General features: G+C 71.8%; 46 protein-coding genes and 2 pseudogenes (1 of these 48 running past the window's edge). 32 read left to right on the top strand and 16 right to left on the bottom strand.

Features of this window, described 5'->3' with window-relative positions:
- Both ACWCP0_RS30035 and ACWCP0_RS30030 read left to right on the top strand, forming a co-directional pair.
- A protein-coding gene (locus ACWCP0_RS30035) for a S8 family serine peptidase (protein ID WP_451081904.1) crosses the window boundary here: on the top strand, positions 1-2,982 show its 3' portion. It extends 339 nt beyond the left edge of the window; only the last 2,982 of its 3,321 coding nucleotides appear in the window; its start codon lies beyond the left edge, outside the window; its stop codon occupies positions 2,980-2,982.
- Positions 2,983-3,135: 153 nt separating this feature from the next.
- The gene (locus ACWCP0_RS30030; protein WP_451081903.1) at positions 3,136-4,164 is read left to right on the top strand and encodes an aspartate-semialdehyde dehydrogenase; all 1,029 of its coding nucleotides are present in this window, start codon (positions 3,136-3,138) and stop codon (positions 4,162-4,164) included.
- On the opposite strand, the gene ACWCP0_RS30025 is transcribed toward ACWCP0_RS30030, so the two are convergent.
- The 3 genes from ACWCP0_RS30025 to ACWCP0_RS30015 all read right to left on the bottom strand — a co-directional run bounded on the left by ACWCP0_RS30025 (position 4,154) and on the right by ACWCP0_RS30015 (position 5,534).
- The gene (locus tag ACWCP0_RS30025; protein ID WP_451081902.1) at positions 4,154-4,657 is read right to left on the bottom strand and encodes a DUF1203 domain-containing protein; all 504 of its coding nucleotides are present in this window, start codon (positions 4,655-4,657) and stop codon (positions 4,154-4,156) included. The two genes, ACWCP0_RS30030 and ACWCP0_RS30025, sit on opposite strands and share 11 nt — an antisense overlap.
- Before the next feature lie 312 nt (positions 4,658-4,969).
- Entirely contained in the window at positions 4,970-5,317 is a 348-nt protein-coding gene (locus ACWCP0_RS30020) for a type II toxin-antitoxin system PemK/MazF family toxin (protein ID WP_351227639.1), read from the bottom strand.
- Entirely contained in the window at positions 5,304-5,534 is a 231-nt protein-coding gene (locus ACWCP0_RS30015; RefSeq protein WP_351227641.1) for a ribbon-helix-helix domain-containing protein, read from the bottom strand. Before ACWCP0_RS30015 ends, ACWCP0_RS30020 begins: the two co-directional genes overlap by 14 nt.
- A gap of 100 nt (positions 5,535-5,634) precedes the next feature.
- Between ACWCP0_RS30015 and pepN the strand changes: the two genes are divergently transcribed.
- The 6 genes from pepN to ACWCP0_RS29985 all read left to right on the top strand — a co-directional run bounded on the left by pepN (position 5,635) and on the right by ACWCP0_RS29985 (position 12,656).
- The gene (pepN, locus tag ACWCP0_RS30010; RefSeq protein ID WP_451081901.1) at positions 5,635-8,202 is read left to right on the top strand and encodes an aminopeptidase N; all 2,568 of its coding nucleotides are present in this window, start codon (positions 5,635-5,637) and stop codon (positions 8,200-8,202) included.
- 178 nt (positions 8,203-8,380) lie between these two features.
- Positions 8,381-9,889 carry a sensor histidine kinase gene (locus ACWCP0_RS30005; RefSeq protein WP_451081900.1) on the top strand — a complete coding sequence of 503 codons (1,509 nt, stop codon included), beginning with the start codon at positions 8,381-8,383 and terminating at the stop codon, positions 9,887-9,889.
- Positions 9,890-9,906: 17 nt separating this feature from the next.
- The gene (locus ACWCP0_RS30000) at positions 9,907-10,293 is read left to right on the top strand and encodes a roadblock/LC7 domain-containing protein (protein ID WP_451081950.1); all 387 of its coding nucleotides are present in this window, start codon (positions 9,907-9,909) and stop codon (positions 10,291-10,293) included.
- The gene (locus ACWCP0_RS29995; protein ID WP_351227647.1) at positions 10,290-10,649 is read left to right on the top strand and encodes a DUF742 domain-containing protein; all 360 of its coding nucleotides are present in this window, start codon (positions 10,290-10,292) and stop codon (positions 10,647-10,649) included. Before ACWCP0_RS30000 ends, ACWCP0_RS29995 begins: the two co-directional genes overlap by 4 nt.
- Positions 10,630-11,250, top strand: coding sequence for a GTP-binding protein (locus ACWCP0_RS29990; RefSeq protein ID WP_451081899.1), 621 nt, complete (start codon positions 10,630-10,632; stop codon positions 11,248-11,250). Before ACWCP0_RS29995 ends, ACWCP0_RS29990 begins: the two co-directional genes overlap by 20 nt.
- Positions 11,247-12,656, top strand: a complete 1,410-nt coding sequence (locus ACWCP0_RS29985) for a cytochrome P450 (protein WP_451081898.1) — start codon at positions 11,247-11,249, stop codon at positions 12,654-12,656. The genes ACWCP0_RS29990 and ACWCP0_RS29985 overlap by 4 nt, the downstream gene beginning before the upstream one ends.
- A 72-nt stretch (positions 12,657-12,728) precedes the next feature.
- Here the strand turns inward: ACWCP0_RS29985 and ACWCP0_RS29980 are convergent, their stop codons facing one another.
- From ACWCP0_RS29980 to ACWCP0_RS29970, 3 genes and pseudogenes are all read right to left on the bottom strand, one after another.
- Complete coding sequence (locus ACWCP0_RS29980) at positions 12,729-13,829, bottom strand: terpene synthase family protein (protein WP_451081897.1); 1,101 nt, start codon at positions 13,827-13,829, stop codon at positions 12,729-12,731.
- A 2-nt stretch (positions 13,830-13,831) separates the two neighbouring features.
- Entirely contained in the window at positions 13,832-14,719 is an 888-nt protein-coding gene (locus ACWCP0_RS29975) for an SAM-dependent methyltransferase (RefSeq protein ID WP_451081896.1), read from the bottom strand.
- A 211-nt stretch (positions 14,720-14,930) separates the two neighbouring features.
- Positions 14,931-15,308 (bottom strand): annotated as a pseudogene (locus ACWCP0_RS29970) (LysR substrate-binding domain-containing protein); the annotation flags it as partial.
- Here ACWCP0_RS29970 and ACWCP0_RS29965 point away from each other — a divergent pair.
- Positions 15,226-15,765 carry a TetR/AcrR family transcriptional regulator gene (locus ACWCP0_RS29965; protein WP_451081895.1) on the top strand — a complete coding sequence of 180 codons (540 nt, stop codon included), beginning with the start codon at positions 15,226-15,228 and terminating at the stop codon, positions 15,763-15,765. The pseudogene ACWCP0_RS29970 and the gene ACWCP0_RS29965 overlap by 83 nt on opposite strands.
- A gap of 92 nt (positions 15,766-15,857) precedes the next feature.
- Here the strand turns inward: ACWCP0_RS29965 and ACWCP0_RS29960 are convergent, their stop codons facing one another.
- The 3 genes from ACWCP0_RS29960 to ACWCP0_RS29950 are packed head-to-tail and all read right to left on the bottom strand — an operon-like array spanning position 15,858 to position 17,321.
- Positions 15,858-16,268 (bottom strand): PPOX class F420-dependent oxidoreductase, encoded by a 411-nt coding sequence (locus ACWCP0_RS29960; RefSeq protein WP_451081894.1) that lies wholly within the window; start codon positions 16,266-16,268, stop codon positions 15,858-15,860.
- Between the two features lie 10 nt (positions 16,269-16,278).
- Complete coding sequence (locus tag ACWCP0_RS29955) at positions 16,279-16,494, bottom strand: DUF397 domain-containing protein (RefSeq protein WP_451081893.1); 216 nt, start codon at positions 16,492-16,494, stop codon at positions 16,279-16,281.
- The gene (locus ACWCP0_RS29950; protein WP_451081892.1) at positions 16,467-17,321 is read right to left on the bottom strand and encodes a helix-turn-helix domain-containing protein; all 855 of its coding nucleotides are present in this window, start codon (positions 17,319-17,321) and stop codon (positions 16,467-16,469) included. Before ACWCP0_RS29950 ends, ACWCP0_RS29955 begins: the two co-directional genes overlap by 28 nt.
- Positions 17,322-17,436: 115 nt before the next feature.
- Here ACWCP0_RS29950 and ACWCP0_RS29945 point away from each other — a divergent pair, with 115 nt between their 5' ends.
- The 3 genes from ACWCP0_RS29945 to ACWCP0_RS29935 all read left to right on the top strand — a co-directional run bounded on the left by ACWCP0_RS29945 (position 17,437) and on the right by ACWCP0_RS29935 (position 19,197).
- Positions 17,437-17,628, top strand: coding sequence for a hypothetical protein (locus ACWCP0_RS29945; protein WP_451081891.1), 192 nt, complete (start codon positions 17,437-17,439; stop codon positions 17,626-17,628).
- Between the two features lie 5 nt (positions 17,629-17,633).
- Positions 17,634-17,852: a hypothetical protein gene (locus ACWCP0_RS29940; protein ID WP_451081890.1), complete on the top strand. Its 219-nt coding sequence runs from the start codon at positions 17,634-17,636 to the stop codon at positions 17,850-17,852.
- 121 nt (positions 17,853-17,973) lie between these two features.
- On the top strand, positions 17,974-19,197 hold the full coding sequence (locus ACWCP0_RS29935) for a S8 family peptidase (protein WP_451081889.1): 1,224 nt from the start codon (positions 17,974-17,976) through the stop codon (positions 19,195-19,197).
- A gap of 38 nt (positions 19,198-19,235) precedes the next feature.
- On the opposite strand, the pseudogene ACWCP0_RS29930 reads toward ACWCP0_RS29935, so the two are convergent.
- From ACWCP0_RS29930 to ACWCP0_RS29915, 4 genes and pseudogenes are all read right to left on the bottom strand, one after another.
- Positions 19,236-19,722, bottom strand: a pseudogene (locus ACWCP0_RS29930) (DMT family transporter); the annotation flags it as partial.
- A gap of 323 nt (positions 19,723-20,045) precedes the next feature.
- Positions 20,046-20,276 carry a hypothetical protein gene (locus ACWCP0_RS29925; protein ID WP_451081888.1) on the bottom strand — a complete coding sequence of 77 codons (231 nt, stop codon included), beginning with the start codon at positions 20,274-20,276 and terminating at the stop codon, positions 20,046-20,048.
- A gap of 199 nt (positions 20,277-20,475) precedes the next feature.
- On the bottom strand, positions 20,476-22,596 hold the full coding sequence (malQ, locus tag ACWCP0_RS29920) for a 4-alpha-glucanotransferase (protein WP_451081887.1): 2,121 nt from the start codon (positions 22,594-22,596) through the stop codon (positions 20,476-20,478).
- Positions 22,597-22,803, bottom strand: coding sequence for a hypothetical protein (locus tag ACWCP0_RS29915; protein ID WP_451081886.1), 207 nt, complete (start codon positions 22,801-22,803; stop codon positions 22,597-22,599).
- 242 nt (positions 22,804-23,045) lie between these two features.
- On the opposite strand from ACWCP0_RS29915, the gene ACWCP0_RS29910 reads away from it, so the two are divergent.
- Together ACWCP0_RS29910 and ACWCP0_RS29905 are read left to right on the top strand one after the other, a co-directional pair.
- Positions 23,046-26,033: a beta-N-acetylglucosaminidase domain-containing protein gene (locus ACWCP0_RS29910; protein ID WP_451081885.1), complete on the top strand. Its 2,988-nt coding sequence runs from the start codon at positions 23,046-23,048 to the stop codon at positions 26,031-26,033.
- A 628-nt stretch (positions 26,034-26,661) separates the two neighbouring features.
- A complete protein-coding gene (locus ACWCP0_RS29905) occupies positions 26,662-28,287 on the top strand; it encodes an IS4 family transposase (protein ID WP_451081949.1) in 1,626 nt (541 codons plus the stop codon).
- Positions 28,288-28,506: 219 nt separating this feature from the next.
- Here the strand turns inward: ACWCP0_RS29905 and ACWCP0_RS29900 are convergent, their stop codons facing one another.
- Positions 28,507-29,043 (bottom strand): HNH endonuclease, encoded by a 537-nt coding sequence (locus tag ACWCP0_RS29900; RefSeq protein WP_451081884.1) that lies wholly within the window; start codon positions 29,041-29,043, stop codon positions 28,507-28,509.
- 262 nt (positions 29,044-29,305) lie between these two features.
- Between ACWCP0_RS29900 and ACWCP0_RS29895 the strand changes: the two genes are divergently transcribed.
- Positions 29,306-30,361: a mechanosensitive ion channel family protein gene (locus tag ACWCP0_RS29895; protein WP_451081948.1), complete on the top strand. Its 1,056-nt coding sequence runs from the start codon at positions 29,306-29,308 to the stop codon at positions 30,359-30,361.
- A gap of 132 nt (positions 30,362-30,493) precedes the next feature.
- Here the strand turns inward: ACWCP0_RS29895 and ACWCP0_RS29890 are convergent, their stop codons facing one another.
- Complete coding sequence (locus tag ACWCP0_RS29890; RefSeq protein WP_451081883.1) at positions 30,494-30,922, bottom strand: hypothetical protein; 429 nt, start codon at positions 30,920-30,922, stop codon at positions 30,494-30,496.
- A gap of 217 nt (positions 30,923-31,139) precedes the next feature.
- On the opposite strand from ACWCP0_RS29890, the gene ACWCP0_RS29885 reads away from it, so the two are divergent.
- From ACWCP0_RS29885 to ACWCP0_RS29825, 13 genes are all read left to right on the top strand, one after another.
- Positions 31,140-32,342 (top strand): ROK family transcriptional regulator, encoded by a 1,203-nt coding sequence (locus tag ACWCP0_RS29885; RefSeq protein ID WP_451081882.1) that lies wholly within the window; start codon positions 31,140-31,142, stop codon positions 32,340-32,342.
- Between the two features lie 77 nt (positions 32,343-32,419).
- Positions 32,420-33,757, top strand: coding sequence for an ABC transporter substrate-binding protein (locus ACWCP0_RS29880; RefSeq protein WP_451081881.1), 1,338 nt, complete (start codon positions 32,420-32,422; stop codon positions 33,755-33,757).
- A 1-nt stretch (position 33,758) separates the two neighbouring features.
- A complete protein-coding gene (locus tag ACWCP0_RS29875) occupies positions 33,759-34,718 on the top strand; it encodes a carbohydrate ABC transporter permease (protein WP_451081880.1) in 960 nt (319 codons plus the stop codon).
- Between the two features lie 6 nt (positions 34,719-34,724).
- Positions 34,725-35,639, top strand: a complete 915-nt coding sequence (locus ACWCP0_RS29870; RefSeq protein WP_451081879.1) for a carbohydrate ABC transporter permease — start codon at positions 34,725-34,727, stop codon at positions 35,637-35,639.
- 7 nt (positions 35,640-35,646) lie between these two features.
- Positions 35,647-36,912 (top strand): 6-phospho-beta-glucosidase, encoded by a 1,266-nt coding sequence (locus tag ACWCP0_RS29865; protein ID WP_451081878.1) that lies wholly within the window; start codon positions 35,647-35,649, stop codon positions 36,910-36,912.
- On the top strand, positions 36,903-37,886 hold the full coding sequence (locus ACWCP0_RS29860; RefSeq protein WP_451081877.1) for an N-acetylglucosamine kinase: 984 nt from the start codon (positions 36,903-36,905) through the stop codon (positions 37,884-37,886). Before ACWCP0_RS29865 ends, ACWCP0_RS29860 begins: the two co-directional genes overlap by 10 nt.
- Before the next feature lie 556 nt (positions 37,887-38,442).
- Positions 38,443-39,882 (top strand): hypothetical protein, encoded by a 1,440-nt coding sequence (locus ACWCP0_RS29855; RefSeq protein ID WP_451081876.1) that lies wholly within the window; start codon positions 38,443-38,445, stop codon positions 39,880-39,882.
- An 11-nt stretch (positions 39,883-39,893) separates the two neighbouring features.
- The gene (locus ACWCP0_RS29850) at positions 39,894-40,982 is read left to right on the top strand and encodes a glutamate ABC transporter substrate-binding protein (RefSeq protein ID WP_451081875.1); all 1,089 of its coding nucleotides are present in this window, start codon (positions 39,894-39,896) and stop codon (positions 40,980-40,982) included.
- 128 nt (positions 40,983-41,110) lie between these two features.
- A complete protein-coding gene (locus tag ACWCP0_RS29845; protein ID WP_451081874.1) occupies positions 41,111-42,427 on the top strand; it encodes a hypothetical protein in 1,317 nt (438 codons plus the stop codon).
- A gap of 5 nt (positions 42,428-42,432) precedes the next feature.
- A complete protein-coding gene (locus ACWCP0_RS29840) occupies positions 42,433-45,255 on the top strand; it encodes a tetratricopeptide repeat protein (protein WP_451081947.1) in 2,823 nt (940 codons plus the stop codon).
- A gap of 3 nt (positions 45,256-45,258) precedes the next feature.
- A complete protein-coding gene (locus tag ACWCP0_RS29835) occupies positions 45,259-46,623 on the top strand; it encodes a PP2C family serine/threonine-protein phosphatase (RefSeq protein WP_451081873.1) in 1,365 nt (454 codons plus the stop codon).
- Between the two features lie 82 nt (positions 46,624-46,705).
- A complete protein-coding gene (locus ACWCP0_RS29830) occupies positions 46,706-48,064 on the top strand; it encodes a vWA domain-containing protein (protein WP_451081872.1) in 1,359 nt (452 codons plus the stop codon).
- A gap of 76 nt (positions 48,065-48,140) precedes the next feature.
- Positions 48,141-49,319 (top strand): FHA domain-containing protein, encoded by a 1,179-nt coding sequence (locus tag ACWCP0_RS29825; RefSeq protein ID WP_451081871.1) that lies wholly within the window; start codon positions 48,141-48,143, stop codon positions 49,317-49,319.
- Here the strand turns inward: ACWCP0_RS29825 and ACWCP0_RS29820 are convergent.
- Complete coding sequence (locus tag ACWCP0_RS29820; protein WP_451081870.1) at positions 49,297-50,307, bottom strand: methyltransferase domain-containing protein; 1,011 nt, start codon at positions 50,305-50,307, stop codon at positions 49,297-49,299. The genes ACWCP0_RS29825 and ACWCP0_RS29820 overlap by 23 nt on opposite strands.
- Before the next feature lie 131 nt (positions 50,308-50,438).
- Here ACWCP0_RS29820 and ACWCP0_RS29815 point away from each other — a divergent pair, with 131 nt between their 5' ends.
- The 4 genes from ACWCP0_RS29815 to ACWCP0_RS29800 all read left to right on the top strand — a co-directional run.
- A complete protein-coding gene (locus tag ACWCP0_RS29815) occupies positions 50,439-50,843 on the top strand; it encodes a globin (protein ID WP_451081869.1) in 405 nt (134 codons plus the stop codon).
- A gap of 145 nt (positions 50,844-50,988) precedes the next feature.
- Positions 50,989-54,390, top strand: a complete 3,402-nt coding sequence (locus ACWCP0_RS29810; RefSeq protein ID WP_451081868.1) for an FtsX-like permease family protein — start codon at positions 50,989-50,991, stop codon at positions 54,388-54,390.
- Between the two features lies 1 nt (position 54,391).
- Positions 54,392-57,187 (top strand): FtsX-like permease family protein, encoded by a 2,796-nt coding sequence (locus tag ACWCP0_RS29805; protein ID WP_451081867.1) that lies wholly within the window; start codon positions 54,392-54,394, stop codon positions 57,185-57,187.
- Positions 57,184-57,671 (top strand): ATP-binding cassette domain-containing protein (locus tag ACWCP0_RS29800; protein ID WP_451081866.1); only part of this gene is annotated, 488 nt, incomplete at its 3' end. The genes ACWCP0_RS29805 and ACWCP0_RS29800, both read left to right, overlap by 4 nt.

Raw genomic sequence — 57,671 nt, 5'->3', positions numbered from 1 at the left:
GTACGCGCCACACTGCCGACGGCCAAGGCCGAGGCCGCCATCAAGGCGGCCGCCAAGCTGACCACCGTCCACGGCATCGACCTCAAGCACGAGATCGAGCTGGACGACCCCACCCCGGCAGCCGACCGCAGCAAGGACGCGGCCACCGCTCCGACCGCGGGCGGCTACCCGGCACCGGGCAGGAACACCCCCGCGATGAACCCGTACAACCCGTCGTTCGAGACGGGCGCGGTGGAGTTCGTCCAGGACAACCCGAAGTACGACGGCCGTGGCGTGACCATCGGCATCATGGACTCCGGTGTCGACCTCGGTCACCCGGCGCTCCAGAAGACCACCACCGGCGAACGCAAGATCGCCGACTGGGTGACCGCGACCGACCCGATCACCGACGGCGACGGCACCTGGCGCGCCCAGATCACGCCCGTCGACGGCCCGGTGTTCACGGCCGTGGGCAGCACCTGGAAGGCCCCTGAGGGCAGCTTCCAGTGGAGCCGGTTCCGTGAGTCGATCACCGCCAACGGCGACATGCAGGGCGACGTCAACCGCGACGGCGACACCACCGACGAGTTCGGCCTGCTCTACGACCCGGCCACCGGCACCGTCCGCGTCGACACCGACCAGGACTTCGACTTCACGGACAACGCCCCGATGAAGCCGTACAAGGACGGCTACCAGACCGGGTACTTCGGCACGGACAACCCGGCGACCGAGGTCGTCGAGCGGATCCCCTTCGTGATCGAGATCCGCAAGGACGTCCCGATGGACCCGCTGGGCGGCGACTGGGTCGGCAAGAAGGCCGACTTCGTCAACGTCGGCATCATCGAGGGCTCGCACGGCACCCACGTGGCCGGTATCACCGCCGCCAACGGCCTGTTCGGCGGCCGGATGAACGGCGCGGCCCCCGGCGCGAAGCTGGTCTCCTCGCGGGCCTGCTCCTGGAGCGGCGGCTGCACCAACGTGGCGCTCACCGAGGGCATGGCCGACCTGGTCATCAACCGCGGTGTGGACATCGTCAACATGTCCATCGGCGGTCTGCCGGCGCTGAACGACGGCAACAACGCCCGCGCCGAGCTCTACACGCGTCTCATCGACGAGTACGGCGTCCAGCTGGTCATCTCGGCCGGCAACGAGGGCCCCGGCATCAACACCATCGGCGACCCCGGTCTGGCCGACAAGGTGCTCTCCGTCGGCGCGGCGATCTCCAAGGAGACGTGGGCCGCCAACTACGGCTCGGCCGTGGAGAAGAAGTACGCCATGTTCCCCTTCTCCTCGCGCGGCCCGCGTGAGGACGGCGGCTTCACCCCGACCATCACCGCCCCCGGCGCGGCCATCAACACCATCCAGACCTGGGTGCCCGGCTCGCCGGTGGCGGAGGCCGGCTACGCGCTGCCTGCCGGTTACGGCATGCTCCAGGGCACCTCGATGTCCTCGCCGCAGGCCGCCGGCGCGAGCGCGCTGCTGATCTCCGCCGCCAAGCAGCGGAGGATCGACCTCACCCCGGCGACGCTGCGCACCGCGCTGACCAGCACCGCGAACCGGATCAGCGGGGTGGCGGCGCACGAGCAGGGCTCCGGCCTGATCGACATCGTGGACGCGTGGAAGGCCATCAAGGACGGCGCCACCGCCCACGAGTACGCGGTGAAGGCCCCGGTCGACACCGCGATCGACCAGTTCCTGAAGACCCCGGGCTTCGGCACCGGCCTCTACGACCGCGAGGGCGGCCTCAAGACCGGCAAGAAGAAGTCGTACGAGGTCACCATCACCCGGAAGACGGGACCGTCCTGGCCGATCCGGCACGAGCTGGACTGGAAGTACAACGACGGCACCTTCGACCTGCCGGGCTCCGGCTCCGGCTCCGTCATGCTGCCGCTGAACAAGCCGGTCACCGTCAAGGTCGACGCGAGGGCCGTCACCGCAGGTGTCCACAGCGCGATCCTCGAGGTGGACGACGTCCGCAGCGAGGGCGTGGACAAGCAGATCCTCGCCACCGTGGTCGCCTCGCAGGAGCTGGCCAAGCCGTCGTACTCCTTCTCGGCGTCCGGTTCGGTGCAGCGCAACAGCCACAAGTCGTACTTCGTGACGGTTCCCGAGGGCGCCAAGACCCTCGAGGTCGCGCTCGGCGGTCTGGCCGACAAGAGCCAGACGCGCTTCATCTCGATCCACCCGTACGGTGTGGCCGTCGAGGACAGCTCGACGATCTTCTGCTACCCGAACTACGTGAGCCCGGCCAACACCTGCCGCCCCGACCTGCGGTCGTACGCCGACCCGCAGCCGGGTGTCTGGGAGATCGAGGTCGAGTCCCGCCGTACGTCGCCACTGCTGAACAACCCGTACAAGCTGGACGTCTCGGTGCTCGGTGCCGCGTTCGACCCGGCTGTGAAGACCCTCCCCGAGGCCAAGGTCGGCACCCCGGCCGCGGTCGACTGGAAGGTCACCAACGGCTTCGCCGCCCTCGACGGCAAGCTGAAGGGCGGCTCGCTCGGCTCGGCGAAGGTGACCCGTCCGACGATCGCCAACCACGAGACGCAGGAGACCAGCGTCACCATCGGTGAGGGCGTCGAGCGTCTCGACGTCGCCATCGGCGGCGTCTCGGACGCCGCGGCCGACCTCGACCTGGAGGTCTGGCTGGGCGACGAGCAGGTCGGCCAGTCGGCGGACGGCGACTCGGAGGAGGCGGTCAGCCTCGTCAAGCCCGCCGCCGGCACGTACACGATCAAGATCGTCGGCTACGCGGTCCCGGCCGGCACCACCGAGTACAACTACCGGGACGTGTTCTTCGCGTCCTCGCTCGGCACCGTCAAGGTCGACGAGACCCAGTCGGTGACTCTCGCCAACGGCGCGTCGGCGCAGGTCGCCGCCGAGGTCGTGGTGGGCAGCGCGGCCCCCGAGGGCCGGCAGTTCTTCGGCGAGGTACAGCTGCTGAACGCGCGCGGCACGGCTGCGGGCACCGGCAGTGTCGTGATCGAGAAGGTCGTTCCGTAGCCCTACCGGTACGGAATGTGAGGGCGGGCGTCCGGCAGGGCGCCCGCCCTTCTCATACCCCGGACAATGGATTGGACAAGGCGGCCGGGGACACACGCATCATGGAGAGCCATCCAGGCCACCCAGCTGGCAGCAACGTACGGAGGAGTCCCCGTGAAGGTCGGAATCGTCGGAGCCACCGGGCAGGTCGGCACGGTCATGCGCAAGATCCTCGCCGAGCGGAAGTTCCCGGTCGACCATCTCCGACTGTTCGCGTCGGCCAGGTCCGCGGGCTCCACGATCGACTGGCAGGGCCAGGAGATCACTGTCGAGGACGCCGCCACCGCCGACTACTCCGGCCTGGACATCGTGCTCTTCTCGGCCGGTGGCGCCACCTCCAGGGCGCTCGCCGAGAAGGTCGCCTCCCAGGGCGCCGTCGTGATCGACAACTCCTCCGCCTGGCGCCGCGACCCCGAGGTCCCGCTCGTCGTCTCCGAGGTCAACCCGCACGCGGTCAAGGACCGCCCCAAGGGGATCATCGCCAACCCGAACTGCACGACGATGGCCGCCATGCCCGTGCTGAAGCCGCTGCACCAGGAGGCCGGTCTCGTCGCGCTGGTCGCCACCACGTACCAGGCCGTTTCCGGGTCGGGCCTGGCCGGTGTCGCCGAGCTCGACGGCCAGATCAGGCAGGTCGCGGACCGCGCGACCGAGCTGACCCACGACGGCGAGGCGGTGGAGTACCCCGAGCCCGGCGTCTACAAGCGCCCCATCGCCTTCAATGTGCTCCCGCTGGCCGGATCGATCGTCGACGACGGCTCCTTCGAGACCGACGAGGAGCAGAAGCTCCGCAACGAGTCGCGCAAGATCCTGGAGATCCCGGAGCTCAAGGTCTCCGGCACGTGCGTGCGCGTCCCGGTCTTCTCCGGGCACTCGCTCCAGGTCAACGCCCGCTTCGAGCGCCCAATCGGTGTGGAGCGCGCCTACGAGCTGCTGAAGGACGCGGAGGGCGTCGAGCTCTCCGAGATCCCGACCCCGCTGCAGGCCGCCGGCAAGGACGCCTCGTACGTGGGCCGCATCCGGGTGGACGAGACCGTCGACAACGGCCTCGCCCTCTTCCTCTCCAACGACAACCTCCGCAAGGGCGCCGCACTGAACGCGGTGCAGATCGCGGAACTGGTCGCGGAGGAGCTCAGCGCCTGACCTCGAAATGGAAGCAGCCGTGCTCGACGGCCCTGACGTGCACCAGGGCGACCGCCGGGTCGGCGAAGGCCTCCGCGAAGGCCTGATCGAACCCCTCGGTGGCCGCCTCCGGGATCTCCAGGAGGCGGCCACCGACGATCCGGCCGTCCGCGTCGTAGCGCCGCAGGGTGCGCAGGGCGCCAGGGCGTGAGAAGGGGTACGCCTCCGAGGGCCCGGGCCCGCCGCAGTCGCCGGCGTGGATGAAGACCGGCCCCTGCTCGTCGTACGCCCCGGGCTCGGCCCCGCTCTGCGCCGCCCACCGCCGCAGCGGCGCGTACGAGACGAGCGCGATCCGCTCCCCCACCCGGCTCGCGCGCAGACAGCACCGCAGCGGCGCGCCGCCGTCGGTGGCGGTGTACGGGACGCACGGCCGTCCCGCGTCGTCGGTGGCGCGCAGTTCCTCGAGGGCGGTGGGGACGATGGGGCGGGCCTGGTACTTCGTGGCGGTCGTCATGGGTCCAGGCTCCGCACGGGCGCGCAGCCGCGCTGGCGGAAATCGGTCAATGCGTTCGGTTCCGGGGCCAGGAGCGACAAGATCGCGCCAGGACCCGGATCGCCGCGGGTGCCGACCGGACCGTGCCGCAGGAACCGCCCCATGTCGCCGTCAGCCGGCATGCGGACCCCGGTCTGCCGCACATCGATGTGCCGGCGCGCCTCCGGGACGCGACGAACGAGACGGCCTTCGCCTTCGGGGAGTTCCGCCGGAGGGTGGGAGCCCGGAAGTTCCGCGCGGTGGGCCAGGGCCGGGCGACGGGCCCGGCGGGCGTCAGAGAGCGAGGTGGCGCCGGAGCGCCACGTCGATCTCGGCCATGCGCTGTCGCGGCACCGAGCCGACCCTCTGCAGGATGCGATCCGCGGCAACGGCCCGCACTTGCTCGCACTGGACTTTGGAGTCCTTGGGCAGACGGCTTTCGTCGGCGCGAAGAAGGACCTGGAAGGTGAGGACGCGGGACGTGTTCGACGTCAGTGGAGCCACGGTGACCACCCCTCTGCCGTTCCGCTCGACCGACTGATTGGCGCCGTCGTTCGACACGATCACGGCCGGCCTGACCTTGTTGGCCTCGCTTCCGCGCGCCGGTTCCAGATCGACGAGGTAGATGTCACCCCGTCTCATCGGTGATCCCGTCCGCGCTCGTCCGGTTCCACAGAGCAGCGTCCTCGCTCGCGTCCCACTCCTCGAAGGCCTCCGTGTACTCCGCCTCCAGTTGCGCGGCGCGCAGTAGCTCGATCGCGGCGTGTATCACGGCAGACCGGGACTCGGCCTCGGTTCTCATCGCGTATTCGTCGACGAAGGCGACATCCTCCTGCGGCAGGCTCACACTAATCTTCATACCATCGATGCTACCCAGGTGCGCACCTTAATGCCACCGCACTGCCGGACCGCCACGTGGAAGGATGACCGGAAACGTCACATACCGAGGAGATGACCGGGTGCCTGGCACAAACCTGACCCGTGAAGAGGCGCAAGCGCGGGCGCGCCTGCTCACCGTTGACTCGTACGAGATCGACCTCGATCTCACCGGGGCGCAGGAGGGCGGCACCTACCGGTCCGTGACCACTGTGCGCTTCGACTCCGCCGAGGACGGCGCGGAGACCTTCATCGACCTGGTCGCCCCCGCCGTGCACGAGGTCGTCCTGAACGGGAAGTCGCTCGACGTCGCCGCGATCTTCCGGGACTCGCGGATCGCGCTGAGCCATCTGCACGCGGGACCGAACGAGCTGAAGGTCGTCGCGGACTGTTCGTACACGAACACCGGTGAGGGTCTGCACCGGTTCATCGATCCAGTCGACCAGCAGGCCTATCTCTACACCCAGTTCGAGGTGCCGGACGCCCGCCGGGTGTTCGCCTCCTTCGAGCAGCCCGACCTGAAGGCCACCTTCCAGTTCACGGTCAGGGCGCCCGAGGGCTGGACCGTGATCTCCAATTCGCCGACCCCGGAGCCCAAGGACAACGTCTGGGCCTTCGAGCCTACGCCGCGGATCTCCACGTACATCACGGCGCTGATCGTCGGTCCTTACCACTCCGTGCACAGCTCGTACGAGAAGGACGGGCAGAGCGTCCCGCTCGGCATCTACTGCCGTCCGTCGCTCGCCGAGTACCTGGACGCGGACGCGATCTTCGAGGTCACCCGGCAGGGCTTCGACTGGTTCCAGGAGAAGTTCGACTACGCGTACCCCTTCGCGAAGTACGACCAGCTCTTCGTTCCGGAGTTCAACGCGGGCGCGATGGAGAACGCGGGCGCGGTGACCATCCGCGACCAGTACGTCTTCCGCTCGAAGGTGACCGACGCGGCGTACGAGCGGCGGGCCGAGACCATCCTGCACGAGCTGGCGCACATGTGGTTCGGCGACCTGGTCACCATGGAGTGGTGGAACGACCTGTGGCTGAACGAGTCGTTCGCCACGTACACCTCGGTCGCCTGCCAGGCGTACGCGCCGGGCACCCGGTGGCCGAACGCGTGGACGACGTTCGCGAACTCGGAGAAGACCTGGGCGTACCGCCAGGACCAGCTGCCGTCCACGCACCCGATCATGGCCCAGATCCGCGATCTCGACGACGTTCTCGTGAACTTCGACGGCATCACGTACGCCAAGGGCGCGTCGGTGCTGAAGCAGCTCGTCGCATATGTCGGCATGGACGAGTTCTTCCGGGGCGTGCAGGCGTACTTCAAGCGGCACGCGTTCGGGAACACGCGGCTGACGGATCTGCTCGGCGCGCTGGAGGAGACCAGCGGCCGCGATCTGAAGACCTGGTCGAAGGCCTGGCTGGAAACCGCCGGTATCAACATCCTGCGCCCGGTGATCGACACCGACGCGTCCGGCGTGATCACCTCCTTCGCGGTCAAGCAGGAGGCCCCCGCGCTGCCCGCGGGCGCGAAGGGCGAGCCGCTGCTGCGGCCGCACCGGATCGCGATCGGCTTCTACGACCTGCGCGACGGCGCTCTCGTACGGACCGAGCGGGTGGAGCTGGACGTCGACGGTGAACTCACCGCCGTCCCGGAGCTGGTGGGCAAGCAGCGCCCGGCGGTGGCCCTGCTCAACGACGACGACCTGTCCTACGCGAAGGTGCGTCTCGACGACGAGTCGCTGAGGACGGTCACCGAGCACCTGGGCGACTTCACCGAGTCGCTGCCGCGCGCGTTGTGCTGGGCGTCGGCCTGGGACATGACCCGCGACGGCGAGCTGGCGACCCGCGACTATCTTTCGCTGGTGCTGTCGGGCATCGGGAAGGAGTCGGACATCGGCGTCGTCCAGTCGCTGCATCGGCAGGTGAAGCTGGCGATCGACCTGTACGCGGCGCCGGAGTGGCGCGAGGCGGGCCTGACGCAGTGGACGGACGCGACGCTGGCGCATCTGCGCGCGGCGGAGCCCGGCAGCGACCACCAGCTGGCGTGGGCGCGGGCGTTCGCGGCGACCGCGCGCACCCCGCAGCAGCTGGAGCTGCTGGCGGCGCTGCTGGAGGGCCGGGAGACGATCGAGGGCCTGGTCGTGGACACCGAGCTGCGCTGGGCGTTCGTGGAGCGCCTGGCGGCGACCGGCGACTTCGACGAGGAGGAGATCGCCGCCGAGCTGGAGCGCGACAAGACGGCAGCCGGTGAGCGCCACGCGGCGACCGCCCGGGCCGCCCGTCCGACCGCCGATGCCAAGGCCGAGGCGTGGGCGTCGGTCGTCGAGTCCGACAAGCTGCCGAACGCCGTGCAGGAGGCGGTCATCGCCGGCTTCGTCCAGACCGACCAGCGCGAGCTGCTCGCCGCGTACACGGAGAGGTTCTTCGCGGCGGTCAAGGGCGTGTGGGAGTCCCGCTCCCACGAGATCGCCCAGCAGATCGCGATCGGCCTCTACCCCTCGCTCCAGGTGTCGCAGGAGACACTGGACGCGACGGAGGCATGGCTGGAATCCGCCGCTCCGAACGCGGCGCTGCGCCGGCTGATCTCGGAGTCGCGTGCGGGCATCGAGCGTGCCCTGAAGGCTCAGGCGGCGGACGCGGCCGCGGCCTGATTTCCCGGCACGACCGGAACCCTTCGCCCGCCCAATGCCCCGCATTGGGCGGGCGAAGGCGCTTTGGGGTCGCTCGCATCGGTGAATCACATGCCCTCGTGTCAACTCCCACTGGCACGAGCCGTTATGCTCCCGGCCATTGTCGTAAGATCTTTCTTTCAATGGTTTGAGGGTGCTGATGATCCGAGAGGATTCGCCGCCCGGAACGGCCCGGCCCATGTCGTCGTACATGTGGCTGCTGCCTGCCGTTGCGACCGCGGCAGCCACCGTGCTGGTCATGGTTCTGGTCTCCTCGTCGGTGCGTGTCCCGGTGGCCTGGATCGGCGGAGCAGCCGTCCTCGCCGTCGCCGTGACCTCCGGTGAGACCGCACGCAGGGGTCGGCTCGTCACGGAGCTGCGCCACAAGATCGCGGAGCAGCAGAACGCGCTGGTCCGCCAGGAGGTCGAGACCGTACGGCTGGCCCACGAGGCCCTGCCGGAGATGATGGAGCGCCTGCGCCGGGGCGACTTCCCCGAGGACGTCCTCGCCTGGCTCGACTCGGCGGACAAGGTCGGCGCGCACGTGGAAGGGCTGACCCCCGAGTTCCGGGCGGCGCACCGGGAGGTACTGAAGTCGGTCGTCGACGCGGTCGTCGCCGAGGAGGACCTGCGCGAGTCGGCGCAGCGCGCCTTCGTGAACATCGCCCGGCGCGTGCAGGCGATCGTCCACCAACAGGCGCAGGAGCTGCGGGAGATGGAGGACCGGCACGGCCGGACTCCGGACGTCTTCGGTGATCTGCTGCGGCTCGACCACGGCACCGCGCTGATCGGCCGTCTCGCCGACTCCATCGCCGTGCTCGGCGGGGCGCGGCCGGGCCGCACCTGGAGCCGGGCCGTTCCGCTGTACAGCGTGCTGCGCGGCGCGATGTCACGGATCATCGACTACCAGCGTGTGGAACTCCACTCGGTCTCCGAGGTCGCCGTCGTCGGCCTGGCCGTCGAACCGCTCATCCACGCGCTGGCCGAGCTGCTCGACAACGCCACCCGCTACTCGCCCCCGCACACGCGGGTCCATCTGACCGCGGTCGAGGTGCAGTCGGGCATCGCCGTCGAGATCGAGGACGGTGGCGTCAACATGAGCGAGGAGGCCCGCAAGCGGGCCGAGCGCATGCTCCGCCAGGCGCAGCAGGGCATCGACCTGAACGACCTGGGCGAGACCCCACGGCTCGGTCTGGCCGTGGTCGGCCGGCTGTCACAGGCGTACAACTTCCAGGTTTCGCTGCGCTCCTCGGCATACGGAGGAGTCCGGGCCGTGCTCGTCGTCCCGCAGGCGCTGATCACGAGCGCATCGGCCGCGACCGGCCTGGCGCACGGCATCGGAACCGCATCGGGGCCCAGGGCAGCCACACAGCTGCCGCAGCAGCAGTCCAGCCGGCCGGTCACGGGACCGCAGCCGGCGCAAGAGCGGGAGGAAGAGCTGCCTCTCGTGACGGAGCGCACCGAGAACGGCCTGCCGCAGCGGCGCCGCAAGCACCGGGTCACTGCGCCGCCCACCCCCGCCCCGACCGCACCCGAACCGGGGGCGGCACCGCAGGTGCAGCCAGGTATCTGGCTGACTGCCTTCCAGAGCGGCCTGTCCGGTGACACCACACAGGACGGCGACGGCGACGCCTCCTCGGCATCGGCAAACAAGGGGAACCAGCAGTGATTCAGCAGCGGGCCAACATGGACTGGATGCTCAAGGACCTCGCAGAGGGAGTTCCGCAGACCCGTAACGTGGTCGTGCTGTCGTCGGACGGGCTGCGCATGGCCCAGCACGGCTCGGACAACGACACCGCGGACCGGCTGGCCGCCGCCTGCGCGGGACTGCAGAGCCTCGCCGGCGCCGTGGGTGCCGAACTTCCGCACAGCGAAGGGAAGATGCGCCTCGTCGTCATCGAGATGGACGGCGGCTTCTTCTATCTGATGGCGGCGGGTGCCGGGGCCTTCCTCGCGGTGCTCGCCGACGAGGGAGTGGACGCCGGCCTGATGGGGCAGCGGATGCGGGACCTGGTCATCCGCATCGGAGCGCACCTCAGCAGTCCACCGCGTCATGACGGACAGGCCAGGTGAGCAACGAGGACCGGGGCTGGGAGGATGCCAGTCCCGAGCGCCTCTACGTCATCACGGGCGGGCGCAGTGGTTCCTCCGCCCCCACCCCTCTCGACCTGGTCACGCTGATCGTGGCCAGGTCCGGGCCCAGGCCCGGCATGCAGCCGGAACAGGCCGCGATCGTACGGATGTGCCACTCACCGCTCTCGGTGGCGGAGATCTCCGCCTACTCCGGGCTGCCGGTGAGCGTCGTCACCGTACTGGTCAGCGACCTGCTGGCCGAGAAGCAGGTGCTGGCACGTGCGCCCGTGGCGCCCTCCCAACTCCCCGACCGCGCTTTGATTGAGGCAGTGATCGATGGACTTCAGAAGCTCTGAGCAGCCCGCGGGGCCCCGGCGCGAGGACATACTGCCGGACACCGCCGTCGCCGCCGTCAAAGTGGTGATCGTGGGCGGGTTCGGAGTCGGCAAGACGACCCTCGTCGGCTCGGTGAGCGAGATCCGGCCGCTGACCACCGAGGAGACGATGACCCAGGCCGGGGTCGGCGTCGACGACACGGTGGGCGTGGAGCGCAAGACCGCGACCACCGTGGCGATGGACTTCGGCCGGATCAGCATCAACAAGGAACTGGTGCTCTACCTCTTCGGCACACCGGGGCAGGAACGGTTCTGGTTCCTGTGGCGCGGTCTGTTCGAAGGGGCGCTGGGTGCGGTGGTGCTGGTCGACACCCGCCGTCTGGAGGTCAGCTTCGACGTGATCGGCCGGCTGGAGGAACGCGGCGTTCCCTTCGTGGTGGCCGTCAACTCGTTCCCCGGCGCGCCCGAGCACTCCCTCGAGGAGCTTCGCGGAGCCCTCGATCTGCACGTGTCCGTACCGATACTCGTCTGCGACGCACGGCGGCGCGACTCCAGCAGAGACGTCCTGATGGCGCTGATGCGCTATCTGCACTCCCTAGCCGTAACTCCGGAGGCATCGTGACCACTCCCCCCACCCCGCCGCCGGGCTGCCCGGCGCACGGCCTCGGACCCGACGGGCTGCACCGCCTGTACGGCCCCGAGGCCGAGGCCGACCCGATGGCCCTGTACGAGAAGCTGCGTGCCGAGCACGGCGCGGTCGCCCCGGTCCTGGTGCACGGCGACCTCCCGGCCTGGCTGGTCCTCGGACACCGCGAGAACCTGGACGTGGCGCGCACGCCGTCCCGCTTCGCCCGTGACCCTCGCACCTGGCGCGACATGCGCGAGGGGCGGGTCGCCCCCGACCATCCGCTGGGGCCCATGGTCACGTGGGGGCCGGTGTGCAACTTCACCGACGGTCCGGTGCACGAGCGGCTGCGCGACGCGGTCATGGAATCGCTGGAGCGATTCGACCGGCGAGGCATCCGCCGCTATGTGACCCGGTTCGCCAACCAACTGGTCGACGCGTTCGTGGCGGACGGTCACGCCGATCTGGTCGAGGACTTCTCCGCCCAGCTGCCGATGCTGGTGATGACCCAGCTCATCGGCGCGCCCGAGGAGCACGGGCCTCGGCTCGTCCGCGCGGCCCGGGACATGCTGCGTGGCACCGAGACGGCCCTGGAGAGCGACCAGTACGTCACCACCACCCTGCAGCAGCTCCTGGAGACCAAGAAGGCCACCCCCGGCCGGGATCTCACCTCCTGGCTGCTGGAGCACTCCTCGGACCTGACGGACGCGGAGGTCCTCGCGCACGTCCGGGTCGTCCTGATCGCGGCCTTCGAGACCACCGCCAACCTGATCGCCAACACCGTGCGGATGGTGCTCACCGACCGCCGGTTCCGGGCCAGCCTGTCCGGCGGACACATGACCCTGCCCGACGCACTGGAGCAGGTGCTGTGGGACGAGCCGCCGATCAACACCGTGCTGGGCCGCTGGGCGACCGGCGACACGGTGCTGGGCGGGCAGCAGATCAAGAGCGGAGACATGCTGCTGCTGGGTCTGGCCGCCGGAAACGTCGATCCGGAGATCCGTCCCGACCTGTCGGTGCCGGTGCACGGGAACCGCTCGCACCTGGCGTTCAGCGGCGGTCCGCACGAGTGCCCTGGCCAGGACATCGGCCGGGCCATCGCGGACACCGGTATCGAGGTTCTGCTGGCGCGGCTGCCCGATCTGGAAATGGCCGTCCCCGACCACGAGTTGCAGCGACGCGGCTCACTCATGTTCCAGCACCTGGTGGCCCTTCCGGTGAAGTTCACGCCCCGTCCGGTGGCGGCCGGGGCCGCCCCGGCCGAGCCGGCGCCGTCCGCGTCGGCGCCACTGCCGGAGGCCGTGCCCCCGGCGCCCGCGCCGGCCGTGACCGCTCCGTCGGCCGGGATCCCGCGCCAACAGCGCCGACGGCCCTGGTGGGCCCGCTGGTTCAGCCGCCGGTGAGCCGACGGCCGAGGTAACCGGGCGAGGGCCCGCGCTCAGGCGCGGGCCCTCGCCGTGTTCGCGCTGCTGCGCTCACTCCTCCAGCTGCCGCCACCACCAGGCGAGTGCGGGCAGCGGCAGCGGCTCGGTGCTCGGGTCGCTGGGCGTGTCGCGGTAGGTGATGCCGAAGGAGGCTCCCTCGACGGGGAGCCCATTGCGGTTGCGCGGACTGGCGTAGCGCGGCGCCAGGTTCTGCCACTCGACACTGCCGGCGATGTAGTGGCCCAGGGCGTCGAGATAGCGGCCGAGCTGCTCGTCCGCGTCCCGGGCCAGCTGGGCGCGCAGCCGGATGAAGAGCGTCATCACCCGGTCCCGCAGGGCCACGGCCGCAGGCAGCGCCTCCCGCGGCGGACAGCTGTGGTGGTGGGCGAGGACGTTGATCAAATTCTGTTCCCAGGGCTCCTGGTCGTCGTCCTTGTTGTACGAGAACAGGTCGTTGTCCGCGCTGACGATGAAGCCCGCGGCATCGGTGACGGCCTGCACCGGCGGCGAGTACAGCACGTCCGGCGGAAGTCCGATGCCGTTCGCCACGTCGGACCAGGTGAGCGAGAACCGGGTTCCGTTCGCCAACGCTCCCACCGCGGCGAAGTCGTTCAGGCTGGGCATGACACCGCGCTCGGCGTTGGCTGCCTGCCAGCCGGCGCCGAAGAGCCAGTCCCGGGCACCCTCGGTGAATCTGCGGAGCTGGAAGGGGGTGAGCATGGCCCGCGTACGGGTCACCAGGTCGTCCAGCGCGGCGGTCAGCGGACCCGGCGGGAGCATGGCGGAGCCGGGCGCCTCGATGGCCCTGGCCAGCCGGACGCTGTGGTCGGTGATGTCGGCCGTACTGATCATGGAGGATCCGGAGTCCTGCCAGTCGTCGACGGCGTTGGCCCAGTAGTTCCACTGCATGAACAGCAGCAGCGGCTCAACGTCTCCGTACGGGATGATGCGGCAGGAGAAGTCGGCGCTGTGGGTGGCCAGCCCCCAGGCCCGCTCGACGGCGTCGGGATAGATCCCGAACGTGTCGGTCCACTCGACGGCCCGCTGCTCCAGTTCCGCAACCTTGGGGTGGACGAGTCCCTCGTTGAACGGGCAGTAGAACGACGGGAGTTCCCAGCCTATCCGGGAGGAGTGGCCATGCTCGGCGATCACGGTCAGCGCCCTCCCAGTCGGAAGAGCAGCAGCCGGGTCTCCATGGCGTGGTCGCGCCAGATCCGGAAGAGCTTGCCATGGGTGAGGGCCGACTCGGTGAGCCGGTCGCGGGACCATGCGCTGTCCCACGGCTCCCCGCCACGCTCGGCACGCTCCAGCTCCGCGGTGTTCCAGGCCATGGACTGCACCCAGAACTCGGCGACGCGGTCGGTGACGTCCTCGTCCTGCTCCAACTCGAAACCGGCCGCCTCGCCCGCGGATATGTACTCGGTGAGGGTGCCGAGCCGGGTCTTGTAGTACCCGTCGATGAAATCGGTCCATTCCGGGCGGCAGATGAAGTGCTCCTGGATTCCGAACCAGCCACCGGGCCGCAGTGCTTTCGCGACGACCTGGAAGAGCCGCTCGCGGTCCATGTATCCGGAGCTCTCGTTGGCGTATGCCGCGTCGTACGCGCGCTCGGCGGCGTAGTCGTGGACATCGGCGAGAAGCGGTGTGACCCGGTCGCCGACACCGGCCCGGCGGGCGAAGTCCTGGATGACAGGTACGTGATCGGCCGCCACGGTGAGGCCCGTGACTCTGGAGCCGTGCTCCTGCGCCCAGTAGAGCGAGCCACCGCCCACCCCGCAGCCGATGTCGAGGACGTCGGCGGGCGGGGTGGCGTACGCCCCCCACGTACGTGCGGCATGCTCGACGATGGCTTCCTGCGATGCGACGATGCGCCGTTTCAGGACACGCTGAGACACGGTGGTGTTGAGGGCACCGGGGGCGAAGAGCCCCATGTGGAAGTGGACCCGCGGTCCGGGGCCGTACTTGTACAGGATGTCGGCAGTCTTCCGCGTGTAGTACAACGGCACCTGTGTGTCGTCGAACGTGACGAGGCCGTTCTTCATCGTGCTCTCCAGTCTGCGTCCTGGTGGGGGGGGTGACCGCGGATCAACTCTGCCCGAAAATGATCGCCCCAGTCATCCCACGCCAGCATTCGTTGCCCCGTCAAATTCTTGTATGGACGGCGCAGTTCAGCTGCCCGGTGCTCGGTGTCCGCCCCGTCCAGCCGCGTCCGCATGGCGCCCCTGCGCGGCGAGCCGGGACCGTGGTACGGGTTCAGGAAATTTGAGAAGTTTGCGACCGGGCGGCGGCCGCCGCGCGCAGCGCCTCCAGCACGTGAGCCACGCCAGCGCCCACCTCCGCGCCCCTGCGCACCGCCGCGATCACATGCCGCCGGGGCTGGTCCGCGCCGAGCACCCGCATCGCGACACCGCTGCGGCGCTCCGCGGCCGCCATGCGCGGCACGAGGGCCACGCCCATGCCCGCCTCCACCATGGCCAGGATCGCGGTCCAGCCGGCGGCGGAGTGAGCCTGCTCGGGGACGAAGCCCGCAGCCTCGCACGCGGCGCGGGTGATCTCGGACCACGGGCCGCTGCCGCCGAAGATCCACGGCTCCCCCGACAGATCGGCCAGCCGCAGCGTAGAGGCTCTGGCCGCCGAGATCGGGGTGACGAAGGGCGGCTTCTACGGGTACTTCGACGGCCGCCCCGCGTTGCTCGCCGAGATGCTGGACGAGTGGGAACACCGTTGCACCGGCGACATCCTCGAGCGGGTCGAGTCCGAAGGCGGGGACCCCGCCGAACGGATCCGGCGTGCCGGCCAACTGACCTTCTCGGACGACCTCCACCGGATTGATCTCGCGGTCCGTGAGTGGGCTCGGCATGACCCATCGGTCGCGACGCGACTGCGGCGGATCGACAACGCTCGGACGGAGTTCCTTCGCACCATGTTCGGGAGCTTCATCGCCGACCTCGACGAAGTCGAGGCACGAAGCACTCTGACCTTCGCGCTCGCGATCGGCCGCCACTTCATCGCCGCGGACCATCCCGGACGCACCAAACGCGAAGTCATCCACCTAGCGGGAGAACTTCTCCTGCGCCCCCACCTGTGAACACCCGAGGTTGCAGACCAAGCGCAGAATGCACGTGTGAACAGGCCGCCGCGAAGGCGTCGGTTCGATCAACGCGGCACCGGCCGCGCCGCTCACTTCGCGGCGGTCCCCAGCACCCGCTCCGGTGTGATCAGGATGACCACGCGGACCACCTCCGGCGGCAGCTCCAGATACTCGGCCCCCGCGTCCGGCCCCTCGTACTGCTCCGCCAGCGCGAAGGCCAACTCGCGGCCCACATCCTCCGTGACGCTGGCCCGGCCGCGTATCTCGACGTACCGGAGCGGGTCGGCCGGGTCGTACAGGGTCACACTGACCCTCGGCTCACGGATCACGTTCCGCTCCTTGCGGCGGCCGGCCTGCGAGGAGATCAGCAGGACGTCACCGTCACGGCCCACCCAGACCACCGAAGTCTGCGGACTGCCGTCCGGATTGACGGTGGCGAGCACGGCGGGTACGGGGGCGTCGAGGAGCTTCTGCACGGACGCGCTCAGCGGTATCGGCATGCGGCCGAGCCTAGGCCGTCTCGTGGCGGTGCAGGTGCGCGATGAAGGCGGCCCAGGCGGGGGCGGGGAAGAGGAGGACGGGGCCGGCGGGGTTCTTGGAGTCGCGGACGGGGACGGTGTGGGGGAGGTGGTCGGCGACTTCTAGGCATTCGGCGCCGTTGGCGTTGCTGTAAGTCGACTTGCGCCAGGAAGCATTGCTCAGGTCGTGTCCGTCGATGATGCGCATTGCCGGTACTCCTCGGTTGCCTGCTGGAGGAAGGCGACTGACGCCTCGGGTGATAGTGCCTTGGCGCGGATCAGGTCGAGGCGGAGGGAGTGCTCCGCGACGTCCTCCCTCGACTCTACGAGCTTCCCAATGTGGCTGCCTTCGAGATAGGCCACATCTGGGTCATGCGCGAAGGACAGCAAGGTAAGCGAACCTCCTGGCGAGGCATGTGCGCCCGCGCTGAACGGCAACACCTGGATGACGACGCGGGGTTGCCCGGCAGCCTGGACAACGCGGGCGAGCTGGTCCGCCATCACGGAGGGGTTTCCGACGGGGCGCCGGATCGCAGACTCGTCCAGCACCGCCCAGTACAGCGGAGGCTTCTCCTGACGCAGTCGCTGTTGCCTCGCCAGCCGGGCAACGACCAGTCCTTCGATGCGCTCCTCGGACAGGCTCGGCATGCCCTCGCCGATCAGCCTGCGCGCGTAGTCCTCCGTCTGGAGCAGACCGGGCACCGTGTCGCACAGGAACTGGTGCATCTTCGTGGCCCGGACTTCCAGTTGCATGAAGCGCCGGACGTAGTCGATCACGCTCCCACTGGTCGCCAGGTACCAGAGCCGGTTCAGGAGCCCTCCCGCCCCCACGGCATCGTCCAGCGCCTCGGCCACCGCCTCTTTCGGGAACTTCTCCGCACGCTCGATGCGACTCAGGTACGTCTTGTCGCAGTTGGCGATCTCCCCGAGCTGCGACAGCGAAAGTCCCGCCTGCTCCCGCAGCCTGCGTAGCTCCGTACCGAACATGCCTCTCGCCGTCGTGTACAGAATCGCGTCGTCCGGCTGAGTCGTCATCCGCGAACCCCCTGTTTGCCGACCCCTTTGGGCAACGATCAACCCCTGTCCACGCTAACTCCGCCCCGTCACGCTGCGAACACGAAACGTGAAATCCCCACCGGAGGCGGTACGCATGACGAACGACGACATCACGGAGGCTCAGCTCGTGTGCAACGAACTGCACGCGGCGCTGGAGGCAGCCGGGATCACCCTCCCCTCGCTGACCATCGACGTGGCGTCGGCCGTGCCGCTCGTCGCGCTCGGGAGGTGCAACGTGGCGACTGCCCGGCGTCTGGCCGAGGTCGTTCGGGGCGGGGACCGATGAGGCCGATGAGGCCGATGAAGGGGACGTACGTCGTCGACACCCGCACCGCCAGGCTCGGCGAGGTCATGGGGCACATGGGGCCGTACGTACAGCTGAGACCGCCTGCCGGGGGCGTCGAGTGGGACTGTCCGCCCGAGGTCCTGCGGGAGGCGAGCCCGCAGGAGCGGCTCAGTGCGGGGACCGCACGGGCGAATGCGCGCAGCCGGGGTGAGATCTGCCGTTGAAGCCGACGAAGCCACTGAAGCCGATGAAGGCGGACACGCGAACGGCTGACAGTGACTCAAGCGCGGCGGCGACCGGGTCGAAGAGAGCGGTGACATGATCATCGTTCCGATTGGAGTCTCCATGCGACTGTTCGCGCGCGGCGCGACCGCCGCCCTGCTCGCTGCTCTCCCTCTCGTCGCCCAGGGGACGGTCGCGGCCCAGGACCATGGGCCCGTCCACCTGCCCGCCCCCGGCCCCGCGCCCCTGCACCACGCGGCCGAGCCGATCAGGGGCAGCTACATCGTGTCGCTGAAGCCGGGTGCCGAGCCCGCCGAGGTGGCGCGGCAGGCGGGGGTGAAGGCGCGGTACACGTACAACCGGGCCATGCGCGGGTTCTCCGCCTCGCTGAGCGCGGATCAGCTGGCGGCGGTGCGGCTGGCGCCCGGGGTCGCCGCCGTTGAGGAGGACTCGAAGGTCTCCACCCACGACACCGGCCGCAGCCGCCGCGCCCACCGCACCGACACGCCCGGCCTGGCGGTCCCCGCCGCGAGCTGGGGACTCGACCGTTCGGACCAGCGCAGCCTCCCGCTGGACGGGCAGTACGGGGTGACGGGCACCGGCAAGGGGGCGACCATCTACGTCGTCGACACCGGCATCGAGTTCGGGCACAGCGAGTTCGGCGGGCGCGCCGTGTTCGGATTCGACGCGATCGGCGACGGCCGCCGGGGGCAGGACTGCGAGGGGCACGGCACCCATGTGGCGGGTACGGCGGCCGGGGCGACGTACGGTGTCGCGCCGCAGGCCACCCTGGTCAGCGTCCGTGTGCTGGACTGCAACGGCGAGGGAGCCTGGTCAGGGATCATCGCGGGTCTCGACTGGGTCGCCAGGAGCGCCCAGCAGCCCGCCGTCCTGAACGCCTCGATGGGCGGCGCCACCTCCCCCGCCGCGAACGCCGCCGCCGACGCGGTCTTCGCGGGCGGCGTCCTGCCGGTGATCGCGGCGGGCAACTCCGCCGAGGACGCCTGCGGCATTTCGCCCGCGAGCGCGCCGAGCGCCCTCACGGTCGGTGCGACCGACCGTGCGGACGCCGAGACCGACTTCAGCAACTACGGCACATGCCTTGATCTCTACGCCCCGGGTGACGAGATCGTCTCCGCGCTGATGGGCGGCGGCAGCACCGCCATGAGCGGTACGTCGATGGCGGCCCCGCATGTGGCCGGCGTCGCCGCGCTCTACCGGGCCGCAAACCCGGGCGCGGACGTCCGGGCGGTCTCGGACTGGGTCGTCGCGCAGAGCACCAAGAACGTGGTGAAGAGCATCTCCAAGGGCTCACCCAACCGGCTGCTGTTCACCGGCGGGCTGTGACGCCCGTCGAGCCCCCCCGGCCTGACACCGGCGTGGCGCGCACCCAGCGCCACGCCGCCCAGGATCAGCACCAGGCACAGGGCGTGCAGGGCACCGAAGGGCTCGTCGAGGACGGCGAAGGAGAGCAGGGCCACGCAGACCGGATGGAGGTAGTAGACAACTCCCGCGCGGGCTGCGCCGATCAGGGCGACGGCCTTGTTCCAGGCGAAGAAGGCGACGGCTGAGGAGAAGACGCCGACGTACAGGAGGGGCGACCCCGCCGTGGGCGAGAATCGGCCCTGCAGGGCTGATCCCGTACGCGGGAAGCAGCATCAGCGCGCCGAGCACAAAGGTGCTGAAGAGGAAGGTGAGTCCGCCGAGGTCCGCCGGGCGGTGCCTGAGGAGTGCGCTGTACGAACCGAAGCAGACCGCGCCGGCCATGACCCGGAGGTCACCGGCGCCGATGTCCCTCGTGAGCGAGCCCCTGCCGACGAGCAGCAGCACGCCGGTGCAGAGGGTCACGGGCGTCCCCTGCCTCTCTCCCCCGGCGGGGATCTTGGTCACGGGATCTACCGTCGCACCGCCCGAACAATCAGGTCCGTCGAATCTTTTCGATCGTTCCTGGGGCGCGAGCTGGTGGACGAGGCCGTGGCGGCCGGGCTCGCGGTGCAGCGCGGGGCTCGACACGGAGGAGGCGGAGCAGTTCACGAGGCTGCTGCGGAAGCTGCTGGGGTCGACGGGGGCGTAGGGCGCGCGGCGCCCGCGCCCCGAGGATGCGCGAAGGCGCCGTACGGTACGCGTCGTGCACGTACCGTACGGCGCCCTCGGGCGTCTTGCGGGGTCCGGCGTCAGGCTCTGGGCCTCAGGTGTCAGACCTGCTTCTTCGACTTGTCGAGGACCATCACCAGACCGGCGATGAGGAGGAACAGACCGATCGGCGCCGCGACGTACAGGCCGAGCGTCTCGGCCACGCTCAGGCCGGGGCCCGGGTCGTCGCCGTCGTCGGGGATCACCGCGTGCGCGGGGGCCGACATGAGCAGCATCATCAGCGTCGTACCGGCCGCGACGGCGCCGGCGCGCAGGGCGTTCTTCTTGTCCACGGTGCAAACGTAGCGAACGCTCCTGCACCCCGCGCGCCCGGGGTGCCCGTAGGGGGCCCGGGGTGCGCCTCCCACGGGCCCTTCTCCCCTCGCCGTGCAGCCCGCACCGCGGGGTGAGCCGGGGCGTCCGTCCTCACCTGCCGGACGGGCGTGACCTGTGCCCCGCACCGCCACCGAACGGGCTGATGTGTACCGCCGCCTACCCCCGCGCCCCCCGCGCCCGGAACACCTCCATGAGCGCGTGCAGCCGCGGGGACGCCGCCAGGTCCTCGAGGGTGAGGGGGCGGCCCTCGGAGTCGGCGACGGGCAGGCGCCAGTTCGGGTACTGGTCCCACGTGCCCGGAAGGTTCTGCGGGCGCCGGTCCCCCACCGCGTCCGGCAGCCAGACGCCGACCATGCGGGCCGGGGTGCGCAGCAGGAAGCGGTAGACCGCCCGGATCCCGCCCTCCTCCGCACCCGTGCCCTCCGGCAGCAGCCCGAGCCTGGTCAGATACGCGAGCCACTCGGCGACCTCCGCGGAGTCCTCCGTACGCTCCAGCTCCAGCGACCGCGTGAGCAGGCCGAGCCGGTGGCGCAGCGCGACGTGCTCGCCGGTGAGGCGGGCCGCGGTGGACGGCAGATCATGCGTGGTCGCGGTCGCCACACAACCATCGCGCCAGCTCTCCGGGGGCAGCGGGCGGCCCGTGCCGGCCCAGTCGCGCTCGAACCACAGCACGGACGTGCCGAGCACCCCGCGGCGCGAGAGGGCCTCGCGCACGCCGGGCTCGACGGTGCCGAGGTCCTCTCCTATGACGACGGCGCCCGCGCGGTGGGCCTCCAGGACGAGTACGGCGAGCATGGCCTCCGCGTCGTACCGGACGTACGTGCCCTCGGTCGGCTCGGCGCCGCTCGGCACCCACCAGAGGCGGAACAGCCCCATGACATGGTCGAGGCGCAGCGCGCCGGCGTGGCGGAGGAGACCGCGGAGCAGCCCGCGGTACGGGGCGTAGCCCGAGGCGGCGAGGACGTCCGGGCGCCACGGGGGCAGGCCCCAGTCCTGGCCTCGCGCGTTGAAGGCGTCCGGTGGCGCGCCGACCGACATGCCCGCGGCGAAGGCGTCCTGCTGCGCCCAGGCGTCCGCGCCGCCCGGGTGCACCCCGACGGCGAGGTCGTGGACGATGCCGACCCCCATTCCGGCGGCGCGGGCGGCGCTCGATGCGGCGGCCAGCTGCTCGTCGGTCAGCCAGGCGAGCCGGCAGTGGAAGTCGACCCGGTCCATCAGCTCGCCCCGGGCCCGCGAGGTCTCCGCGGAGCGCGGGTCGCGCAGCGCGGCGGGCCACGCGTGCCAGTCGGAGCCGTACACCTCGGCGAGGGCGCACCAGGTCGCGTGGTCGTCGAGCGCCTGGCCCTGCGCGGCGAGGAAATCGCAGTACTCGGCGCGCCGACCGGGCCCGGGCGCGACGCGCTGCACGAGCTCGAGTGCCTGGAGCTTGAGCTCCCACACGGCGTCACGGTCGATGAGCGCGCCCTTGTCGAGGACGGAGGTCCGCAGTCCGGCGGCCTTCTCCACGAGCGCGTCGAGCCGGACACGGTCCTGGCCGGTGACGTACGCGTACTCGGGGATGTCCTCGATCCGCAGATGGACGGGATCGGGGAAGCGGCGCGAGCTCGGCCGGTACGGGGACGGATCGGTCGGCGCGCCCGGCACCGCCGCGTGCAGCGGGTTCACCTGGACGAAGCCGGCCCCGAGCGCCCTGCCGGCCCAGGCGGCCAGCTCGGCGAGGTCCCCGAGGTCCCCCATGCCCCACGAACGCCCGGACAGCAGCGAGTAGAGCTGGACCAGGAACCCGTGCACCCGGCCCTCGGGCCGGGCCACGGCCTCGGGCGCGACGACGAGCGTGGCGCGCGCCTTCCGCTCGTCGGCCGTGCGCACGTCCAACCGGTGGACTCCGAAGGGCAGTTGGGCCCATCCGGCGGGCGCGGCCGGAAGCGACACGGTGCCGGAGGTCTTGGCGGCACCGGAGCGCTGCGACGCCGGCTCGCGCCACTCCCGGGTGCCGCCGCCCTCCAGACGCACCCGCACCCGCGTGCCGTGCGGGAGGGCCACGGGCGGCTTCGGCGCCGGGAGCCAGAGCACCACCGTCGCGGGGAGCAGCCGGTCCTCGGCGGCGCTCTCGGCAGCGGTGAGGGCCGACCGGACCGCCTCCGGGGTCGATGCGTCCACGTCCAGCGCGGCGAGGACCGAGACGACGGTGGTGTCGGGAACAGGAAGGGTGACGCCCGCCGACGGCGAGTGGGTGGTGGCGACACCGTGCAGCGCGGCCAGGCGGGCCAGGCCCATTCAGACTCCTGGGGACTCCGTGCCGCCGGCCGTGCCGGGGGCGGTGGGTTCGCTGGTGAGGGGGGCGGCGTCGGCGAGCGGCGGCTCGCTGGTCAGGGGTGCGGCGTCGGCGAGGGGCGGCTCGCTGGTCAGCGGGCCCGGCACCAGATCGGGGCCCGGCACCTGTTTGGACAGGGCGGAGAGCAGAAGCTGCGCGGAAGCGGCCACAGGTGGCCTCCTAAGGGTGGGCAACAGGACATAGCAGCCCTACCCAGCAGGCACGGCCGCAGACGTACGCCTCTCGTCAACGTGTTCCGTGTCACATTCTGCTCCACGTACGGGAGTTGAGCGGCCTTCGCGCGCCGATAGGCAAAGGGGACACAACAGGCGCTCGCATTGACACGTTCACCACACGGGTGGTGGGCTCGGTGCGTTTCGACGGGGCAGCGGGCGAGCGAGGGGAGCCGTACGTGCGGTTCGGACGCAGCAAGCAGACGGCGACCGCCGTCGCCGTCGCCGTCATCGGCGGGCTTCTCGGAACCGCTCCCGGCGCCGTCGCCGCGCCCGGCGAACCCGCCGCGCCCACCGCCACCACCGTGCCGGACCGCGAGGGCGTCGCGGCCCTGCCGCCCGTCTGGCCGCGGCCGCAGACGCTCAGGGCCGCCGGGCCCGCCGTGCCGCTCGGCGAGGAGGTGACTCTCCTCGTGGACCCCGACAGCGACCCGTACGCCGCCGAAGCGGCCCGCGCCGTGCTGCGCGCCGCCGGGGTGCGGACGGTCCACACCACGCTTCCCGGCCGCGGACCGCTGGTCCTTCTCGGCGGCACCGCCGCACAGGACGCCCTGCGCGCCCTGCGCGCGCCCGAGCGCGCCGATCTGCCCGCGGGCGGCTACCGCGCCGCCGTGGGCCGCGTCGCGGGCCGGGACACCGTCGCCCTGGACGGCGTCGGCGACGACGGGCTCTTCCACGGCGTGCAGACGCTCCGGCAGCTGACCAGGAACGGCGCGGTCGCCGGGGCCGTCGTGCGCGACTGGCCCGGCACGGCCGTGCGCGGCATGACGGAAGGCTTCTACGGACAGCCGTGGAGCCGGGAACAGCGGCTGGCGCAGATCGACTTCATGGGCCGCACCAAGCAGAACCGCTATCTCTACGCTCCCGGCGACGACCCGTTCCGGCAGGCCCGCTGGCGTGAGCCGTACCCCGCCGACCAGCGCGCCGAGTTCCGTGAGCTGGCCGACCGGGCCCGCCGCAACCATGTGACGCTCGCCTGGGCCGTCGCGCCCGCGCAGTCCATGTGTCTGGCGTCCGACGACGACATCAAGGCGCTCAAGCGCAAGGTCGACGCGATGTGGGCGCTCGGGGTGCGCGCCTTCCAGCTGCAGTTCCAGGACGTCAGCTACAGCGAGTGGCACTGCGACCGGGACGCGGACACCTTCGGCTCGGGCCCGGAGGCCGCCGCGGCCGCTCAGGCGCGGCTCGCCGGGGAGCTGGCCGTGCATCTCGCCGAGCGCCACCCCGGCGCCGCCCCGCTCACGCTCATGCCGACGGAGTACTACCAGGACGGCGCCACCGAGTACCGGCAGGAGCTCGCCGCGCGGCTCGACGCGCGGGTCCAGGTCGCCTGGACCGGTGTGGGCGTCGTACCGCGCACGATCACCGGGCGGGAACTGGCCGGGGCGCGCGCGGTCTTCTGGCACCCGCTGGTCACCATGGACAACTACCCGGTCAACGACTACGCCCAGGACCGTATCTTCCTCGGCCCCTACACGGGCCGTGAGCCGGCCGTCGCGACCGGCTCGGCGGCGCTGCTCGCCAACGCGATGGAGCAGGCGACGGCGTCGCGCATCCCCCTCTTCACCGCCGCCGACTACGCCTGGAACCCGAAGGGGTACCGACCGCAGGAGTCCTGGGAGGCGGCGATAGCGGACCTCGCGGGCGGTGTCGCGGGCGCGGACTCGGAGGGCGTCGCGGGCGGCGACTCGGGGGGTGTCACGGGCGGCGACGCGGACGACGCCGCGAAGACCCGGGAGGCGCTCGGCGCGCTCGCCGGGAACCACGCCTCGTCGATCCTCAGCCCGCACGAGTCCGCGTATCTGCGACCGCTGCTGGCCGGGTTCTGGCGGTCCCGGACCACGGCCGAAGCGCCCGCGCGTGACGAGGCCGCGCGGCGGCTGCGGGCGGCGTTCACGGTGATGCGCGAGGCGCCGCGGCGGCTCGCCGGCCTGGACGCCGAAGTGGGGCCGTGGCTGGACCAGTTGGCGCGGTACGGAGAGGCCGGCGAGCTCGCCGTCGACATGCTGCAGGCGCAGGCCCGTGGTGACGGCGAGGCGGCGTGGCGGGCCTCGCTGGCCATGGCGCCGCTGCGCGCGGCGATCGGCGGGCAGCAGGTCACGGTCGGCAAGGGCGTGCTCGACCCGTTCCTCGACCGGGCGGCGAAGGAGTCCGCGGCATGGACGGGCGCGGACCGCAAGGCCGGGTCGGTGAGCCGTACCGCCTCCGTGTACACGGTGCATCTGGACCGGGCCCGGCCCGTCGAGGCGGTCACCGCGATGACCGAGCCGGGCGCGGACGGCTCCGCCGGGGCGCTGGAGGCGCATGTGCCGGGCGAGGGGTGGCGGCACGTCGGCCCGCTCGCCGCGTCCGGCTGGACCCAGGCCCGCACGGCCGGGCTGCAGGCGGACGCGGTCCGGATCGTGTGGTCGGGCGCGGCGGCGCCGCCGGTGCGGGGACTCGTTCCGTGGTTCGCGGACGAGCCGCAGGCCCGGCTGGCACTCGTACGGGGCGAGCTGGACGCGCCGATCGGCGGCGGCCCGCAGCGGACCGAGGCGTACGTCGCGGCGCAGCGGCCCGACGAGGTGCGGGGCGCGCTCACCGCGAAGGCGCCCAAGGGCATCACGGTGGCGGTGCCGAAGGAGGTGCGGGTGCCACGGGGTACGCGCACGGCCGTGCCGGTCGAGGTCACCGTGCCGCCGGGGACGCCGGCGGGCGAGTACCAGGTGCCGTTCACCTTCGGCGGCGAGGAGCGCACCCTGACGGTACGGGCGTACCCGAAGACGGGCGGGCCGGATCTGCTCCGGACCGGGTCCGCGTCCTCGTCCGGGGACGAGACCCCCGACTTCCCCGCGTCCGCGGCGACGGACGGCGACCCCGGTACGCGGTGGTCCTCGCCGGCGGAGGACGGCGCCTGGTGGCAGGCGGAGCTCGCGGCTCCGGCGCGGGTCGGGCAGGTCGTCCTGCACTGGCAGGACGCGCACGCCGCGAGGTACCGCATCCAGGTGTCCGCGGACGGGCGCGTGTGGCGGACGGCGGCGACGGTCCGGGACGGGCGGGGCGACCGCGAGACGGTGCGGATGGACGCGCCCGGCACGCGGTTCGTCCGGGTGCAGGGGGATGCGCGCGCGACGCAGTACGGGTACTCGTTGTGGTCGGTGGAGGCATATGCGATAACCGGGGGCTGACGCCCTCGGACCCCCGCGGCTGCCCGGCGCCGCGGCGGCCGGGCGGGGTGCGGGGTGACCCGGTGCCGCGCCGGCGCCCGGTGTGTCCGTCCTCGAACTCCCCCAGAGCTTCGCCTGGGAGGTGCCCCCAACGGGCTCTGGGTGTCACGGGGTCACCCGGTGCCGTGCGGTTGCCGTCGGGGTCCGCTCCGGGGCTCGTGTCCCGGCTGTCGGTCCTCGCCGCGCTCCGCGCGGACTGCGGGCGCCCTCACGTCCGGAACACGACCCCTACGCGTCCCCCCTCGGGGGCCGGCCCGGTTGGCTGAGCACGGTGGGCGGGTGGCCCGTCAGGGGTTCTTCGCGCTGCCGTCCTGCTGGTGGCTCGTGGGCAGCCGTTCCTCCCCCCGAGCTTCGCCTGGGAGGTGCCCCCAGAGTCCGCTTTGACGAAATCCTGGAGGGGTGACACCAGAGTCCGCCAGGACGAAGTCCCAGGGGGCGGGGGTACCTCCAAGGCCGGGTAGTTAACGTTTCCACAGGTCATGCAAACCCGTTGAAGGTGGGCCCGGCGTAGAGCAACGGAGCTCGTTGGTACAGGCAGTCGACCAAGACAGCTTGTACCCGAGGAGCTCCGTTGCCGTCTCATCATGTCCTGCCCGTCCCGGTGACGGCCATCACCCGTACGGTTGCCGTGGCCGCCGGGAGGTTCGCTGCCGGGCATCTGGGTGGTTTGACCCCATTTCTGCCCTTCGAATTGGTGGATGCCGTTCTGGAGGAGACCCGTGCGGTCCAGCATCGGCTGCGGGACCTGCCGTCCCGGGTCGGGGTGTACTTCCTGGTGGCGATGTGCCTGTTTCCGGAGGTCGGATACCGGCTGGTGTGGGACAAGTTGACCTCCGGGACCGGCGGCGTCCTGCCTGCCCCCAGTGCGAAGGGTCTGCGCGATCTGCGCCGCCGAGTGGGCTGCGCCCCGATGAAAGCCCTCTTCGAGGTAGTGGCTGGGGCGCTGGCTCAACCACGGACGCCGGGAGTGCGCTTCGGTCCTTACCGCACGGTCTCCTTCGACGGCTGCAGCTCGATCAAGACGCCCGACAGCGAACGCAACCGGGGTTGGCTGGGGCGGTGCCCGCACGGCGGCTATCCCCAGATCGAGTTGATGACGCTGGTCGAGACCGGGACGCGCGCGGTGATCGGTGCAGTGTTCGGCCCCACTCGTGAAGGCGAAACCTCCTACGCCACCCGACTATTGCATCACCTGAGCCCCGAGATGCTGGTGCTGTGGGACCGGGGCTTCGACGGCAACGACTTCCTCGCCGCCGTGCACGCCACCGGCGCACGCGTCGTCGGCCGCATCAGCCAGCGCCGCCGCCCGCCGGTCCTGGAATCTCTCGCGGACTCCTCGTATCTCTCGGTCATCGGCGGTGTCGCCGTGCGCATTATCGAGGCCCAGGTGCGTGTCGCCTGCACGGACGGCAGCGGCTTCGACGGCTCCTACCGGCTGGTGACCACACTGCTGGATGCCCAGCGCTACCCCGCCGACCGTCTCGTGCGCCTCTATCACGAACGCTCGGAGCACGAGAGCGCCTACTACGCCCTGCGTCACACCGTCCTGCGGGGGCGAGTCCTGCGTTCGTGCGACCCGGTCGGTGTCGAGCAGGAGATGTGGTCCCTGCTGACCCTCTACCAGCTGTTGCGTCGGGCCATGGTCGAGGCGGCGGAGTCCCGGCCGGGGACCGACCCCGACCGCTGTGGCTTCACGATTGCTCTCCAAACAGCCCGTGATCTGCTGGTACGTGCGGAAGGAATCGTCGAGCAGGGGATCGGGGCGATCGGACGGCGAGTTCTGTCGGCGCTGTCGCCGGAGCGTCGGCCTCGCGTCAGTACCAGGAAGGTGAAGTCGCCCATCTCGCGCTATGCGGAAAGGAAGATGGACGGCCGCCCCGACGGGAGCCGGACCGTGACCTCCGTGACGATTACCCTCCTACAACCTCCGCCCTCTCCGACCGCGCTGCCGACCACAATGATCCGGGAGTACGTCGGCGCCGGCCAGGCCGGCCACCGCATGACACGCGTCCTCGCCGTGCTGCGGGCAGAGCCCGAGCGGCAGTGGCAGGCCAGAGAGATCGCCGAGCTCCTTGGTGACGTCACCCTCGTCACCACCTATCGACAACTTGCTCGCTGGACCGAAAGAGGACTGATCAGAAGAATCCGAACGGGCCGCTACGCGGCAGCCGCCCCGACGAGGACCGCTGCCTTGCGCCCTCGGCCCAAGCGCTAACTACCCGGCCTTGGGGGTACCTCCCATGCCCGAAGGGCTATGGGGGTGGGTGGGCACAACCACCCACCCGGTCGCACACGGGCACGGACCCCGGGCCGGGACGTCGGTGGCCGCGGGGCCGGGGGGCCCACACGCGCACCCGGGCACCCGGGCACGCAGGCCCGGGCCCCGGCGGCGGTGGTCGCACGGCGGGCCCGGGCCGTACAAAAGCCCGGATCATCAGGCTGAGATGCCGTCGATCCGGGCCATCGCGTCGTCCGCGCCGTACGGCTGCAAGTACGGCAGCCAGCGCGGGTCCCTATGCCCGGTCCCGATGATGCGCCAGGCCAGGCCGCTCGGCGGAGCGGGTTGATGCCGCAGCCGCCAGCCCAGCTCGCGCAGGTGCCGGTCGGCCTTGACGTGGTTGCAGCGGCGGCAGGCCGCCACCACGTTGTCCCAGGCGTGCTGACCACCGCGACTGCGCGGAATGACGTGGTCGACGCTGGTTGCGACGCCACCGCAGTACATGCAGCGGCCACCGTCACGCGCGAACAGCGCGCGTCGGGTCAGAGGAACGGGCCCCCGGTAGGGGACCCGCACGAAGCGCTTGAGTCTCACCACGCTGGGCGCGGGGATCACTCGGGTCGCACTGTGCATGAAGGCGCCGGACTCCTCGAGACAGATGGCCTTGTTCTCGAGGACGAGGACGAGCGCGCGGTGGAGCGGTACGACGCCGAGCGGCTCGTACGACGCGTTGAGGACCAGGACATGCGGCACGGATGCCTCCTTGTACGCCGGCGACGCGTGGCTCGCGCCGGGACGATCTGCTCCCAGTCTCTCCTCCTGCCTGGTCGTGGCGCCACTACGTCCCCGTAACGGGCCGGAGGGATTTTGTGTGCGGTCGACCACACGCCCACGTCCGTCCATCCGGAGAATGCCCCGGTGAGGGCCGTCTCTCCCTCGGACAGAGCGGCCGGGACGGGAGGTGTGCCCCGTTAGTGTGGTGGGACCGCCCACGCACGCCCTGGAGGTATCCGCCGTGTTCCTGGCCGCCGGTCCGTCCGACCCGCCCGTCACCCTCGACAAGGCCACGGAGAAGGCCACCAACGCCGCAGGCTGGGTCGAGGAGAACTGGTCCACCTGGCTGAGCGTCGGCCTGCGCATCCTCCTCATCGTGGTGATCGCGGTGCTGCTGCGGATCGCCGTACGGCGTGCGCTCACGAAGCTGATAGAGCGCATGAACCGCAGCGCCCAGGCAGTCGAGGGCACGGCCCTCGGCGGTCTTCTGGTGAACGCCGAGCGGCGCCGTCAGCGGTCCGAGGCGATCGGTTCGGTGCTGCGGTCGGTCTCCTCGTTCGTGATCCTCGGCACGGCGGGCCTGATGGTCCTCGGCGCGCTGAACATCGAGCTCGCGCCGCTGCTCGCCTCGGCCGGCGTGGCGGGCGTGGCACTCGGTTTCGGCGCCCGGAACCTGGTCACGGACTTCCTGTCCGGGGTGTTCATGATCCTTGAGGACCAGTACGGCGTCGGCGACTCGATCGACGTCGGCGTGGCCTCGGGCGAGGTGGTCGAGGTCGGTCTGCGGGTGACGAAGCTGCGCGGTGACAACGGCGAGATCTGGTACGTCCGCAACGGCGAGGTCAAGCGGGTCGGCAACCTGAGCCAGGGCTGGGCGACCGCTTCGGTGGATGTGAACGTGCGTCCGACCGAGGATCTGGACCGCGTCCGTACGGTCATCGAGGAGGCCGCCGCGACGATGACCAAGGACGAGCCCTGGAACGAGCACCTGTGGGGCCCGGTCGAGGTGCTGGGCCTGACCGAGCTGCTGTTGGACCAGATGACCGTCTCGGTCTCCGCGAAGACGATGCCGGGCAAGGCGCTCGGCGTGGAGCGCGAGCTGCGCTGGCGGATCAAGCGCGCCTTCGACGAGGAGGGCATCCGGATCGTCGGTGGCCTGCCGCTCCAGGCCGACGGCGAGCAGCCGGCCAAGGACCCGACGGCGGGCATGGCGGCCCCGTCGGCCTACGCCTCGAACACCTCGCCGCAGTCGGTGGCGGCGTCCCCGATAACTCCCCCGACGAACATGTCGAAGTAGTCCGGAGCGGTGAGTGCGTAACGTCGGCACGCACTCACAATCCGAATAGCAGGTACACAATCCTGCAACAGCAAAAGGGGCGCCGTGACCGGCGCCCCTTTCACATGAGGTCAGGGGATGCCCTACCCCCCTCTAGTACCACGACGTGCATTTGGTCGACACGCCCCCGGGCCCCTGAACATCCCTGGTGATGCAGACACGGTCCTTGTAGCCCGGGCCGTCGTACACCCAGTTGCTCTGGGCATACTGACCGCTGGTCGTCCCGTAGATGCTCCGCCCTTCCTTGCTCACCCAGGTGGATTCGGAGAGTTTCCACTGGTCGATCCAGACACGGCACGCGGAAATGGCCCAATCCGGATCGAAGTCGTAGACGGCGTAGTACTTCATGTACTCGTGACCGGACGGCCCCTGGGGAATTCCGATGTGACGGCCCGCACCACAGGGTCCGTTGTCCACGGAATCCTTGTAGTAGGGATACGTCGCCGCCTGAGCCTGCGTCGCGGTGGTCATCGCGAGGAGGACGGCCCCGAGGATTACGGCGCCCTTACGTGCAATGCGCATTGACTTCCCCCAAATGAATTTCTCGGACTGCTGCGAGATCGTGCCTGCAGCAGACATGACAAGTCAACCGCCCTCAAACCTTGTGACGCAGGACACAACTGCATAACGCCACCCGCGAGACCCGATCGCACCCTTGACGCCGAAACGGCCGATGCCTACGTTCGAGCCGATAGGAAACTTTCCTAACAGTGCAGGTTCGAAGGGCAGGTGCAACCCCGTGGCCGGAACCACGCCCGGTACCCCGCGCGTACTGCGAGCCATGAACGACCGTGCCGCACTCGATCTCCTGCTCGAGCACGGACCGCTGTCCCGGACCCGGATCGGCAAACTCACCGGTCTGTCCAAGCCCACCGCCTCCCAGCTTCTCGCCCGGCTGGAGGCCGTGGGACTCGTCGTCGCCACCGGCACCACCGAGGGACGACCCGGCCCCAGCGCCCAGCTGTACGCCGTCAACGCCCGCGCCGCCTACGCCGCCGGGCTCGACGTCACCCCGCAGCGCATTCGCGCCGCCGTCGCCGACATCACCGGCGAGACCGTCGGAGAGTTCGAGCTCCCCACCCCGGGGCGGCGGGCCGACAGCGTCGTACGCCAGGTCACCGAGTCGCTCGACGGCGCGATCAAGGCCGCCGGCGTCACCCGCGCCGATGTCCATCGCACGGTCGTCGGCACACCCGGCGCCTTCGACCCGTCCACCGGGCGGCTGCGTTACGCATCGCACCTGCCCGGCTGGCACTCCCCCACTCTCTTGGACGAGCTGGCCGCGGTCCTGCCGATGCCGGTCGAGTACGAAAACGACGTCAACCTCGTCGCCGTCGCCGAGCAGTGTCTCGGCGCCGCCCACGGCCACGAGAACTTCGTACTGCTGTGGAACGAGGAGGGCCTCGGCGCCGCCGTCGTCATCGGCGGCAGGCTGCATCGCGGTTTCACGGGCGGTGCGGGAGAGGTCGGCTTCCTGCCGGTGCCGGGCACGCCGCTCGTCCGTCATGTGACCAAGGCGAACAGCGGCGGCTTCCAGGAATTGGCCGGTGCGCAGGCGCTGCCGCGGCTGGCCCGTGAGCTCGGCGTGGAGGTCCTGGGCGACGGCCCGCACGCCGAGGTCGCCACCACGCTGGTCGCCCGGGCCGCCGAGGCCGATGCGGGGCCGTACCGGCAGCTGCTGGAAGCCTACGCGACCGGGCTCGCGACCGGGCTCGCGTCCATGGTCGCCGTGCTCGACCCGGAGCTCGTCGTCCTGTCCGGCGAGGTGATCGCCGCCGGAGGGGAGCCGCTGCGCGATCGCGTTCAGGCCGAACTCACCGAACTGGCTGCGGCCCGGCCCCGGCTGGTCCTGGGCTCCGTACGCAAGCACCCGGTGCTGCGCGGCGCTTTGGAGAGCGCGTTGGCGACCACCCGCGACGAAGTCTTCGACACGTCACGCTGAAACGAATCTCCGGACCTTCCACGCTCCTTTGACCCGCCCCCTTCCCCCGGCCCGTCCTGTCACAGGGAGACACCGCCATGCCCAGAAACCGTCGGACCACGGCTGTCGCGCTCGCGGCGACGGCCGCGATATCTCTTCTCGCATCGGCCTGCACGGGGTCGAACGAGGGCGCCGCCACGGACGACCCGAACGCCAGGACCACGCTCACGTTCTGGCACGGCTGGTCCGCGCCGGGCGAGGTCGCGGCGATCGAGTCCAACATCAAGTCGTTCGAGGACAAGCACCCCAACATCAGCGTGAAGGTCGTAAAGGGCATCACCGACGCCAAAATCCAGCAATCGCTGCGAGCCGGCGGTTCGAACGCGCCGGACGTGGTGTCGTCCTTCACCACGGACAACGTGGGGCGGTTCTGCTCCTCCAAGGCGCTCACCGATCTGAAGCCGTTCCTGGAGAAGTCGAAGATCGACCCGGAGAAGACCTTCCTGCCCCAGATGGCCAAGTACACCCAGCACGACGGCACCCGGTGCACGGTGCCGCTGCTCGGGGACGCGTACGGCCTCTACTACAACAAGGACGCCTTCGAGAAGGCGGGGATCACGGCGCCCCCGAAGACGCTGTCCGAGTTCGACACCGTGGTGAAGAAGCTGACCAGGACCAAGGATGACGGCTTCGAGCAGCTCGGCTTCATGCCGCTCTACGGGGGCTACGAGACCACGGTCGAGCACTACGGCGGCAATTTCGGCGTGACGTACCTCGACGGGAGCGGAAAGTCCGACACCGCGCAGGACCCGGCCGTCACGTCGATGTTCACCTGGCAGAAGAAGCTGGTGGACGACCTCGGCGGATTCCAGAAGCTCAACAAGTTCCGCACCTCGTTCGGTGACGAGTGGGGCCCCAAGCACCCGTTCCACACGGGCCAGGTCGTCATGCAGCTGGACGGCGAGTGGCGCGGCAAGATGGCCTCGGACGCCAAGCTGCCCTTCGAGATCGGCGCGGCGCCGTTCCCGGTGCCGGACGACCAGGTCGCCGACTACGGCAAGGGCTATCTGTCGGGCACGATCCTCGGCATCGCGAGCAACAGCCCGAAGAAGAACGCCGCCTGGGAACTGGTGAAGTACCTCTCCACCGACACGGACGCGGTCGTCTCCTTCGCCAACGCCATCCACAACGTGCCGTCGACCGTCGAGGCGCTGAACTCGCCGAAGCTGAACAGCGACCCGCTGTACCGCACGTTCGTGGAGATCGCCCAGCACCCCAAGAGCTCGCACGCCCCCTCGTCCGTCAACGGCGGCGCGTTCCTGCTGACGCTCCAGGACAACGGCCTCGCCTACGAGAAGGGCGCGGAGAAGGACCTGGGCGCGCTGCTGAAGAAGAACGACAAGCAGGTCGACAAGGACAACGAGCAGGCCGGCTGAGATGACCACCGCTCCTGTGCCTGTGTCACCGGGGCTGAGGGCGAAGCGCACGCGTGGTGCGCTTCGGACCCTCGGCTTCCTCTCGCCCTGGCTGGTCGGGTTCGGCGTGTTCTTCGCGTACCCGCTGATCTCGACCGTCTACTTCTCCTTCATGGAGTACGACGGGTTCACCGCGCCCCGGTGGGTGGGGCTGAAGAACTGGGCGTACGTCTTCCAGGACAACCCCTTCTTCTGGCCCGCCCTGCGCAACACGCTCTGGCTGGTGCTCGTCATGGTCACCTGCCGGGTCGCCTTCGGGCTCGGCATCGGGCTGCTGATCACCAAGGTCAGGACCGGGGCGGGGATCTTCCGCACCCTGTTCTACCTGCCGTATCTGGCCCCGCCGGTGGCGGCGACGATGGCGTTCGTCTTCCTGCTCAACCCGGGCACGGGGCCCACCAACACCATCCTGGGCACGCTCGGACTCGGCGAGCCCGACTGGTTCAACAGCGCCACCTGGTCGAAGCCGTCGCTCACGCTGCTCGCGCTGTGGGGCATCGGCGACCTCATGGTCATCTTCATGGCGTCGCTGCTCGACGTCCCCAGGGAGCAGTACGAGGCCGCCGAGCTGGACGGCGCGAGTGCATGGCAGCGCTTCCGGTACGTGACGCTGCCCAACATCTCGCCGATCGTGCTGTTCGCAGTGATCACCGGAGTGATCGCCACGATGCAGTACTACACGGAGCCGCTGGTGGCGGCGAAAGTGGCGAGTGGCGTGATCGGCGGCTCCGGGCAGCAGTTCGAGCCCGGCTACCCCGACAAGTCCACACTCACGGTTCCGCAGGTGGTCTACAACCTGGGTTTCCAGCGTTTCGACACCGGGGCGGCGTGTGTCGTCGCGCTCGTGCTGTTCGTGCTCGCCATGATTTTCACCGGGTTCCTGATGCGCCGGCGCAGCGGCTTCATGGCGGCGGAGGACTGACCGACGATGACGCAGACGACTTTCTCACCGCCGCTCAAGGCCGGGCCGACGGCGTCCGCCCTGACGAGCAGTGCGGCGGCCAGGCGGGCGGCGCGGCGCAGGGCCGCTCTGGAGTGGATCGCGGTCCACTCACTGGCCGTCGCCGCCGCCCTGTTCTTCCTGCTGCCGTTCGTCTTCGTGTTCCTGACCGCGGTGATGAGCGACAGACAGGCACTCACCCGCGATCTGTGGCCGCACACCTGGGAGTGGGGCAACTTCGCCACCGTGTGGAACACCCCCGGCTTTCTGACGTGGTGGCGCAACACCCTGCTGTACGCGGGGCTCGGCACCGTGCTCGCCGTGGCGAGCAGCCTCCCCGTGGCGTACGCGCTCGCGAAGTTCCGCTTCCGGGGGCGGAACGCGATGATGATGCTGGTGATCGCGGCGATGATGCTGCCGCCACAGGTGATCATCGTTCCCATGTACCTGTTCTGGGCGAAGCAGCTGGACCTGGCCGGCACGCTCTGGCCGCTGATCATCCCGTTCGCGTTCGGCAACGCGTTCACGATCTTCCTGATGCGCCAGTTCCTGCTGACGATCCCCCGCGAGTACACCGAGGCCGCGAAGATCGACGGCTGCGGCGAGTTCCGTACGATGATCAAGGTCGTGCTGCCGATGGCCAGGCCCGCGATCGCGGCGTCCGCGCTGTTCCACTTCTTCTACTGCTGGAACGACTACTTCGGTCCGCAGATCTACGCCTCGGAGAACCCGGCCGCGTGGACGCTGAGTTACGGCCTGGAGTCGTTCAAGGGCGCCCACCACACGGACTGGAATCTGACCATGGCCGCGACCGTGCTGGTCATGGCCCCCGTGATCACCGTCTTCTTCTTCGCCCAGAAGGCGTTCGTCGAAGGCGTCACACTGACCGGAGTGAAGGGCTAGAACACACATGAGGCTCGCAGTCGTGGGTGGCGGATCCACCTACACACCCGAACTGATCGACGGCTTCGCCCGGTTGAGGGACACCCTCCCGATCAGTGAACTCGTCCTCGTCGACCCCGCGGCCGACCGTCTGGAACTGGTCGGCGGTCTGGCCCGGCGGATCTTCGCCAGGCAGGGACACGACGGCCGCATCGTGACGACCGAGGACCTGGACGCCGGGGTGGCCGGCGCCGACGCCGTCCTGCTGCAGCTGCGCGTCGGCGGGCAGGCCGCGCGGGAGCAGGACGAGACCTGGCCGCTGGAGTGCGGCTGCATCGGCCAGGAGACCACCGGCGCAGGCGGTCTCGCCAAGGCGTTGCGCACGGTACCGGTGGTGCTCGACATCGCCGAACGGGTGCGGCGCACCAACCCGGACGCATGGATCATCGACTTCACCAACCCCGTGGGCATCGTGACGCGGGCGCTGCTCCAGGCCGGTCACAAGGCCGTGGGTCTGTGCAACGTGGCGATCGGCCTCCAGCGGAAGTTCGCCGGGCTGCTGGGCGTGACGCCGGGCGATGTGCATCTGGACCATGTGGGCCTCAACCACCTCACCTGGGAGACCGGTGTGCGTCTCGGCGGCCCCGAGGGGGCGAACGTCCTGCCTAAGCTGCTCGCCGAGCACGGCGACACCATCGCCGGTGACCTGCGGCTGCCCCGCCAGATCGTCGACCGCCTCGGCGTCGTCCCCTCGTACTACCTGCGCTACTTCTACGCGCACGACGCGGTCGTGGAGGAACTGCGGACCAAGCCGTCGCGGGCCGCCGAGGTCGCGGCGATGGAGAAGCAGCTGCTGGAGATGTACGGGGACCCGGCGCTCGACGAGAAGCCCGCGCTGCTGGCCAAGCGGGGCGGGGCCTTCTACTCGGAGGCGGCGGTCGATCTGGCCGCCTCGCTGCTCGGCGGGGGTGGCAGCCCGTACCAGGTGGTCAACACGTACAACAAAGGGACGCTGCCGTTCCTCCCCGACGACGCCGTGATCGAGGTGCAGGCCGCCGTGGGCGCGCAGGGTGCCACACCGCTGCCGGTACCCGAACTCGACCCCCTGTACAGCGGGTTGATCGCCAACGTCACCGCGTACGAGGAGCTGGCCCTGGAGGCGGCGCTGCGCGGCGGCCGCGACCGGGTCTTCAAGGCGCTGCTCTCGCACCCCCTGATCGGCCAGTACGAGTACGCCGAGACGCTCACGGACCGGCTGATCGCGCACAACCGGGAGCACCTCGCGTGGGCGTGACCGCTTCAGTCCTCGCCATCGACGCGGGCAACAGCAAGACCGACGTGGCCTTCGTCGGGGCCGACGGGTCGGTGATCGCCTCCGGCCGGGGCGGCGGCTTCCAGCCGCCGTACGTCGGGATCGAGGCGGCGTTCGACGCGCTGGCCTCGACGGTCGGCAAGGCCATGGAGCAGGCCAGGGCGCGGGGCGACGCCATCGACGGCATCGAGCACGTGTCCGCCTGCCTCGCCAACGCCGACCTCCCGGTCGAGGAGGAGGAGCTCACGGTCGCGCTGCGGGGGCGTGGCTGGGGCCGCACGGTGGAGGTGCGCAACGACACCTTCGCCATCCTTCGCGCGGGCGTCGACGAACCCCGGGGCGTGGCCGTCGTGTGCGGCGCGGGCATCAACTGCGTGGGCATGCTGCCCGACGGCCGAACCGCACGCTTCCCGGCGATCGGCAAGATCTCCGGGGACTGGGGCGGCGGGGCCGGACTCGCGGAGGAGGCGCTGTGGTTCGCCGCGCGGGCCGAGGACGGGCGCGGCGAGCCGACGGAGCTGACGCGGGCTCTTCCGGCGCACTTCGGTCTCGGGTCGATGTACGCGCTCATCGAGGCGCTCCATCTGGGCCGCATCCCCGCCGGGCGCAAGCACGAGCTGACCCCGGTGCTCTTCGCGACCGGCGCGGCCGGGGACCCGGTGGCCGGGGCGATCGTCGACCGGCTCGCCGACGAGGTCGTCGCGATGTCGACCGTGGCACTGGGCCGGCTCGGCCTGCTCGACGAGGAGGCGCCGGTGGTGCTGGGCGGCAGTGTGCTGGCCGCGCGGCATCCCCGGCTCAACGGGCGCATCGCCGAACTGCTCGCCGCCCGCGCGCCGAAGGCGACGCTCTCCGTGGTCACGTCCCCGCCCGTCCTCGGCGCGGCCCTCCTGGGCCTCGACCATCTCGCCGCCCCGGCGGCGACCCGGGCGCGGCTGCGGGCGCATTACGCGTAGGCGGGGGTGAGTCGGGCGGGGGCGGGGTGCCTGGGGCCGCCTGCGTGGGGCTCTCCTCTCCTCTCCACCCCTTCCCGGCTGTGTCGACGTGCGGCTCCGCCGCGTGAGGGCTCCGCCACGGCCCGGCCCCCGGGCGGCCGTCCGGTACCGTCCGGGCGGCCCGGGTGTCCGTCCTCGAACGCCGGACGGGCTCCCAAGGAGCGGCCGTCCCCACGTCCGCGGGGCGTAGGGGGATCGAGACGCCGGGGTTCGGGGGGCGGAGTCCCCGCAAAGAGGGCTGGGGTGGAGCCCCCCGCCAAGGGCTCCGGCGCGCGGGGACGCCGCAGGCGAGTTCGTAGGGCCGGGGCGGGAACCGATCGGGTCCATGTGGCGTATTCATGGTGGGGGTTCGGGGCAGGGGGCGCATTGGCAGCATTGACGCGACAGGCGAGATAGCTCAAGATCCAGTCAATCCTGGGTGTGGATGTCCGCCCCTGCGGCCATACTTCTGGCCGGGCAGTCGTCCCCCGACCTCGCGGGGTGCGGGACGCCGTCAGTGACCGAGGGGGAGGTCAGAGTGACATACACACCGAGCGCGGGAGCGCCCGCGCCACCGGCGCCGCCGGGCGTGCCCGTCCAGGCGCAGCCGGGGTACGAGGGCTCGCGGCCGTCGGGGGACCAGTCGGCGCCGCCTCCCGGGACGCTCGCACGCCGCAGCGCCTGGGCCGAGACGACGGCGCAGTTGCGCGCTGCGGCGACGACGGAGCCGGGCAGGCTGCGGATCATCGGTGCCGTGCTCGCCGCTCTCGTCGTGGCGTTCGGCGCCGTCACCGCCTTCGAGATCGCCGACCGGGCGTCCGCCGCCGACGCCGTCGTCAGCCGCAGCCAGCCGCTGAGCGCCGACGCCGCGAGCATCTACCGCTCACTGGCCGACGCCGACACGGCCGCGGCGAGCGGTTTCCTGGCCGGCGCACAGGAGCCCGCCGAGGTCCGCGAGCGCTACCGCAAGGACATCGCCAACGCGTCGCTGCTGCTCGTCAAGGCCGCGGCGAACACGGATGGTTCGACCGAGTCGGGCCGCTTCATCGCCACGCTCAACGAGCAGCTCCCCCGCTACACGGGTCTGATCGAGCGGGCCCGGGCCAACAACCGCCAGGGCCTCCCCCTCGGCGGCGCGTATCTGCGGTACGCGAACCAGCAGATGACGACCGAGCTGCTCCCCGCCGCCCAGAAGCTGTACGAGGCGGAGACCGCCCGCCTGGACCAGGACCACGGCGACGCCCGGCTCTGGCCGTTCCTGTCGCTCGCCATCGGAGTGGGCGCGCTGGGCGTCCTGGTCTGGGCGCAGCGCCGCAACTACCACCGGACGAACCGGGTGTTCAACCACGGACTGCTCGCGGCCACCGCCGCGTCGACGGTGGTCCTGCTGTGGCTGGCCGTCGGGCACACGGTGGCCAGGACCGAGCTGGGCGACGCCCGGGCGCACGGCCAGGAGTCGCTGAAAGTCCTCAACGACGCCCGGATCAACAGCCTGAAGGCCCGGGCCAACGAGAACCTGACGCTGGTCGCACGAGGCGCCGTCCTCACGGCCGACGGCAAGAGCGACAAGTACGAGACGGACTACACGTCGGGCATGGACCGGCTCAGCGCCGCCCTCGGCCGCGCCCGGACCCTCGCCGACGACGGCGAGGGCCGCACCCCGGTCGCCGCCGCCGTCTCCGCGGTCTCCGAGTGGAAGTCCCGCCACAAGTCTGCCAGCGACACCGACAAGGCCGGTGACTACGAGGGCGCTCTGGCGAAGGTGATCGGCGAAAAGGAGTCCACGGGGCAGTCGTTCGACCGCGTGGACAGCGCGCTGGAGCAGGCGCTCGAGCACGAGCAGGCCGAGTTCACCGAGTCCGCCGAGGACGGCCGCGGCGCGCTGACGGCACTGCCGGTCGGCGCGGCGGTGCTGGCCGTGCTCGGCGCGGTGGGCGCGGTCCTGGGCATCGGCCGCAGGCTTTCGGAGTACCGGTGAGAGGGGGAGAGATGGGGGACGGAGTGTCCGGCGAGATGCCGGACGTGACCCCGGACGCGGGCGCGGCGAGGCCGTCACGGCGGCCGGGCCGGCTGCACAGGCTCCGCGGCTGGGGCGGCGTCGCCGGGATGGCGGCTGCCTGTGCGCTGACCGCGTCCCTGACTCTGCTGCCGCTCTCGCACGGCGGTCCGCACGCCACGTCGCCCGATGCGTCGACGGGCGTGCCGGGCACGGGCTCGGGCGCCGCGGTGCCCGCGAAGGCGGACGAGTGCACGGAGCCGGAGCGGTCGCTGACCCCGTCCACGGCGGACGGGCCTGCGATCGCCGAGATCAAGCAGCGCGGCAAGCTGATCGTCGGCGTCGACCAGAACAGCTACCGGTGGGGCTACCGCACGGCGGACGGCAAACTGGAGGGCTTCGACATCGATCTCGCCAGGGCCATCGCCAAGGACATTCTCGGCAGCCCCGACGACGTCATCTTCCGTGCCATTCCCACCAATCAGCGCATCGCCGCACTGAACAGCGGCACGGTCGACCTGGTCGTCCGGACGATGACCATCAACTGCGCCCGGATCAAGCAGGTCGCCTTCTCCACCGCGTACTTCCAGACGGGGCAGCAGGTGCTCGCCCCGCGGGAGTCCCCCATCACGGGCTACGACAAGTCCCTGGCCGATCGCAAGGTCTGCTCGGCCGAGGGCTCAACGGCCTACGAGGCGCTGGAGAAGGAGTCGTTCGGCGCGGTCTTCAAGGACAAGGACGACGGCGGTCCGGGCGACAAGGACCGGCTCACGGTCTCCAACCAGCTGGACTGCCTGGTCCGGCTGCAGCTCGGCGAGGTCGACGCGGTCGTGACGGATGCCGCCCTCGCGGCCGGCCAGGCGGCGCAGGACCCTGCCGTCGAACTGAAAGGCGGCAAGCCTTTCACCACCGAGTACTACGGCGTGGCCGCCAAACTGGGCAAGGACGACCTCGTCCGCCGGGTCAACAAGGTCCTCGACGACTACCGCAGGGGCCCCTGGATGACGGCGTACGCGAAGTGGCTGAAGGCGGACCTGCCCGGTATATCCGGCCCGCCGGCGCCGAAGTACCGGAACAATTGAGACCGGGACAACCGAGACCCGGCCCACGAAGACCGGGACCACGAGGACCTGCCCGGTCCGAGGCCGGCCCACGCCGGGCCGGACGGGATGCGCGGCAGTGGACCGAAGCATGAGCGGAGAGGTGATCGATGGGCGTCGCGGGACCCCCCGGGCCGGTAATGGACCGGGACGAGGTGGACCGTGCGCTGGCGCGGCTCGGGGAGGAGCACGAGGCCATAGAGACCTCGCTCCTCGCCCTGCAGGACCACGCGGGCCGCAGGCTCCTGGAGGGCGCCGAGCTGACGGGTGTCACCAAGGACCGCTGGGCCTCCACGGAGCAGGCGATCACGCTGCTGTGGGGGTACTTCGACGCGTACGCCGCGGCGCTCACCGCTGCGCGTGAGCTGCGGGCGCGGCGCCGCTGGCCGAACAAGGACGACCTGGTCGAGCTGACCGACCGGCTGCGCGGCCCGAGTGTCACGATCGCGAGCTCCGCGGCGCACCCGTCCCCGTCGATCACCGGACCGGCCAAGCTGTCCGAGCGGTTCACGCTGGAGGCCCTGGTCAGCCGGATGAACCAGCTCTACGCGCGCTCGCTGGACATGGTCGTGGCCGCCGACGCGGTCTGGTCGGCGCTGCCCGCCCGGATAGATCTGCTCTCCGCCGAGCTGCAGCGCACCCGTTCCCTCGCACACTCCGTGGGCGTGCGGCCGGGCGAGCATCCGGCCGGCGACGACCTGGAGTCGATCACGCACGAGCTGTCCGCGCTGCGGGCGCAGGTGGTGTCGGATCCGCTGGCGTTCTGGGCGCCCGCACCGGTGAGTTCGGCGCCGGGCGGCGGCCGTCCCGACACCGACCGCTACGACCGGGCGGCCCGCGCCCTGGAGGACGTACGGCGTGAGATCGAGGCGGTCCTCGCGGTGCGGCAGGACTCCGAGGACCGGCTGATCCGGCTGCGGGACCTGCTCTCGCGCGCGGACCGCACCCTCGCGGAGGCGCGGGTGGCGCGCGGTGAGGTGCTGGCGAAGATCGCCGCGTCCGAGGTCCCCGCGGTCAGCGGGCCCCCGACGGCCCTGCAGGAGCGGCTCGGCATGGCCGCCGAGTACCGGCGGCACGCCCAGTGGCACCGGCTCTCGCCGCTGCTGGAGTCGCTGGAGCGGGATGCCGAGGACGAACTGATGCGCGCCCGCGAGTCGTTGACGGCGGTGACGGCTCCGCTCGCGGTCCGTGCGGAGCTGCGCGGGCGACTCGACGCGTACAAGGCGAAGGTCGCCCGCCATGGAATGGCGGAGGATCCGCTGCTGATCGAGCGCTACGACGCGGCGCGCCGGATGCTGTGGAGCGCGCCCTGCGATCTGCGCGCCGCGGAGCAGGCGGTGCTGCGCTATCAGCGGGCGGCGGCGGATGTCCTGGTGCCGCGACAGGCGGGGCCCAGGGACCGTACTGGCCGACAGGGGGAATCGTGAGTGACATGAACAAGTGCGTGCGCCCCGGCTGCGAGGGGTCGTACGAGGACGTCGGCGGCGGCGAGCTGTACTGCGACACCTGCGGCCTCGCGCCCGGCACCGCGCAGGCCTCGGGGGCGGGCGGCGGTGCGAGCGGTGCCGCCGGTGCCGGTGCCGTGCCCGCCTGCCAGCGGCCCGGGTGCGAGGGATCGTACGAGGACGTCGGCGGCGGCGAGCTGTACTGCGACACCTGCGGCCTCGCCCCGGTCGTCTCGGTGAACGGCTCTCTGTCGTCCCCGCCCACCGGCATCACGGGCGGTGGCGCCCACGGCAGCAACAGCAGCTCGGCCAGGAGCGGTTCGCGGTCGTCCGCCCGGTCGTCGTCCCGGTCCTCGCGGTCGTCACGCTCCTCGACATCGCGGCGGTCGGTCTCGGGCCGGCTGTCGCGTTCGCTGTCGGGCCGCAGCACCGGCCGTTCGGTGTCGGTGCGCAGCTCCGGTTCCACCTCCTCCGCTTCCGGGCGGGGCAGGCTGGGCGCGGGCCTGGTCTCGGTGCCGGAGGTGCCGCGCCCCGACCCCCGTTCCGCGGTGATGGAGAACCCCGAGGTCCCCGAGCGGAAGCGGTTCTGCAGCCGCAGCGACTGCGGCGCGCCGGTCGGGCGTGCGCGCGGCGACCGCCCGGGCCGCACGGAGGGCTTCTGCACCAAGTGCGGCCACCCCTACTCGTTCGTGCCGAAGCTGAGCGCGGGCGACGTCGTGCACGGGCAGTACGAGGTGATCGGCTGCCTCGCGCACGGCGGCCTCGGCTGGGTCTACCTCGCCATCGACCGTGCCGTCTCCGACCGCTGGGTCGTCCTCAAGGGCCTGCTGGACACCGGAGACCAGGACGCCATGGCCGCGGCGATCTCGGAGCGCCGCTTCCTCGCGGAGATCGAGCACTCCAACATCGTCCGCATCTACAACTTCGTCGAGCACCTCGACCAGCGGACGGGCTCGCTCGACGGCTACATCGTCATGGAGTACGTCGGCGGCAAGTCCCTCAAGGAGATCGCGAACGAGCGCCGGGCCCCCGACGGGAAGCGCGACCCGCTGCCTGTCGAACAGGCCTGTGCCTACGGCATCGAGGCGCTGGAGGCGCTCGGCCATCTGCACAGCCGCAACCTGCTGTACTGCGACTTCAAGGTCGACAACGCCATCCAGACCGAGGACCAGCTCAAGCTCATCGACATGGGCGCGGTGCGCCGCATGGACGACGACGAGTCGGCGATCTACGGCACCGTGGGCTACCAGGCCCCGGAGGTCGCGGAGGTGGGCCCGTCGGTCGCCTCCGACCTGTACACGGTCGCGCGCACGCTGGCGGTCCTGACGTTCGACTTCCAGGGCTACACGAACGTGTTCGTGGACTCCCTGCCCGACCCCGACAACATCGAGGTGTTCCGGACCTACGAGTCCTTCTACCGGCTGCTCGTGCGCGCGACCGACCCGGATCCGGCGCGCCGGTTCGCCTCCGCGCAGGAGATGGCGGACCAGCTGACGGGCGTGCTGCGGGAGGTCGTCGCGCTGCAGACGGGGCGGCCCCGGCCGTCGCTGTCGACACTGTTCGGCACGGAACTGCGGGTGACGGACGCGAAGTTGTTCGCCGAGCTGGACGGCGAGGTGTCGGTGCTGGGTGCACGAGCGGCGGCCCGCAAGGGCGGCTTCCTCCGAGGCGGCGTGGCCGGCGGCGGCAACGGGGGCCGGGCCGCGCACGCCCTGCCCGGCGGAGCCGGGAACGCCGGGGTGCCCGGTTCACCCGGCCACCTCCCGGTCGCCGGAGGCCCCGGACAGGGGACACCCGCGTTCGCGTACGCGCAGACGCAGGCCGTGGTGCCGTCGCCCCGTACCGAGGTGCCGGCACCGCAGACCGCCGCCGCGGCGCAACCGCAGCTCGTCGGGCTCGATGCGCGGGCGACCGCGCTGGCGCTCCCGGTGCCACGCGTCGACCCGGGTGACCCGAACGCGGGATTCCTCGCCGGCCTGATGGCCTCCGCCCCCGCGGAGCTGATCGCCGCGCTGCACGCCGCGCCCGCGAGCTCCGTGGAGCTGCGACTGCGGGAGCTGCGCGCCCGCCTCGAGATGGACGACCTCGGCTCCGCGACGATGTCGCTGGCCGATCTGGAGTCCCGGCACCCGGACGACTGGCGGGTCGTCTGGTACCGCGGCATCGCGTCCCTCGCGACCGGCGACAACGAGACCGCCGCGCTGTCCTTCGACGCGATCTACGACGCCTTCCCCGGCGAGGCCGCGCCGAAGCTCGCGCTCGGCGTCTGCGCCGAGGTGCTGGGCCAGCTGGACAACGCCGCGGAGTACTACCGGCTCGTGTGGACGACGGACCCGAGCTATGTGAGCGCCGCGTTCGGCCTGGCCCGGGTGCACCTCGCCGCGGGCGACCGCGTCGGGGCCGTACGAACGCTGGAGTCCGTGCCCGAGGCGTCGATCCACTACACGGCCGCACGGGTCGCCGCGGTCCGTGCGAGGCTGCGCAGACGCGCCGCGCACGATCCGCTGATCGACGATCTGACCGCCGCAGCCGACCAGGTCACGGCGCTCCACGGGTTCGGCCTGGACGCGGTGCGCCGGGAACGGTTGTCCACAGAGGTGCTGGGCACGGCCCTGGACTGGGTACTCTCCGGTAGTCCCGGGGCCCGGCCCACCGCGACAGTCCTGCTCGGCAGCGAACTGGACGAGCGCGGACTGCGCTTCGGACTTGAACGCTCGTTCCGGGTGCTCGCCCGGCTCGCGCAGCACGGCGAGGAGCGCATCGAACTGGTGGAGCGGGCCAACCGTTTCCGCCCCCGGACGTGGGTGTGAGTGATGGACCGGATGCACCAGCTCTCCGCGTGCCCCAGTTGCGAGGAGCCTCTGGAGTCGACCGACCTGTTCTGCGGTGCCTGCGGGTACGACCTGTCGGCCGTGCCCGAGCCGCCGCGGGACCAGCCCACGATCGCCATCGGCTCCCCGGTGGATCGGCCGGCGGCCGGCGGCCTGGACGGCTCCGGCGCCGTCCCACCGGGCCCGCAGCCGCCCGCCGAACCTCCGGGCGCGGGACCGGACGCAGGCGTGGTCGCGGCCTCGGGCACGCCCGCGGGCGGCCGTCCGCTGCCCGCGACGGCGGTACGTTTCGACCGCCCGGACGCCACACCGCCCCCGGTCGGCCCGGCCGCCGACACCGCGTCCGCATCGGGCGACTTCGAGCTCGCCGCGCCCGACCCCCGCGCCGCCGCCCCGGCCCCGGCGTACGCGACACCCCCCGCCGGGACGAAGCTGTGCGTCGCCTGCCGCGCCGGCCATGTCGACACCGACGGTTACTGCGAGCACTGCGGGCACGCCCAGCCCCGCGAGCGCGACCACATGGAGCAGGAGCTCGGCGCGGTGGCCGCGGTCAGCGACCGCGGACTGCGCCACCACCGCAACGAGGACTCGTTCGCGGTCTCCTCGACCGCGCTGCCCGACGGCTCGCCCGCCGTCATCGCGATCGTCTGCGACGGCGTGTCGTCGGCGACCCGCCCGGACGACGCCTCCGCGGCGGCCGCAGCCGCGGCCAACGAGTCGCTGCTGGAGTCGCTGCCCCGTGGCGGCCATCCGCAGCAGGCGATGCACGAGGCGATCGTCGCGGCGGCCGAGGCGGTCAACTCGCTGGCGGCCGAGCCCGCCGCGGCGATGGAGCACGATCCGCACCGCCATCAGAACGCACCTGCGTGCACAGTCGTCGGCGCCGTCGTCGCGGCCGGTCTGCTGGTCGTGGGCTGGGTCGGCGACAGCCGGGCGTACTGGGTGCCCGACGACCGCAGCGGCCCGCCCGCCCGCCTCACCGAGGACGACTCATGGGCGGCCCAGATGGTCTCCACGGGCCTGATGAGCGAGGCCGAGGCGTACGCGGACGAGCGCGCCCACGCCATCACGGGCTGGCTCGGCGCGGACGCGTACGAGCTGGAGCCGCACACGGCCGCCTTCAAACCGGACCGCCCCGGTGTGGTCGTCGTCTGCACGGACGGCCTGTGGAACTACGCGGAGGCCGCGGAGGAGCTGGCGCGGATCCTGCCGCCGGACGCGGCGGGCCGCCCGCTGGCCGCTGCCCAGGTGCTGGTCGGTCACGCCCTGGACGGCGGCGGCCACGACAACGTAACAGTGGCCGTGCTCCCGTTCGCCGTCCCGGGGCAAGGGGCAGGATCGGCCTGAACAAGGCCCTCGTCCTCTTCGCCCGACCGGCAATCCCTTTGTCATTTCTGTCTGTTACGTGGAGCTCAAGGAGCCAGATCAGATGGCGAACTTTTCCAAGTCGACCGTGCCTCAGTTCTCCGTCGATGTGTACCAGAACGAGTTCCTGCCGGAGGGCGGTCGCGAGGTGAACGCGATCGTCACGGTCACCTCCACGGGAGGCGGCACGAGCGGCGGTGTCCCGCTCACCGGGATGACCGCCTCCCCTTCGTCCATACCGGGTCGGGGTCCGAGCGCCGCCGTGGTGCTCATGGTCGACTGTTCGGGCTCGATGGACTACCCGCCGACGAAGATGCGCAACGCGCGCGACGCCACGGCCGCGGCCATCGACACCCTGCGCGACGGCACGGCCTTCGCCGTGGTCGCAGGCACACATGTGGCCAACGAGGTCTACCCGGGCGGTGGCGGTCTGGCGGTCGCCAGTGCCACGACGCGCGCGCAGGCCAAGGAGGCGCTGCGCAGGCTGAGCGCGGGAGGCGGCACGGCGATCGGCACCTGGCTGCGCCTCGCCGACCGGCTGCTGCAGTCGGAGGATGTCACCATCCGGCACGGCATTCTGCTCACCGACGGCCGCAACGAGCACGAGTCGCCGCAGGACCTCCGGGCCGCCCTGGACGCCTGCGTGGGCCGCTTCACCTGTGACGCCCGCGGCGTGGGGACGGACTGGGAGGTCAAGGAGGTCACCGGCATCGCCTCGGCGCTCCTCGGCAGCGCCGACATCGTCGCCGACCCGTCCGGTCTGTCCGCGGACTTCACGCAGATGATGGAGAACGCGATGGGCAAGGAGGTCGCGGACGTGTCGCTGCGGCTGTGGACGCCCGTCGGTGTGGAGATCAAGTTCGTGAAGCAGGTGGCGCCGAGGGTCGAGGAGCTGACCGGCCGGCGCACTGAGGCGGGCCCTCGTGCCGGCGACTACCCCACCGGCTCGTGGGGCGACGAGTCCCGTGACTATCACGTGTGTGTGCAGGTGCCGCAGGCGAGCATCGGCCAGGAGATGCTCGCGGCCCGGGTCTCGCTGATCCTCCCCGACCCGGCGGGCGGCACCCCGCAAACCCTCTCCCAGGGGCTGGTGCGGGCGGTGTGGACGGACGACATGGCGGCGTCGACATCGATCAACCCGCAGGTCGCGCACTACACCGGGCAGGCCGAACTGGCACAGGTCATCCAGCAGGGCCTGGATGCCCGCAAGTCGGGGGACATGGACGGCGCGACGGCGAAACTGGGGCGTGCGGTGCAGCTGGCGGCGGCCTCGGGGAACGAGGACACTGCGAAGCTGCTGGCGAAGGTGGTGGACGTCGTCGATGTGGCGACGGGTACTGTGCGACTGAAGGCGAAGGTTGCGGAGGCGGACGAGATGACACTCGAAACGCGCTCCACGAAGACAGTTCGCGTCAAGAAGTAGACATGAAACGGAACGCGAAGCAGTAGGTGTCCGGCCCTTGCGCGGGCCTGACGTAACGAGAGGGGGAAGCACCGACATGCCGACCTGCCCGAACGGACACCAGTCGGGTTCCGACGACTGGTGCGAGGTCTGCGGCCATCGCATGGCCGGGGCGGGGGCTCCGGCGGGCGCGGTGCCGCCGCCTCCTCCCCCGCCGCCCGCGCCCGGGTACGGCTACCCGGGTCCCGACGCCACGGCCCAGGCGGAGCTGTGCCCGCAGTGCCGTACGCCGCGCGAGGCGATGGCGCCGTTCTGCGAGGAGTGCCGCTGGAACTTCCTCACGAACACGGCGACGTCGTACACGCCACTGGCCCCGCAGAACCGCCCGGGGCCGGGTGGACCCGGCGGTCCCGGCGGTCCGGTGCCCGGGCTGAACCTGCCGCCCGGCTTCCAGGCGCAGCAGCAGCAACCGCGCCCGCCGGACCCGTTCGAGTACCAGAGCTCGCGGCCCTCGCAGATGAACCGTCCCGCCGAGCCGCTGACCGGCGACCCGTCGGCGCCGCAGCCGCCGCAGCCGGGCCCTCCCCCGCCCCCGCAGGCCTTCCAGCAGTCCGGCCCGCCGGCACCGCCGCAGGCCTTCCAGCAGTCCGGCCCGCCCGCGCCGCCTCAGGCGTTCCAGCGGCCCGGTCAGCCCCCGATGCCCTCGCAGCCCGGTTTCCCGCAGGCCGTCCCGGCTCCGGCGCCGGGGCCGCAGCAGCAGGGCGGCGGGGACGACTGGGTGATCTCACCGCCCTCGCAGGCGCAGCCGCCGCAGCCGCCGCCCTCCATGCACCACCAGGGGCCGCCGCAGCAGCAGTACCGGCCGCCCGCGGGCTGGACGGCGGTCATCGCGCCCGACCGTGAGTACTTCATGGCGATGATGCAGCGCAGCGGCCCCGAGGCCGCCGGGCTGAATCTGCCCGCGTACTCCCCGGAGCAGAAGCTTCCGCTCTCCGGCACGCAGGTCACCATCGGGCGTCGCCGGCACTCCACCGGTGAGCAGCCGGACATCGACCTCTCCGTCCCGCCGGAGGACCCGGGCGTCTCGCACCAGCACGCGGTCCTCGTCCACCAGCCGGACGGCACCTGGGCGGTGGTCGACCAGAACTCCACCAACGGCACCACGGTGAACGGCGGCGAGGAGCCGATCCAGCCCTTTGTCCCCGTCCCGCTCAAGGACGGCGACCGGGTGCACGTGGGCGCCTGGACGACGATCACCCTTCGTCGCGGCCAGTAGCGGCCAGGGGCCAGGCGTACGGCCCTTCGGGGTCGTCCAGCCAGGCCCACTGGTGCCGGCCGCTGACCGTGACACCGAAGCGCTCCCGCTCCGGCCGCTGCTCGCGCTGCCAGAGCGAGAGCGCTTCGTGCGGATCCAGGCTGCCAGCGGTCAGGGCGAGCAGAAAGTGGAACAGCTCGCTGTCGGCCGCCCGCCGCGGCAGTCCTGCGGAGCGCGGGACCGGCGAGCGCACCGGCACACCACCACGAAGCGGGACAAAATACGCAGGGGTGCGCAGAAAGCGCCCTTCCGCATGGCCGCCGTCCTGCGCGCGCAACGCGACCAGCCCCGTGGCGAGCGGGGCGAGGATCCGGGCGCCCGGACGGCACTGTGCGAGCCAGCCCTGCGGTACGGACGGCAGGGCACACGTCGCGATGATCCGGTCGTAGGGGCCGCGCTCGGGGCAGCCGCGCGCACCGTCACCGGTGATCATGGTGGGGTGGTAGCCCGCCGCTGCGAGATGGGCCCGCGCGGACTGGATGATCTCCGGGTCGAGTTCGACGGTGGTCACGAGCGCGTCGCCGAGCCGATGCGACAGCAGGGCGGCGTTGTAGCCCGTGCCGGCGCCGATCTCCAGGACGTGTTGCCCGTCCCGTACCTCCAGCGCGTCCAGCATCCGGGCCATCAGCGACGGCTGGCTGCTGGAGGAGAGGAGCCGCCCGTCCCGTACGCGGGTGGCGAGCGGCCCGTCCGCGTACGCACCCCTCAGCCACCGCTCGCGCCGGTCCGGATCGCGGTCGCCGCACCAGAGCCGCTCGTACCCGGCGAAGGTGGAGACGTAGTAGTACGGCACGAAGAGATGCCGCGGCACCTCCTCGAAGGCGGCCCGCCAGGCGGGATCCCCCAGCGCGCCGGTCGCGGCGATCCGCCGCACCAGCGCGCGCCGCACCTCGGCGGCGGGGCCCGCGAAGGGGTCCTGCACCGCAGGAGTGTCCCGCTGCGCACCCATACCTCCACTTTCCTGCGTGCCCGGGCGGGAGGCGAGCGCCTGACGGCTACTTCCGGACGGAGTCCCGGGCCGGATCCGGGGAAGGACCTAGGACCCAGGTCTTCGGCCGACCGGTCTGAGACGATGGAACGGTGAACGAGATTCCGAGGGGCACACTTCAGGAGCAGACCTTCTACGAGCAGGTCGGTGGCGAGCAGACCTTCCGACGCCTGGTACGGCGCTTCTACGAGGGTGTCGCCGAGGACCCGCTGCTGCGCCCGATGTACCCCGAGGAGGACCTCGGCCCTGCCGAGGAGCGGTTCACGCTCTTCCTCATCCAGTACTGGGGCGGCCCGCGCACCTACAGCGATCACCGCGGCCATCCCCGGCTGCGGATGCGCCACGCGCCGTTCACCGTCGACAAGGCCGCGCACGACGCCTGGCTGAAGCACATGCGGGTGGCCGTCGACGAGCTGGGCCTCTCGGAGGAGCACGAGCAGCAGCTGTGGAAGTACCTCACCTACGCCGCGGCGTCCATGATCAACTCCGCGGGCTGAACCGCCGGGTCCCGGGTTCCCGGGTCCGGTTATCGGTCACGATCACGTCAAGGTCGGCCGTTGTCCCCCTGGAAGCGGTTTCCCATCCGGGTGCCCTCTGAAAGCATCCGATGCACGTTCGATGGGGGTTGGACCGGGGGTACGGGTGACGGGGTTCATATTCCTGCGCGTGGGAGCGCACCGGCTGCTGCTCGCGGCCGCGCTCCTCGCAGTGCTGCTGACCACATCCGTGCTCGCCGCCCTCGCCGCGCTCGAAGGGTCGGTCGGGGACGCGGCACTGCGGCACACCCTGCGCGGCCCGGCCGCCGCCTCCGCCTCACTCGTCATCAGCGCGGACGTGCCGCGGGACCGGCGGGACGCGGCCCAGGAAGCCGCGGTCCGCGGCGCGCGGCAGACCTTCGACGGGCTGCCGGTGACCGTACGGAAGCTGGAGCGCTCGGGCGCGTACGCGCTGCCGCGTTCGCTCCAGGCCCCCGAAGCCCGCAAGGGCGAACCCGACCTCACCCACTTCGCCGCCCTGGACCGGTCCCGGATCAGGCTCGTCGCGGGCACACTGCCGGGACCGGCCCCCGCCGCACGTACCGCCCCCGTGCCCGTCGCGCTGCCCGAAGCCGCCGCCGAGCTGCTGAAGCTGCGCCCCGGGGCGCGGATCACGCTCACCGACCGGCTGGCCGGCACGCCGCTGACGGTCCGGGTGACGGGCATCTACCGGGCCGCCGACACCGGCGATCCGTACTGGCAGCTGGACGCTCTCGGCGGCCGCGGGGTCCGTACCGTCGTCTTCACGACGTACGGACCGCTGCTCATCGACCCGTCCGTGCTCGCCTCCGGCCGCACCTCGTCGGACTCCACCGCCTGGGTGGCGGCGGCCGACTACCGGACAGTCGCCACCGACCGGATCGGCGCGCTGCGCGAGGCGGCCGTGCGCGGCCCCGAAGCGCTCCGCAAGGACCCGGTGTTCCGGGGCGGCGCGACCGTGAGGACCGCGCTGCCCACGGTGCTCGACCGGACCGAGCGCGCGCTGCTGGTGTCCCGGTCCACGCTGATGATCGTCGCCGTGCAGCTGGTGCTGCTCGCCGGGTACGCACTGCTGCTGGTGGCGCGACTGCTCAGTACGGAGCGGGCGGGCGAGACCGATCTGCTGCGGGCGCGCGGCGGTTCGCGCCGCCGGATCGCCGGTCTCTCCGCGCTGGAGGCGCTGCTGCTGGCCGTCCCGGCCGCGGTCTGCGCCCCGCTGCTGTCCGGCCCGCTGACCCGACTGCTCGCGCGGACGTCCGCCCTCGACCGGATCGGGCTGGGGCTCGGCGACGCCCCGACCGGCCAGGTCTGGCTGGTCGCGGCCGGGGTCGCGGTGTGCTGTGCGGCGGCGGTCGTCGCGCCCGCACTGGCCGCGACGGCGGATCCGTCGGGGCGCCTGCGGCGCGTCCGCGCCGCGGCCCTGCCTGCGCCCGTGCGCGCGGGGGCCGATGTCGGACTGCTGGTGATCGCGGCGGTGGCGTACTGGCAGCTGGACCGGCAGACCACCGCGAGCGGTACGGGCGCCCTCAGCGGCGACCGCGAGGGCGATCTCGGTATCGATCCGCTGCTCGTCGCGGCGCCTGCGCTGGCGCTGCTCGCCGGAACGGTGCTGACCCTGCGTCTGCTGCCGCCCGCGGCACGGCTCGCGGAGCGGCGGGCGGCCGGCGGGCGCGGGCTGGAAACGGCCCTGGCAGGCTGGCAGTTCAGCCGTCGCCCGCTGCGCGGGGCAGGCCCGGTGCTGCTGCTGGTCCTCGCGGTCGCCATGGGCATGCTGGCGATCGGGCAGAGCGCGTCGTGGGACCGTTCGCAGGCCGACCAGGCGGACTTCAGGACGGGCGCCTCGGTGCGGGTGCTGGAGACCGGGACGGGCGGGCCCGGTGACGCCGGCCGGTACGCGGACCTGCCCGGCGTACGCCAGGCCGCGCCCGCGCATCGCGCCTCCCTGGGGCTGTCCGGCAACCGGACCGCGAGCGTCCTCGTCCTGGACACGGCCCGTGCGGACGAACAGCTGCTGCTGCGCAGCGATCTGGCCGACGAGCCGGCGAGCCGGCTGCTCAAGGCCGTGGGCGCGGCACAGGGCACGCAGACGGGCGTGACCCTGCCGCAGGACACCCGGCGTCTCACCGTGGAACTGCGCATCGACGAGGAGAAGTCCGCGTCGGGTGCCTCCCCCTCCGGACTCGCGCCGAGACTCACGGTCGTGGTGGAGGACCGTTACGGCATCGTCTACCGGATCCCCGCGGGCGCTGTGCCCGCCGACGGCCGGACGCACGCGGTCACCGCGGACCTGGACGGGACCGCGGCCGGCGGCCGTGCAGCTCCCGCCGGACCGCTCACCGTGACGAGTCTGCGGCTCGACGGTTCGGTGCCCGACGGGCCGGGCGAGAAGCACCGCCTGAGCGTCGAACGGCTGCTGACCGCCGGTCCCGAGGGGGCCGCACGGCCGGTGACGGTGCCGGACGGGCTCCGCTGGCAGGGCACCAGTACCGACACGGTGGGAGGGGAGCCGCACAAGCCGGTGGCACTGCGTCCGACCGCCTCGGGGAAGACGCTGCTCACCGTCGGCTACGACGTCGGCCCGGCGCCCACAGCGACGGAGTTCGGGTTCGACTACACCGTGCCCATGGAGTTCGGGATCCGCATCGGCGCGGAGCGCCCGGCCGCGCCGAAGGAGATCGCGGCCGTGGCCACGGACGCGTTCCTGAGCGCTTCGGGGTCGAAGCCCGGCGACAGCGTCGACGTGTCCCTGGCCGGTGAGGACCTGCGGGTGACGATCGTGCGGACGGTACGGCAGCTGCCGACGACCGGTCCGGGCGCGGAGTCGGCGGCGCCGGCCCCGGCAGCGGGAGAGGGCGGCACCGCGGCCGCCACCGGCTCCGAGAGCGGCGACGGCGGCGCTCTGCTGCTCGACCTCCGCACGGTCAACGCGCACCTCGCCGGCAGCACGGACACCTCCATCAGGCCCACCGAGTGGTGGCTGAGCACGGAGCACGGCAAGGCCGCCGGCCTCGCCGATGCACTGCGGCAGCGGCCCGACGCCGATCCGGGCCAGGTCCTCGTTCGCGACGAGGCGGCCGGTGAACTGCTCGGCGATCCGCTCGGCGCGGGGCCCCGCTCGGCGCTCATGGCCGTCGCCGTGGCCGCAGCCGCGCTCGCCGCCGTCGGCTTCGCGGTGAGCGCGGCCGGATCCCTGCGCGAGCGCTCCGCCGAACTCGCGGTCCTGCGCGCCCTGGGCGCACCGCGCCGCAGGCTCGCCCGCATGGTCGCCGCCGAGCAGAGCGTGCTCATCGCCATCGCGCTCCTGGTGGGCCTCGCTCTCGGCGCCGTACTGACCCGGGCCGTGGTCCCCCTCATCGTGCTGACCGGCCGCGCCACCCAGCCGGTGCCGCACGTGCTGGTCGAACTGCCCGTGCCGCAGGTGGCGCTGCTCGTCGTCGGCGTCGCCACGCTGCCGCTCCTGATCGTCGCCACCATCGCCCTGCGCCGCGCCGACCCCGCGGTGACCCTGCGCCACCAGGGGGACCACTGACATGACCGCGCGCACCGAGAAGCCGAAGCGACCCCGCCGTGCGGTCGCACCATGGGTGCGGACCCGGCTGCGCACGGCGCCCGGCGCCGCCGTGGCCATCGGGGCACTCGTGCTGCTCACGGCCTTCCTCGCCGCCGCGTTCCCCCGGGCCGTCGACGCCTACGAGACCCATGGGCTCCGGCACGACATCGGCTCCGCCTCCCCGCCGCGCAGCGTGCTGGAACTGACCACCCCACCGCCTCCGCTGGTGGCGGAGGCCGCCCGGGAGGAGATGCTGCGGCCCGAGGCCCTGAGCTCGGTGCAGCGGCGGGTGATCGGCCTGCTGCCCGCGCCGCTGCGGGCGGACGTGGGGCAGTCCGCCTACGGAGTGCGGACCGGCAAGCCGCTCGTCGGCCGGGATCCCTGGCTGCCGCGCCCCGAAGCGCAGCGGCCCGAGTTCACCCTCGCCGCGCAGTCCGGGCTCGCGGAGCACGCCACCGTGCGCAAGGGGCGGCTGCCCGCCGCCGACGGACGGGTGACGTCCTCGACCAAGGAGGTCGAGGCCGCGGTGACCGTGGCGACGGCGAAGTCGCTGCGCCTGGACGTCGGTTCCGTGGTGCATCTCGGCGAGCCGGAGCTGACGGTACGGATCAGCGGGATCGTCGAGCCCCGCCGCCCGCAGGGCAGCTACTGGTCCTACGAGCGGACCCTGCGCACACCGGGGCTCGACGCCAAGCCGGGCACGCCGCCGCAGGTCTACTGGCGGGCCGGGCTGCTGCTGGCACCGGAGGCCGCGCCGGCGCTGCTCGGTACGGCGGGCGATCCACACCCGTACGTGCGCGTCGCGCCCGCGACCGGTCGTCTCACCGCCCAGGACGTGCCGGACCTCACCCGCCTCGTGGCCTCCCTCGAAGGCGGGCCGGGGCTGCTGGAGCTGAAGGAGGTCGCCGGTGAGAACGCCGCGCTGACCACCGACCTGGACGCGATCCTCGCGTCGCACACCACGATGCGGTCGGCGATCGCGCCGGTCGTCGCCGTCGCCGCCATCGGGATCGGCACGGTCGCCGCCGTCGTCCTCGCGATGACCGGCGGGCTGGTCGCGACACGCCGAAGCACCGAACTGGCCCTGCTGCGCTCACGCGGCGGGTCGCTGCGCGGCATCGGCGGACGGCTGCTCGCCGAGACCGCGGTGGTCGCGCTGCCCGCATCGGGGCTCGGTCTGCTGCTCGCCGTGCTGGTGGTGGACGAGGCCCGGCTGCTGCCCGCGGTCCTCGCAGCCACGGGTGTGGCCGTCCTCGCGTGCACCGCGCTTCCGGTGCGCGCGCTCGTGCTGCATCGCCGACCGCGGGCGCACGGGGAGCGGGACGACCTGGTGCGCGCCCGCCCGAGCCGGCGCCGTACCGTCGCCGAGCTCACCCTGCTGGTGCTTGCGGTGGGTGCGGTGGTGGCGCTGCGGCGGCGCGGCACATCCGAGGCCGGCGACCACCTGGTCAGCGCGGCCCCCGTGCTGGTCGGGCTGATCGCCGCGCTGGTGCTCGTACGGCTGTATCCGCTGCCCCTGCGGTGGGCGGCGCGCCCGGTGGGACGGCTGCGCGGCGCGGTCGGGTTCCTGTCGCTGGCCCGTACGGGACGGTCGTCGGCGTCGGGTGCCCTGCCGCTCCTGGCGCTGCTGATCGCGCTGACCACGGCGGCGTTCGGCGGCTCCGTGCTGGCGGGGGTCGCGGACGCACGCGACCGGGCGGCGCTGCTGGCGACCGGTGCGGATGCGCGGATCGCCGGCCCGGCGGACATGGTGGCGCTGCCGGACGGCCTGGAGCGTACGGTGCGGGAAGCTCCCGGCGTGCGGGAGGTGACGGCGGTGCAGATCGAGCACGCGCTGGCGCTGCCTTCCCGGGCGAACGACGTCGGGGACCCGCTGAGCGCCTCGCTGGTCGGCGTCGACCCCGGGGCGTACTCGCGGCTGGCCCGGGAGCTCGGGCTCGGCGCGTTCCCGGCGGATGCGCTGAGGACGCTGAGGACGTCGGAGGAGGCAGGCGGAGGGCCGGTGCTGGGCGCCGTCGCCTCTCCCGGTGTCGCGAAGTGGCTCGGCAGTGGGGCGCACCGGATCACGTCGCTGGCAGGGGACCTCACCATCGAGGTCACGGCGGTGGACACCCGCACGCCGGCAGTCACGTCCGCCGAGTTCCTGGTCGTCGACGGCACCAGGCTGACCCATCGGGCGCCGACGGCACTGCTGGCCGTCGGTGACCGGCTCGACGGCCGGGCACTGCGGGCCGCGACGGCCGGCGCGGACAGGGACGCGGGCAGGGACCTGTCCGTACGGCTGCGCGGCGAGGAGCGTGCGGCGTTCACCGACTCGCCGCTGCAGGAAGGCGCGGAGCGGATCTACGCGGCGGCGATCGCGGCGGGTGCGGGCTATGCCGTACTCGCGCTGCTCCTCTCGCTGCTGCAGTCGGCCCCCGAACGCGCCACCCTGCTCGCCCGGTTGCGCACGATGGGTCTGACCACCCGGCAGGGGCGGCAGCTGCTCGGTCTGGAGGCCATGCCGCAGGCGCTGCTCGCCGCCGGGGGCGGCGTACTCGTCGGCTGGGCGACCATCCAGCTGCTCGCCCCCGGCGTGGACCTGGTGAGGCTCGCACTGGCCGCGGCTCCGGGGCTCGCCCCGGTGGACAGCGCTTCGCTGCGCGCCGATCCGTGGTCGCTGGCGTTGCCCGCGGCGGGCGTGGTCGCGCTGGCAGGGGCGGTCGCCGCAGGGCAGGCGTGGTGGGCGGGCCGCCGCGGATCGATCACCGAACTCAGAGCAGGAGACACGCGATGACCGACACGACCACGACCACGCTGGCGGAGCTGGAGCAGCGGGCGACGGCGCGCCGCGACCGGCCCGCGTACGGGCACGACGCCCTGATCGCCTGCGACCGGCTCGTACGGATCTTCTCCACGGACGGCGTCGAGGTCCAAGCCCTCCAGGGCCTCGACCTGCTCGTCCAGGAAGGCGAGTTGATCGCCCTGGTCGGCGCGTCCGGCAGCGGCAAGTCGACCCTGATGAACATCCTCGCCGGCTTGGACGTCCCCACCGCCGGCGCCGCCAAGGTCGCCGACTGCGACCTGCTCGCCATGGACGCCAAAGCACGACTGCGCTACCGCCGCGACATCGTCGGCTTCGTCTGGCAGCAGACCGCACGCAACCTGCTGCCCTACCTGACCGCTGCCCAGAACGTGGCCCTGCCCATGCAGCTGCGCGGCCGCACGAAGAGGAAAGCCGAACGCGCACAGGACCTCCTGTCCATGCTCGGCGTCGCCGA

The sequence above is a fragment of the Streptomyces sp. NPDC001970 genome, from assembly GCF_053594115.1.
Note: the sequence above shows the minus strand (reverse complement) of the source record. Positions and strands in the feature narration are given on the sequence as shown.

What these genes read in the sequence shown, in the direction of transcription:
- ACWCP0_RS30025 (WP_451081902.1), bottom strand. Translation starts at nt 4,657, where the DNA reads ATGACGACCGCCACGAAGTACCAGGCCCGCCCCATCGTCCCCACCGCC.
- ACWCP0_RS30020 (WP_351227639.1), bottom strand. Translation starts at nt 5,317, where the DNA reads ATGAGACGGGGTGACATCTACCTCGTCGATCTGGAACCGGCGCGCGGA.
- ACWCP0_RS30015 (WP_351227641.1), bottom strand. Translation starts at nt 5,534, where the DNA reads ATGAAGATTAGTGTGAGCCTGCCGCAGGAGGATGTCGCCTTCGTCGAC.
- ACWCP0_RS30005 (WP_451081900.1), top strand. Translation starts at nt 8,381, where the DNA reads ATGATCCGAGAGGATTCGCCGCCCGGAACGGCCCGGCCCATGTCGTCG.
- ACWCP0_RS30000 (WP_451081950.1), top strand. Translation starts at nt 9,907, where the DNA reads ATGGACTGGATGCTCAAGGACCTCGCAGAGGGAGTTCCGCAGACCCGT.
- ACWCP0_RS29990 (WP_451081899.1), top strand. Translation starts at nt 10,630, where the DNA reads ATGGACTTCAGAAGCTCTGAGCAGCCCGCGGGGCCCCGGCGCGAGGAC.
- ACWCP0_RS29975 (WP_451081896.1), bottom strand. Translation starts at nt 14,719, where the DNA reads ATGAAGAACGGCCTCGTCACGTTCGACGACACACAGGTGCCGTTGTAC.
- ACWCP0_RS29960 (WP_451081894.1), bottom strand. Translation starts at nt 16,268, where the DNA reads ATGCCGATACCGCTGAGCGCGTCCGTGCAGAAGCTCCTCGACGCCCCC.
- ACWCP0_RS29955 (WP_451081893.1), bottom strand. Translation starts at nt 16,494, where the DNA reads ATGCGCATCATCGACGGACACGACCTGAGCAATGCTTCCTGGCGCAAG.
- ACWCP0_RS29950 (WP_451081892.1), bottom strand. Translation starts at nt 17,321, where the DNA reads ATGACGACTCAGCCGGACGACGCGATTCTGTACACGACGGCGAGAGGC.
- ACWCP0_RS29945 (WP_451081891.1), top strand. Translation starts at nt 17,437, where the DNA reads ATGACGAACGACGACATCACGGAGGCTCAGCTCGTGTGCAACGAACTG.
- ACWCP0_RS29940 (WP_451081890.1), top strand. Translation starts at nt 17,634, where the DNA reads ATGAGGCCGATGAAGGGGACGTACGTCGTCGACACCCGCACCGCCAGG.
- ACWCP0_RS29935 (WP_451081889.1), top strand. Translation starts at nt 17,974, where the DNA reads ATGCGACTGTTCGCGCGCGGCGCGACCGCCGCCCTGCTCGCTGCTCTC.
- malQ (WP_451081887.1), bottom strand. Translation starts at nt 22,596, where the DNA reads ATGGGCCTGGCCCGCCTGGCCGCGCTGCACGGTGTCGCCACCACCCAC.
- ACWCP0_RS29890 (WP_451081883.1), bottom strand. Translation starts at nt 30,922, where the DNA reads ATGCGCATTGCACGTAAGGGCGCCGTAATCCTCGGGGCCGTCCTCCTC.
- ACWCP0_RS29880 (WP_451081881.1), top strand. Translation starts at nt 32,420, where the DNA reads ATGCCCAGAAACCGTCGGACCACGGCTGTCGCGCTCGCGGCGACGGCC.
- ACWCP0_RS29875 (WP_451081880.1), top strand. Translation starts at nt 33,759, where the DNA reads ATGACCACCGCTCCTGTGCCTGTGTCACCGGGGCTGAGGGCGAAGCGC.
- ACWCP0_RS29870 (WP_451081879.1), top strand. Translation starts at nt 34,725, where the DNA reads ATGACGCAGACGACTTTCTCACCGCCGCTCAAGGCCGGGCCGACGGCG.
- ACWCP0_RS29865 (WP_451081878.1), top strand. Translation starts at nt 35,647, where the DNA reads ATGAGGCTCGCAGTCGTGGGTGGCGGATCCACCTACACACCCGAACTG.
- ACWCP0_RS29850 (WP_451081875.1), top strand. Translation starts at nt 39,894, where the DNA reads ATGGGGGACGGAGTGTCCGGCGAGATGCCGGACGTGACCCCGGACGCG.
- ACWCP0_RS29845 (WP_451081874.1), top strand. Translation starts at nt 41,111, where the DNA reads ATGGGCGTCGCGGGACCCCCCGGGCCGGTAATGGACCGGGACGAGGTG.
- ACWCP0_RS29840 (WP_451081947.1), top strand. Translation starts at nt 42,433, where the DNA reads ATGAACAAGTGCGTGCGCCCCGGCTGCGAGGGGTCGTACGAGGACGTC.
- ACWCP0_RS29835 (WP_451081873.1), top strand. Translation starts at nt 45,259, where the DNA reads ATGGACCGGATGCACCAGCTCTCCGCGTGCCCCAGTTGCGAGGAGCCT.
- ACWCP0_RS29830 (WP_451081872.1), top strand. Translation starts at nt 46,706, where the DNA reads ATGGCGAACTTTTCCAAGTCGACCGTGCCTCAGTTCTCCGTCGATGTG.
- ACWCP0_RS29825 (WP_451081871.1), top strand. Translation starts at nt 48,141, where the DNA reads ATGCCGACCTGCCCGAACGGACACCAGTCGGGTTCCGACGACTGGTGC.
- ACWCP0_RS29820 (WP_451081870.1), bottom strand. Translation starts at nt 50,307, where the DNA reads ATGGGTGCGCAGCGGGACACTCCTGCGGTGCAGGACCCCTTCGCGGGC.
- ACWCP0_RS29805 (WP_451081867.1), top strand. Translation starts at nt 54,392, where the DNA reads ATGACCGCGCGCACCGAGAAGCCGAAGCGACCCCGCCGTGCGGTCGCA.